Raw genomic sequence first — 57,349 nt, forward strand, 5'->3', positions numbered from 1 at the left:
GTCGCGGTATCCGGCGAGCGCCCCAGATAGCGGGCGAAGTTGCACACCGCGCGGATGTACGCGGACTGCGTCTTGGGATGGAGCTTGCGCATCCGCATGTCGTCGAGCATGCGCTGGCGTAGGGGGCTGATCGGGCGGGTAGTCGTTTCCATGACGTGCTCCTGTCGAAAACGAGGCGGGTCGCCTCATCTCCAACATGGCAGAGCACTGCCGATGCACACCCCCGACGTCCTGACCGTTCGAAGCGGTTCAGCGCGCCCTACCGCGAGAGCGGTTTAGTCCTTGGCCGAAAAGCTGGCGTAGATCGCGACCGTCGATCAGACAATCCTCAGACTCAGAAGTGAAAACGCCCGGACAAGCCGGGCGTTTTCATGAGGCAATCCAGTTTTCGACTTTAATGGCGATTTTTCGACTTTAATTGTCAGGACCAACTGCCGCGCCTCACTCCACCGTGACCGACTTCGCCAGGTTCCGCGGCTTATCCACGTCCGTGCCCTTCACCAGCGCAGCATGGTACGACAGCAACTGCAGCGGCACGACGTGCAGCACTGGCGACAGCATGCCGTAGTGCTCGGGCATGTGCAGGATGTGCACGCCTTCGGACTGCGGGATCTCGCTGCCGGCGTCGGCGAACACGTACAGCTCGCCGCCGCGTGCGCGCACTTCCTGCAGGTTGGACTTGAGCTTTTCCAGCAGCTCGTCGGCCGGGGCCACCGCGATTACCGGCATTTCCTTGTCGACCAGCGCGAGCGGGCCGTGCTTGAGTTCGCCGGCGGCATAGGCCTCGGCGTGGATGTAGGAGATTTCCTTGAGCTTCAGCGCCCCTTCCATCGCGATCGGCCAATGCTGGCCGCGGCCGAGGAAGAGCGCGTGCTGCTTGCCTGCGAAGCGCTGTGCCCAGCGTTCGATCTCGGGTTCGAGTTCGAGCACTTTCTGCACCGCGACCGGCAGGTGGCGCAGCGCGGTCAGGTGGCGCGCCTCGTCGGCTTCGGGCAGGCGACCGGCGAGCTTGGCGAGCGACAGCGTGAGCAGCGCCAGCGCCGCGAGTTGGGTCGTGAAGGCCTTGGTGGAGGCTACGCCGATCTCGGGGCCCGCGCGCGTGATGAAGCGCAGCGCGGCCTCGCGCACGATCGCCGACTCGGGCACGTTGCAGATCGCCAGCGTCCGCGCCATGCCCTGCGCCTTCGCGTGCTTGAGCGCGGCGAGCGTGTCGGCGGTCTCGCCCGATTGCGAGATCACGACCACCAGAGTGTCTGGATTGGCGACCGATTCGCGGTAGCGGTATTCGCTCGCGATCTCGACGCTGCACGGCACCTTCGCGATCGCCTCGATCCAGTAACGCGCGACGAGGCCGGCGTGGTAGCTCGTGCCGCACGCGAGCACCAGCACGCGCCCGACGCCGCCGAGAAGTTCCGGCGCGCGGGTGCCGAAGAGCTGCGGCGTCACCGAGCCGCCGCCGGCGATGATCTCGAGCGTGTTCGCCAGCGCCTGCGGCTGCTCGAAGATCTCCTTCTGCATGTAGTGGCGGTACTGACCCAGTTCGACAGCGTCGGCGGACAGGCTGGACACATGCATGGCGCGCTCGACGGGTGTGCCGTCGGGGCGCGCGATGCGGTAGCCGTCGAGGCGCAGCTCGGCGATGTCGCCATCCTCGAGGTAGATCACCTTGCGCGTGACCTGCAGCAGCGCCGCCGTGTCGGAGGCGGCGTACATGCCGTCCTCGCCCACGCCCAGCAGCAGCGGCGCGCCGTGGCGCGACACGATCGCGCGCGAACGGTCCGCTTCGCAGATGACGCCGATCGCGTAGGCGCCGACGAGCTCGTTGGTTGCCAGGCGCACGGCCTCGAAGAGGTCCGGCTGCACCGCGAGCTTGCTGTGGATCAGGTGGGCGATCGCCTCGGTGTCGGTCTCCGAGACGAACTCGTAGCCTTCGGCCGTGAGGCGCTGCCTGATCGCCTCGAAGTTCTCGATGATGCCGTTATGCACGACGGCCAGCCCCGCCGACACGTGCGGATGCGCGTTGCGCTCGGACGGCACGCCGTGCGTCGCCCAGCGCGTGTGTGCGATGCCGATGCCGGCGTCGAGTTTCTTCTCGTCGGCACGAGCCGCGAGTTCGGCGACGCGGCCGGCCGCACGCACGCGCTGCAGACCGCCGTTGAGCACGGCCAGGCCGGCCGAGTCGTAGCCGCGGTATTCGAGCTTGCGCAGCCCTTCGAGGAGGACGGGAACGACGTTCTTCGTCGCGATGGCTGTGACGATGCCGCACATGGTGCTTTTCTCCGACTTACTTCTTCTTCACCGGCCGCTTCCAGCCGGCGATGGTGATCTGCCTGGACCGCGACACGGTGAGCTGCTCCGCCGGGGCGTCCTTGGTGAGGGTCGTGCCCGCACCCAGCGTTGCCCCGCGCCCGACGCGCACCGGCGCGACGAGCTGGGTGTCCGAGCCGATGAACACGTCGTCTTCGATGATGGTGCGAAACTTGTTCGCGCCATCATAGTTGCAGGTAATCGTGCCGGCACCGATATTGACGCGCTGGCCGACGTCGGCATCGCCGACATAGGCGAGGTGGTTGGCCTTCGAATGGTCGGCGATCGCGCTGTTCTTGACCTCGACGAAGTTGCCCAGATGCACGTCGTCGCCCAGCATGGTGCCGGGGCGCGTGCGCGCATACGGGCCGATCACGCAGTCACGCCCCATGACCGTATCCTCGATGTGCGAGAACGGTGCGATCCGGGTGCCCGCGCCGATGCGCGCGTTGCGGATCACGCAATTCGCGCCGACGCGCACGTCGTCGCCGAGTTCGACGCGGCCTTCGAACACGCAGCCGACGTCGATCTCGACATCACGGCCGCATTCGAGTTCGCCGCGCACGTCGATGCGCGCCGGGTCGAGCACCGTCACGCCCGCGTCCATCAGCTGCTGCGCGATGTTGCGCTGGTGGATGCGCTCCAGTTCGGCGAGCTGCGGCTTGCTGTTCACGCCCAGCGTTTCCCACATCGCGTCGGGCTGCACGGTGACGATCTCGACGCCCTCGGCAACCGCCAGTCCGATGATGTCGGTCAGGTAATACTCGCCCTGCGCATTGTCGTTGCCGATGCGCCCGAGCCAATCGCGCAGGCGTGCGACCGGCGCCACGAGGATGCCGGTATTGACTTCGCGCACTTGGCGCTGCTCGGCGCTGGCGTCCTTCTCCTCGACGATGCGCGTGACCTTGCCGCCCGCGTCGCGCAGGATGCGGCCGTAGCCGGTGGGGTTATCGAGTTCCACGGTCAGCAGCGCGAGCTTGCCGCTGCCGGCCGCCGCCTGCAGACGGCGCAGCGTGGGCGCACCGATCAGGGGAACATCGCCGTACAGCACCAGCGCCATCTCGCCGTCGGAAAGCTCCGGCAGCGCCTGCTGCACCGCGTGCCCCGTGCCCAGCTGCGGCTCCTGCCGCGCCCAGCGCAGCGCCGCGTCCTGCATGCGCTCACGCACCACCTCGCCGCCATGGCCATACACGACGCAGATGCGCGACGCATCCAGCGCCCGGGCGGCACCGATCACATGCGCCAGCATCGGCCGCCCGGCAATCGGCTGCAGCACCTTGGGCAACACCGACCGCATGCGTTTGCCCTGTCCGGCTGCAAGAATCACGACTTCCATGAAAACCCCGTTTCGATCGGAACCGGCGGCGATTTTAGCATGTGCGCCGAAGCCCCCCGGCGCGCAGCCGCGGCGCCTGTCGCGCGGATCACACAGGAATGACGCAGTGCACACACGATTTTACAGCACAGCAGGCAAAGCCCTGATAAGACGACTAAAATGCGGTTTTTGCATTGCAACCGGAACACACTGACCATGGATCACGACGCCAATCAATTCATCCAGAACCGCGTATTCGACGAGATCCAGGTGGGCGATCGCGCCCAGCTGGTGCGCACGCTGCGGCCGGATGACATCCACCTCTTCGCGGTCATGTCCGGCGACGTCAATCCGACCCACGTGGACCCCGAATTCGCGCGTTCCAGCCAGTTTCGCGAAGTCGTCGGCCACAGCATGTGGGGCAGCACGCTGATCTCCACCATCCTCGGCACGGAGTTTCCCGGCCCCGGTACGGTGTACGTCTCGCAGGGTCTGAACTTCCACCGTCCGATCACGATCGGCGACACGCTGACCATCAGCGTCACCTGCCGCGAGAAGTTCGAGCACAACCATCACATCGTCTTCGACTGTGTCGCCCTGAACCAGGACGGCCTCAAGGTCATCGACGGCGTGGCCGAGGTGCAGGCCCCCACCGAGAAGATCAAGCGTACCCGCATTCACCTGCCCGAAGTGACGATCTCGGACCGCGAACTGCGCTACGGCCACCTCCTGTCGATCACCGCCGGCAAAGCACCGATCCCGATCGCCGTCGCCCACCCGTGCGACGCCGAATCGCTGCGCGGCCCGATCCAGGCGGCCCAGGCCGGCCTCGTCATCCCGGTGCTCGTCGGCCCCGAGATGAAGATCCGCGCCGTCGCCGAGCAGGAAGGCATCGACCTGCACGGCGTGCGCATCGTCGACGTCGCGCACAGCCACGAGGCGGCCGAAACCGCCGTCACGCTGGCGCGCGAGGGTCAGGTCGAGGCGCTGATGAAGGGCTCGCTGCACACCGACGAGCTGATGAGCGCGGTCATCTCCAAGACCGGCGGCCTGCGCACTTCGCGCCGCATCAGCCACGTGTTCATGGCCGACGTGCCGACCTACTCGCATCCGCTGCTGATCACCGACGCTGCGATCAACATCGAGCCGACGCTCGAAGACAAGGTCGACATCATCCAGAACGTGATCGACCTCGCCCACATGATGGGCCTGCCCGAGCCCAAGGTCGCGATCCTGTCGGCCGTGGAAACCGTCACGTCGAAGATCCGCTCGACCATCGACGCCGCCGCGCTGTGCAAGATGGCCGACCGCGGCCAGATCAAGGGTGGCCTCCTCGACGGCCCGCTCGCCTTCGACAACGCCGTGTCGCTCGTCGCCGCCAAGACCAAGGGCATCCGCTCGCTGGTCGCGGGCAACGCCGACATCCTCGTCGTGCCCGACCTCGAATCCGGCAACATGGTCGCCAAGCAGCTCGAATACCTTGCCAACGCGCTGATGGCCGGCGTCGTGCTCGGCGCGCGCGTGCCCATCGTGCTGACGAGCCGTGCCGACACCGCCGAAACGCGCGCCGCATCGTGCGCCATCGCGCAGCTGATGGCGCACAAGAAGCGCGAGGCGCGTCTCGCATGAAGGCCATACTCGTCATCAACGCCGGGTCGAGCAGCCTGAAGTTCGCTCTCTTTGCGATCGAGCCGGCGCTCGCGCTGACGCCGGCGCTGTCCGGCCAGATCGAGGGCATCGGCGCAACCCCGGTGCTGTCGGCAAAGGATGCCGACGGCGCGCGCTACCACGAGCCGGTGCTGACCTCGGGCAGCCAGACGGAACAGCATCGCGACGCGCTCAATCACCTCTTCCGCTGGCTGAGCGCGCACAACCCCGACCTCGACATCATCGCCGCGGGTCACCGCATCGTGCATGGCGGCGAACTGTACAGTGCGCCGGTGGCGCTCAACGAATCGGTCCTGCGCGACCTCGAAGGCTTCATCCCGCTCGCCCCGCTGCACCAGCCGCACAACCTGCGCGCCGTGCGCGCCGTGGCGGCACTCATCCCCGAGATTCCGCAGGTCGGCTGCTTCGACACGGCCTTCCACCGCACCCAGTCGCCGCTTGCCCAGGCCTTCGCCCTGCCGCGGGCGATCAGCGCCGAGGGCGTGAAGCGCTACGGTTTCCACGGACTGTCCTATGACTACGTGGCGCGCAAGCTTCCCGACGTCATCGGCGAACGCGCGAACGGTGCGGTGCTGATCGCCCACCTTGGCAACGGCGCGTCGATGTGCGCGCTGCGCGAGGGCAAGAGCGTCGCCACGACGATGGGCTTCACCGCCGTCGAAGGGCTGATGATGGGCACCCGCACCGGCAGCCTCGACCCCGGCGTGATGCTCTACCTGATGGAACAGAAGGGCATGGACGCCAAGGCCCTGACCAACCTGCTGTACAAGGAGTCGGGCCTCCTCGGCGTCTCCGGCATCAGTCAGGACATGCGCACCCTGCTCGCATCGGATGCCCGCGAGGCGCGCGAAGCGGTCGATCTCTTCTGCTATCGCATCGCCCGCGAGATCGGTTCGCTCGCGGCTGCGGCCGGCGGGCTGGATGCGCTCGTCTTCACCGGCGGCATCGGCGAGCATGCCGCGGCGGTCCGCGCCAAGGTCGCCGGACTGTCGGCCTGGCTGGGCGTCGCGATCGATGCGGAAGCGAACGACGCACACGCCCTGCGCATCGACGCCCCCGGCAGCCGCGTGGCGATCGCCGTCGTGCCGACCAACGAGGAAGGCATGATCGCCCGCTACACGCTGGAGCGCCTCGCACGCTGAGCGGCGGCGCGACGCAGCAAAAAGGGCGACCCGCGGGTCGCCCTTTTTCATTCGGTCCGGCAAGACCGCGTCAGCGCGGCAGGACCGTCTCGCCCATGAGGAACTGATCGACCTCGCGCGCGCACTGACGACCTTCCCTGATCGCCCACACGACCAGAGACTGGCCACGACGCACGTCGCCGGCAGCGAATACCTTCGCCGCGCTGGTCGCATAGCAGCCGGCGCCATCGGTCGTCGCCTTGGCGTTGCCGCGCGCATCCTTCTCGACGCCGAAGGCCTCGAGCAGCTTGCCCAGCGGGTTCGTGAAGCCCATCGCGAAGAAGACGAGATCGGCCTTCACGTCGAATTCCGAGCCTGCGATCTCCGACATGCGGCCGTCCTTCCACTCGAGGCGCACCGCCTTCAGGCCGGTGACCTTGCCGTCCTTGCCGAAGAACTCCTTCGTCGCAACGGCGAAATCGCGCGCGCAACCTTCCTCGTGCGACGAGGAGGTACGCAGCTTGATCGGCCAGTACGGCCAGGTCAGCGCCTTGTTCTCCTGCTCGGGCGGCATCGGCATCAGCTCGAACTGGGTCACGCTGGCCGCGCCGTGGCGATTCGAGGTACCGACACAGTCCGAACCGGTATCGCCGCCTCCGATCACGACGACGTGCTTGCCTTCGGCCGAGATCGGGTTCGGGCCATCGCCCGCGACCGTCTTGTTTTGCGGAATCAGGAACTCCAGCGCGAAATGCACGCCGGCGAGCTCGCGCCCCGGCACCGGCAGGTCGCGCGGAACTTCGGAACCCGCCGCGAGGATCACCGCATCGAACTCCTTCTGCAGCGCCTCGGCACTGACGAACTCCTTGGCGTCATTGGCGATGCCGGGCGCCGTCGCATCGGCGCCGACGATCATGCCGGTGCTAAAACGCACGCCCTCGGCTTCCATCTGCGCCATGCGGCGGTCGATCAGGCCCTTCTCCATCTTGAAGTCGGGGATGCCGTAACGCAGCAGGCCGCCGATACGGCTGTTCTTCTCGAACACCGTCACGTCGTGGCCGGCGCGCGCGAGCTGCTGCGCGGCGGCGAGGCCCGCCGGGCCGGACCCGACGACCGCGACCTTCTTGCCGGTCTTCGCCGCCGCGGGACGCGGCTGGATCCAGCCCTCCTCCCACGCCTTGTCGATGATCGCGTGCTCGATCGATTTGATGCCGACCGCATCGGCATTGATGTTCAGCGTGCACGCGGCCTCGCACGGCGCAGGGCAGATGCGGCCGGTGAACTCGGGGAAGTTGTTGGTCGAGTGCAGAACCTCGATCGCCTCCTTCCACTGGCCGCGGTACACCAGGTCATTCCAGTCCGGAATGATGTTGTTCACGGGGCAGCCGTTGTTGCAGAACGGGATGCCGCAATCCATGCAGCGTGCGCCCTGCACCGCCGCCTGCTCGTCGCTGAGGCGCAGCACGAACTCCTTGTACTTCTTCAGGCGCTCGGCAACCGGCTCGTAGGCCTCCGACAGACGCTGATACTCCAGAAATCCGGTGGGCTTGCCCATTTTTACGCGGCCTCCAGTTGCTTCTGCTTCTGCGCGGCCATCTCGGCCAACGCGCGACGATATTCATGCGGCATCACCTTGACGAACTTGCAACGCCAGGCGGTCCAGTTTTCGATGATTTCGCGGGCACGCGGGCTACCCGTGTAGCGGGCGTGGCGCTCGACCAGCCCCTTCAGGATGAGCTCGTCGCCCATCTCGAGGTGGTTGATGTCGACACGGCCGTGCGCCTCGAGGTCGTCGCCGGACTCGGAACCCTTGCGCGCCTCGATCTCTTCCGGCACCGGCTCCAGCGCGACCTGCGCCATGTTGCAGCGCTGCTCGAACGTGCCATCCTCATCGAGCACGTAGGCGACGCCGCCCGACATGCCCGCCGCGAAGTTGCGCCCGGTCTGCCCCAGAACGACGACCGTGCCGCCCGTCATGTACTCGCAGCCGTGGTCGCCCACACCCTCGACGACCGCCGTGGCACCCGAGTTGCGCACCGCGAAGCGCTCGCCGGCGACGCCCGAGAAGTAGGCCTCACCCTCGATCGCGCCGTACAGCACGGTGTTGCCGATGATGATGTTCTCGGTCGAGACGCCGCGGAACGACGCCTGCGGACGCACGATCACGCGGCCGCCCGACAGGCCCTTGCCGACGTAGTCGTTGCCCTCGCCGACCAGCTCCAGCACCACGCCACGCGCCGTGAAGGCACCGAAGCTCTGGCCTGCGGTACCGGTCAGGGTCACGTGGATCGTGTCGTCGGGCAGGCCGGCGTGGCCGTACTTCTCGGCGACGCGCCCGGACAGCATCGCGCCGACCGTGCGGTTGATGTTGCGCACCGGCACGTCGATACGCACCGCCTCGCCGCGCTCGAGCGCAGGCTTGGCAAGCTCGATGAGCTGGTTGTCGAGCGCCTTCTCGAGGCCGTGTTCCTGGGTCTCGACGTGGCGCTTCGCGACGCTCGCCGCGACCTTCGGACGATGGAAGATGCGGCTGTAGTCCAGGCCGCGCGCCTTCCAGTGCTCGATGCCCTTCTTCATGTCCAGCAGTTCCGGACGGCCGATCAGGTCGTCGAACTTGCGGATGCCGATCTGCGCCATCAGCTCGCGCACTTCCTCGGCGACGAAGAAGAAGTAGTTCACGACGTGCTCGGGCTGGCCGGTGAAGCGCTTCCTGAGTTCCGGGTCCTGCGTCGCGACGCCGACCGGGCAGGTGTTCAGGTGGCACTTGCGCATCATGATGCAGCCTTCGACAACCAGCGGCGCGGTCGCGAAACCGAACTCGTCCGCGCCGAGCAGCGCGCCGATCACGACGTCGCGGCCGGTCTTCATCTGGCCGTCGACCTGCACGCGGATGCGGCTGCGCAGGCTGTTGAGCACCAGGGTCTGCTGCGTCTCGGCGAGGCCCAGCTCCCACGGGCTGCCGGCGTGCTTGATCGACGACCAGGGCGAAGCGCCGGTGCCGCCGTCGTGGCCGGCGATCACGACGTGATCCGCCTTGGCCTTCGCGACGCCCGCGGCGACCGTCCCGACGCCGATTTCCGACACCAGCTTGACCGAGATCGAAGCCGCCGGCTGGGCGTTCTTCAGGTCGTGGATCAGCTGCGCCAAGTCCTCGATCGAGTAGATGTCATGGTGCGGCGGCGGCGAGATCAGGCCGACGCCCGGCACCGAGTGGCGCAGGAAGCCGATGTACTCGCTGACCTTGTGGCCGGGCAGCTGGCCGCCCTCGCCGGGCTTCGCGCCCTGCGCCATCTTGATCTGGATCTGGTCGGCATTGACCAGGTACTCCGCGGTGACGCCGAAGCGGCCCGACGCAACCTGCTTGATCGCCGAACGCAGGCTGTCGCCCGCCTTCAGCTCCAGATCGCGCGCGATGCGGTTCTCGCCGACGATCTGCGACAGGCGCATCGCCTGCGTGATCGGCTTGAAGCGCATCGGATCCTCGCCGCCCTCGCCGGTGTTCGACTTGCCGCCGATGCGGTTCATCGCCACGGCCAGAGTCGTGTGCGCCTCGGTCGAGATCGAGCCGAGCGACATCGCGCCGGTCGCGAAGCGCTTGACGATCTCCTTCGCCGACTCGACTTCCTCGAGCGCGACCGGGGGACCGGCGGGCTTGATCTCGAACAGGCCGCGCAGCGTCATGTGGCGCTTGCTCTGGTCGTTGATCAGCTTCGCGTATTCCTTGTAGGTGTCGGCCTTGCCCGTGCGCGTCGCGTGCTGCAGCTTGGCGATCGATTCCGGCGTCCACATGTGCTCGTCGCCGCGCACGCGATAGGCGTAGTCGCCGCCGGCGTCGAGCATGTCGACCAGCACCGGGTCATTGCTGAAGGCCTTGCGGTGCAGGCGGATGGCTTCCTCCATCACCTCGAACACGCCCATCCCTTCGACCTGGCTGGTGGTGCCGGTGAAATAGCGGTCGCACAGCGACTGCTTCAGGCCGACCGCCTCGAAGATCTGCGCGCCGGTGTAGGACATGTAGGTCGAGATGCCCATCTTGGACATGACCTTCATCAGGCCCTTACCCACCGCCTTGACGAAATGCTTGATCGCCTTCGCGCCGGCTTCCGCATCACCTGCGATCTGCTGCAGCGTCTCCATCGCGACGTAGGGATGGACCGCTTCGGCGCCGTAACCGGCCAGCACGGCAAAGTGATGCACTTCACGTGCGGTACCGGTCTCCACGACCAGACCGGCGCGCGTGCGCAGGCCCTTGGCCACGAGGTGCTGATGGATGGCGGAGGTCGCCAGCAGCGCGGGGATCGCAACCTTCTCGGCGTCGATCTTGCGATCCGACACGATCAGGATGTTGTAGCCCTGCAGCACGGCATCCTCGGCTTCGGCGCACAGCGTCGCCAGACGCGCCTCGACGCCTTCCTTGCCCCACGCAACCGGATAGCACGCATCCAGCTCGGCCGAGCGGAAGCGGCTGTCGGCGTAACGCGCGATGTTGCGGATCTTCGCCATGTCGTCGAAGTCCAGCACCGGCTGCGTCACTTCCAGGCGATACGGGGGGTTGATCTCGTTGATCTCGAGCAGGTTCGGACGCGGGCCGATGAAGGACACCAGCGACATCACGAGCTGCTCGCGGATCGGGTCGATCGGCGGGTTCGTCACCTGCGCGAAGAGCTGACGGAAGTAGTTGTAGAGCGGCTTTTCCTTCGCCGACAGCACGGCCAGCGGCGAATCGTTGCCCATCGAGCCGGTCGCTTCCTCGCCGGTCTTCCCCATCGGCTCGAGGATGAACTTGATGTCTTCCTGCGTGTAGCCGAAGGCCTGCTGGCGATCCAGCAGCGAAGCGCCGGGCTGCGCCAGCTCGACGCCTTCCGGCACCGGCAGGTCGTCGAACTTGATGTTGATGCGACGGATCCACTCACGATAGGGCTTCGCCTGGGCGAGCGACTCCTTGAGTTCGCGGTCGTCGATGATGCGGCCCTGCTCCAGGTCGATCATGAACATCTTGCCCGGCTGCAAGCGCCACTTCTTGACGATCTTGCTGTCTGGAATCGGCAGCACGCCGGATTCCGAAGCCATGACCACGAAGTCGTCATCGGTCACGAGGTAGCGCGCCGGACGCAGACCGTTGCGGTCGAGCGTCGCGCCGATCTGGCAACCGTCCGTGAAGGCGACCGCGGCGGGGCCGTCCCACGGCTCCATCATCGCCGCATGGTATTCGTAGAAGGCGCGGCGCTTCTCGTCCATCAGCGTGTGCGACTCCCACGCCTCGGGGATCATCATCATCACCGCGTGGGCGAGCGAGTAGCCGCTCATCACCAGCAGTTCGAGCGCATTGTCGAACGACGCCGAGTCCGACTGGCCGGGATAGATCAGCGGCCAGATCTTCTCGAGGTCGGCGCCGAGCAGCGGCGAATGCGTGCCCTTCTCGCGCGCGCGCATCCAATTGTAGTTGCCGCGCAGCGTGTTGATCTCGCCGTTGTGGGCGATGTAGCGGAACGGATGCGCCAGATCCCACTTCGGGAAGGTGTTGGTCGAGAAGCGTTGGTGCACGAGCGCGAGGGCCGACACCGTGCGCGGATCCGCGAGGTCGCTGTAGTACTCGCCGACCTGGGTGGCGAGCAGCAGGCCCTTGTAGTTCACGGTGCGCGCCGACATCGACACCATGTAGAATTCCTTGCCGTGCTTGAGCTGCAAGTCATTGATCGCGTTCGCCGCGCGGCGACGGATCACGTACAGCTTGCGCTCGAGCGCGTCGGTCACGGTCACGGTCGGGCCACGGCCGATAAAGACCTGGCGCATGACCGGCTCCTTGGCCTTCACCGCCGGCGACATCGGCATGTCGCGGTTCACCGGCACGTCGCGCCAGCCGAGGACGACCTGGCCTTCGGCGCGCACCGCGCGGCCGATCTCTTCCTCGCACGCGAATCGTGAAGCCTGCTCCTTCGGCAGGAACACCATGCCGACACCGTATTCACCGACGGGCGGCAGGTCGATGCCCTGCCGGCTCATCTCTTCGCGGTACAGCGCATCCGGAATCTGGATCAGGATCCCCGCCCCGTCGCCCTGCAGCTCATCGGCGCCAACGGCACCCCGGTGGTCGAGATTCTTCAGAATCTCAAGCCCCTGGCTGACGATTGCATGACTCTTGACGCCCTTGATATGGGCGACGAAACCCACACCACAGGCGTCATGTTCATTGGTCGGGTCGTACAGACCCTGCTTCTGGGGGAGATCCATCACGTTCTTCCTCGACACAACACGTTTGCCGGCAAAAAAACCGGCGTTGATCGGGCGACGGCAGCGCCGCATGCAAATAACGCACCAAAATTGTGCAGGCGTCAAAAAGAGCCGGGTGCACGCGCACACCGGCTCCGTTCGGCCAGTGCTCGGCGCACGGCCACTGCTTACCTTTCAGGCGGACTTGGGAATATACCCCCGCGAAACCCGTGTTTCAAGATTTTTTTGCGGCGCGGTAAGCCTATGATGCCTCAATGAATTTCGCCGACGGCGAAGAGCCGGCGATGCTCTTTCATGGCGTAGCGGTCCGTCATTCCCGCGATGTAGTCGGCGATCGCGCGCGGCGTGTCGGCGCGTGCACGCACTTGATATTGCGGCGGAAGAAGACGCGGATCGCTCATGAAGGCGCCGAACAGATCCTGGATGATACGTCGCGCCTTGTCCGTCATGCGCAGCACCTGGTAATGCGCGTAGAGGTTCTGGCGCAGGAACGCCTTCAGCTCGCGCAGGCGCGGCGCGAGCTCCTCGGAATACGCGACCAGACGCCCCGCATGGCGCACATCCGCTAGCGACTGCACGCCTGCCCCGACGGTATTCGTCCGCGTCGTGGCGATCAGATCGAGCGCCATCTCGTTGATCATGCGCCGGATCGTCTCATGGATCAGCCTGCGTCCGCCCAGACCGGGCCAGCGGACCTCCGCGTCGCGGCGGGCATCCGCGAACACGGCGACGTCGTCGAGCTGCTCGAGCGTGATCAGGCCCGAGCGCAGGCCGTCATCGACGTCATGGTTGTTGTACGCGATCTCGTCGGCCAGATTCGTCAACTGGGCCTCCAGCGAGGGCTGATGGCCGTCCAGGAAGCGCTGCCCCAGCTCACCGAGCTCCTTGGCACGCTCGCGCGAACAGTGCTTCAGGATCCCCTCGCGCGTCTCGTAACACAGGTTGAGGCCATCGAAGGCGGCGTAGTGTTCCTCGAGCAGATCGACGGTTCGCAGGGACTGCAGATTGTGCTCGAAGCCGCCATACGCCTTCATGCAGGCATTGAGGGCGTCCTGACCCGCGTGCCCGAACGGGGTATGGCCCAGATCATGGGCGAGCGCGATCGCCTCGACCAGATCCTCGTTGAGCTGCAGCGCCCGTGCCACCCCGCGCGAGATCTGGGCCACCTCGATGCTGTGCGTGAGGCGCGTGCGGAACAGGTCGCCCTCGTGATTCACGAAGACCTGCGTCTTGTATTCGAGCCGCCGGAACGAGTTCGAATGGACGATGCGATCGCGGTCGCGCTGGAACTCGCTGCGTATGCCCGGAGATGGCTCGGGATGCACCCGCCCGCGTGAATTTGCCTCCGTTACGGCCCAGGAGGCGAGCGCCATCATGCGCAGCGCGCTTCGATGGCTGCCGCGACCGCCTCTTGCGTCGCGTCGGCGTGGATGACCGCCCTGCCGATGCCGCGCAGCAGGATCAGCCGCAAGCGCCCGGCCTCCACCTTCTTGTCGTGTGCCATCAGTTCCAGATAGCGCGCGGCACCAAGCTGCGGCCCATGCACCGGCAGCCCGGCGCGCCGGTGCAAAGCATCGATGCGCGCAACGTCATCGGCGCCTATCCACCCGAGGCGATGCGACAGCTCGGCCGCCATCATCGTCCCCGCCGCAACGGCCTCGCCGTGCAGCCACGCACCATAGCCCATGCCGGTTTCGATCGCATGCCCGAAGGTGTGTCCGAGATTCAGGAGCGCGCGCTCGCCCTGCTCGGTTTCGTCGGCCGCAACGACTTCCGCCTTGTTCGCGCAGGAACGCTCTATCGCAAAGGCCAGCGCCTCAGGCTCGCGCGCGACGAGGCGCTCGATATTCGACTCCAGCCACTCGAAGAACTGCGGATCGCGGATCAGGCCGTACTTGATGACTTCCGCCAGACCGGCCGCAAGTTCCCGCGCGGGCAGGGTGTCCAGCGTTCCGGTATCGGCCAGCACCAGTTTCGGCTGGTAGAACGCGCCGATCATGTTCTTGCCGAGCGGGTGATTGATCGCCGTCTTTCCGCCCACCGACGAGTCGACCTGCGACAACAGCGTCGTGGGGATCTGGACGAACGGCACTCCGCGCTGATAGGTTGCAGCCGCAAAGCCGGTCATGTCGCCGATGACTCCGCCGCCCAGTGCCAGGAGGGTCGTCGAGCGTTCGCAGCGCTCCGCCAGCAGCATGTCGAAGATCAGGTTGAGGGTCGGCCAGTCCTTGTGCACCTCGCCATCGGGCAGGATCACGGCATGTACGCGCACGCCGTGCTCGCGCAGCGCAGCCTGCAGTGTTTCAAGGTACAGCGGAGCGACGACGTCGTTGGTGACGATCGCCACGCGCGGCGTCTTGAGAAAGGGAAGGATCAGCGCCGGATCGGCGAGCAGGCCGCGGCCGATATGGATCGGATAGCTGCGTTCGCCGAGGGCCACATTCAGGGTGCGCATATCACTTCTTGAAGTTTCCGATGGCCTTCTCGATCACGCGCACCATCCCCCCCGGATTGCCTCGCCCACCATCGACGATGATGTCCGCGACTGAACGGTACAGCGGATCGCGCTCGCGGTAGAGATTCTCGATCCGCTCTCGTGGATTCGGCACCTGCAGCAACGGACGGTTGCGGTCGTGCCGGGTCCGCTCCCACAGGACCGGCGTCGGCACGTTGAGGTACACGACAATACCCCGTTCCGACATCATTGCGCGATTGTCGGGATTGAGCACGACCCCGCCGCCGGTCGCCAGCACGAGGTCGGATTCACGCGTCAGCTCGTCGACGAGCTGAGTTTCGCGCCGCCTGAAACCTTCCTCGCCTTCGATCTCGAAGATCGTGGAGACCTTGACCCCCGTACGGGCCTCGATCTCGTGATCGCAATCGACGAAGCGCATGCGATGACGCCGGGCATACTCACGACCTACCGTGGTCTTCCCGGCGCCCATCATGCCAACCAGAATCACTAACACCAACCCTGCATCCGATACGTAATGCCAGCAACTATACAGCAGGCGAACGAGCCTGCGCGCGTGCCGATCACTTGAGCGTCAGGGTGTCCGAGACGATCCGCGGGGTCAGGAAGACCAGCAGCTCGCGACGTGCCGACTGCGTACTCGTCGAACGGAACAGCGCGCCAAGGTAGGGAATCTCGCCGAGGAGCGGCACGCGGCTCACGGTAGTGGTTTCCTCTTCCTCGAACACGCCGCCGATCACGACGGTGCCGCCGTTCTCGACCATCACTTCGGTGGTCACGCTCTTCTTGTCGATCGGCGGGTTGCCGAGAATGCTGCGCGAGAAGTCGGCCCGGTCCTTGCTCACCTCGACCTTCAGCTGAACACGCCCATCCGGCGTGATGCTAGGCCGCACCTTCAGCATCAGCACTGCGTCCTTGAAGCTGACAGTCGGCGGCTCCGTGCCGCTCGAAGGCGTGACGTAGGGAATTTCCTGGCCCTGCTTGATCGTCGCCTCGACCTGATTGGCCGTGAGGATGCGCGGGCTCGACACGACCCGACCACGGCCGTCCGACTCGAGTGCGGCCAATTCCAGGTTCAGGAAGCGCGTCAGCGAGCGGTTGAAGAGGGTCAGGTTCAGGGAACCGAACGGATTGTTCGGCAGGAAGCCGTTACCACTGACCGCATTCTCGCCTACGCGGTGAACGATCGTGTTGATCGGCGCGGTGGGATCGGTGCTGAGTTCGCCGGTCGAGGGATCGAAATTGCCGAATTCCGATGAACCGAAACCGATCTTTGCACCCTGGCCGAGGTTCTTCGCCTTTCGGTCACCATAACCGAGACGCACGCCGAGATCGCGGGCGAAATCCTTGTTCGCTTCGACGACCCGCGCTTCGATCATGACCTGGCGAGGCGGTACATCGATTTCCTTGATCAGGTTCGCAAGGGCCGCGAGGCGACTCCCGACGTCGGTGATGAACAGCCGATTGCTCCGTTCATCGACGACGACGCTGCCGCGTTTCGACAGCATCGTCTGGTCCTTGCTCTTCAGGAAGTCGAAGATTTCCTTCGACTTGTGGTAATTGATCTGGAAGCTCTCCGTCTGCAGCGGCTCAAGATCGCCGATCTGCGCCTTCGCTTCGAGCTGCAGCTTCTCGCGCGTCGCGAGTTCCTCGCCCGGAGCGATCCAGATGACATTACCCGACTTGCGCATATCCAGGCCCTTGGCCTGCAGGATAATGTCGAGCGCCTGGTCCCAGGGCACATCCTTGAGGCGCAGCGTCAGGTTGCCCTGCACCGAGTCGCTGGTGATGATATTGAAGTTGGTGAAATCGGCAATGACCTGCAGCACCGAACGGACGTCGATGTTCTGGAAGTTCAGCGAGAGCTTGTCGCCTTTGTACTGCCCGCGGGCAGCCCCCTGGACCAGCTTGTTCGGATCCTCTACGACGCGACGCACCTCGAGCACGAACTGGTTGTCGCTCTGGTAGGCGTTGTGCTCCCACTTGCCATTGGGGGTCACCTGCAAGCGGACATTGTCGCCCTGCTGCTGTGCGGTCATCGACGTCACCGGCGTGGCGAAGTCGGTGACATCCGAGCGGCGGCGCAGATGCTCGGGCAAGGAGGTCTTCAGGAATTCGACCACCAAGCCGCCACCCTGCTGACGAATGTCGATGCCTGCGTCGGGGCTGGAGAGCTGCACTACCACCCTCCCCTCGCCATCCTTGCCGCGGCGGAAATTGATGTCGCGGATGCTGCTGCCCTCAGCAACGGCATCACGTTTCGGCGCGGCGAAATTGGCCATCGCCTGCGAGACCTGGGTCGTCGTGGCACCGGCCGGAGCCGCGGCACCGAGAGAAATGATGACGGTGCGCCCCTCGATACGCGATTCGAAGGGTGTCACCTTGGCGACATTCAGGACGACACGCGTGCGGTCGCCGGCCTGGACGATGTTCGCGCTGCGCAGATCGCCCTGGTCGATGTCCTGCACGCTGCGGCCCAGACCGTTGGCCGTGCCGGGAAAATCGAACGCGATCCGCGCGGGGTTTGCAACGCTGAAGCTCGCCGGAGGCGCAGCGAGAGGATCCTTGAGCGTGATTTTGAGCAGGACGGAACCACCCTGCTGGGACACCTCGAGGTCTTCGATGCGGTTAGTCGCGGACTGGCTTTGCGACGTCGTTTGCGCGAAGACGGCGGGCGCGGGAACAACCAGGGTGAACGCCGCACACAGCAGCGCAATCATGCGTTTGTTATTCATTTCCGTGCCTCCTGCTGCTCCTGCAGCAGCAATTTGCTGATGCGCTCAACCCAATCGCCGTTCATGTCTTCAACCAGTTCTTTCAGCGTGACTTCCGATTCCGAGATCGCCGTCACCAGTCCGAAATTCTGGCCCAGGTAGTTGCCGACCTTGACCTGATGCAGGTTCTGGTCGGCGCGTACCAGCGCATGCACCTTCCGGTTCTGCGTGATCACACCGACAAGTTGCAGGGACTCGAGCGGATAGGACTCGAGAGGCTCGCGCCTGCGATCGAGGTCAGGGCCGCCGCCGCGGGAGGTCTTCGTTTCGGGCTCGATGCGGCTCACAACAAAGGGGTCGGCAGCGCCTTCCGCTTCATATTTCACGACCGGAGCGGGTTTCATCTCGGGCAAGGGTTTGATCGTCCCGGTCATCCCCTTTTCCTGCTCGGTCATCCACCCCTGGATGTCCTCCTGGTCGCCAGCACAGGCGGTGAGAACAAGGGCGCTTGCAAGTATCAGAAGGCGTTTCATGGCTTTCTCACTTGCCTCCCTTTGTCTTTGCGGCCTTCTCCTGCTGACGCTTCTGCGCGAGTTCCTCTTCGTCGAGGTAGCGATAGGTGATCGCCTTCGCTTCGAGCTTGAGCCCGCCGTCCTTCTGGGTTTCGAGTGCGACGTTGTCCAGGGTCACGATCCGGGACATGCGGGCAACGTCTTCGGCGAACGCGCCAAGATCGTTGTATGCCCCGACGACGCGCACGTCGATCGGCATCTCGGCATAGAAGTCCTTGACCACTTCAGGACCTGGCTTGAAAAGTTCGAACTGCAATCCGCGACCCACGCCGGCCTGGTTGATGTCAGAGAGAAGCGAGTCCATTTCCGCACGATTCGGCAGTTGCTTCAGCAGCGCGCCGAACTGGCGGTCGATCTCTTCGAGCTGGAGCGTGTACGCATCCAGATTCACGGCAAGCTTCTTCTTCGTCACCCAGTCGTTGCGCAGTTGCACTTCTTCAGCCTCACGCTGCTCGAGGAGCGCCACCTGGTCACGCCAGTCGAACCACCATGCGAGAGCGAGAACCGCTACCAGCAACGCGATGAACACCGCGATGCGCGGCGCCAGCGGCCACGCACCGGGGTCGTTGGGATCGAGCCCCTTGAAGTCCTGCGAGATGCGCTCGAAATCGACGCCTTGGAGTTTGCCGAGATTCATTTCCTGGCCCCTTGATCGCCTTCGGCCTTGGGCCCTTCGGTGCCGATGTTGAGCGCAAAGTCGCTGACCCGCCGCTTATTCACCGTTGCTGCCTTGATCTCGACCAACCCCGGATTTGCAAGGAAGGGCGATTCGTCGAGGCTTCGCATCAGAGTCGACACGCGCGAATTGGACTGCGAGTAGCCAAGCAGGGCAATCTTCGGCCCGGTCTGCTTGATGGACCGCAGATACACGCCGTCCGGCACGCGGCGCGCGAACTCGTTCATGACATTCACGGTCTTGGCCCGCGTGGTCTGCAGGGACTCGATGACCTGCTTGCGCGCCAGCAGGGCGTCGATCTGCTCGCGCAGCCGCTTGATTTCAGCGATTTGCGAGTCGAGCTTGATGATCTCGGACTTGAGGAAATCGTTGCGACGCTCCTGATGCTCGACGTAGCCGGCGATGACGGCATGCACGAGCAGCGCGACCAGCAGGCCGGCAACGACCATCGCGACGGACACGACATAGAATTGCTGGCGCCGCTCGCGGCGCTTGAGTTCGCGATGGGGCAGCAGGTTGATTCGAATCATGAATCGAATCTCCGGAGCGCCAGACCGCAGGCAACCATCAGGGACGGTGCATCGGCCAGCAGGTTCTTGGGTCGCACACGCGACGACATCGACATCCCGACAAAGGGATTCGCGACTATGGTCGGGACTTGCGTACGGCCGGCAACCACGTCGGAAAGGCCGGACATCACCGAGCAGCCGCCCGCAAGAACGATGTGGTCGACCTGGTTGTACTGGGTGGAGGTAAAGAAGAACTGGAGTGCCCGCGACACCTCGAGAGCCAGACTGTCCATAAAGGGACGCATCAGGTCGCGCTCGTAATCCTCGGGCAGTCCGCCGGTACGTTTCGCAGCCTCGGCATCCTCGACGCTCATGCCGTACTGCCGCGCGATTTCCTGCGTGAGCTGCATGCCTCCGAACGCCTGTTCGCGGGCGTAGAGCTGCTGACCGTTGCGCAGGACGCTGACATTCATCACGTTCGCGCCGATGTCGATCACCGCGACGATCTTGCCGCCGCCGCCGCCGGGGAGTTGCCTGGCGACAAGTTCGAACGCCGCTTCCGCGGCGAAGGACTCGACGTCCATCACGACGGCCTTGAGGCCGGCGGATTCGACAACGGCAACGCGATCCTCGACCTTTTCCTTGCGCGATGCGGCGATCAGGACCTCGACCTCTTCAAGGCTGCCCGGCGACGGGCCGACCACCTGGAAGTCGAGATTGACTTCGTCCAGCGCAAAGGGAATGTACTGACTGGCCTCGGATTCGACCTGGACTTCCATTTCCTGGTCGCGCAGGCCGCCCGGCAGGATCATCTTCTTGGTGATCACCGCCGAAGCAGGAAGCGCGACGGCGACCTGCTTGATGCCACCGCCCATGCGGCGCACGGCACGCAACACGGCGTCGCTCACACCTTCGAGGTTGGCGATGTTGCCGTCGACGACTGCGTCACGCGGCAGGGATTCGATGGCGTACCGCTCCATGCGGTACGCGCCCTTCTCGCCCTCTGATAGCTCGACCATTTTCACCGATGAAGATGAAATATCGAGGCCAACCAGCTGGCGCGCCTTGGGGCGAAATAGGGAGAAGTCCATCACAAAGAAAATCCTTAAATTTCTTTATGTTAGGCGCCGAAACTGAATAAGTTCCTGAGATGCTAGCAACAAAGTGTTGCGAGTGCAAACACAGTCGGCGGCAGATGCTTTGGAGGCGCCGGGCGCGCAACCGTATAATTGCGCTCCGCCCTCCCTTTCTGGATTCCCGATGCGCTGGGTCTTTTATCCCCTCGCGGCACTCATCGCTCTTGTCATCCTCGGCACGGCAACCATTGCAGCAGTCTCTGCATTCGCATGGCCAAACCTGCCTTCACTGGACGTCCTGACCGATTACCGCCCCAAGATTCCGCTGCGAGTATACACGTCAGATGGATATTTACTCGGGGAATTCGGTGAGGAGCGGCGGGTCGTCGTGACGATGGACGAAGTCCCGGCGATTCTCAAGCAGGCGATCCTCGCGGCCGAGGACGAGCGCTTCTACGAACACCCGGGCATCGACGTGATCGGCATCGCACGCGCCGCGCTCGCGAACGTCGTGTCGGGCGGGCGCGGCCAGGGCGCATCGACGATCACGATGCAGGTCGCGCGCAATTTCTTCCTGACACGCGAAAAAACTTTCAACCGCAAGCTCTACGAAATTCTCCTTGCATTGCGCATCGAGCGCAGCCTGAGCAAGGATCAGATCTTCGAGCTCTACATCAACCAGATTTACCTCGGCCAGCGGTCGTACGGTTTTTCGGCTGCGGCGCGGGCTTACTTCGACAAACCGTTGAAGGACATCACCATCGCCGAGGCGGCCATGCTCGCGGGGCTGCCGAAAGCGCCGTCCGCCTACAACCCGATCGCCAACCAGCGCCGGGCGATCCTGCGCCAGCATTACGTGTTGCGTCGGATGGTGGAAGCCGGTTTCATCGATGAAAAAACCTTCGAGACGGCCCGCGCGGAACCGCTCGTGCTTGCCAACGGACGATCGGCAACGAGTCCGCTGCGCGGCGACTTTGTTGCGGAAATGGCGCGCCAGCTGGCCGTCGAGCAATTTGGCGACCAGGCATACGATTCGGGCATCCGCGTGATCACGACCGTAACGCGCGATGAGCAACAGGCCGCCTACAAGGCGGTCCGTCAGGGCGTTATGGATTACGACCGGCGGCACGGCTACCGCGGCCCCGAGAGCTTCGTCGACCTCGGCGGCGTGAAAGCCAGCGACGAAGAACGGCTCGACGAACTGCTCTCCGACGTGACCGACTACGATGAGCTGCTCGCCGCGATTGTCCTCGAGGCCACACCGAAATCGGTGAGGGTGTATCGCCACGGCGAAGTGCTGACGATCACTGGCACCGGACTGACTTTCGCCGCCCCGATGCTCAACGAGCGCGCCCCGCAGGCGCGGCGCGTGCGACGCGGGGCGATCGTGCGCATCCGCGATCTCGGCGAGAAGGGCTGGGAGATCGCACAGCTGCCGGACGTGGAGGCGGCGCTGGTGGCGATCGACTCGAACACGGGCGCGGTTCGCGCCCTGATCGGCGGCTTCGACTTCAATCGCAGCAAGTTCAACCACGTGACCCAGGCGCTGCGCCAGCCAGGCTCGAGCTTCAAGCCTTTCATTTATTCGGCGGCACTGGAACGCGGGTTCTCGCCGAGCAGCGTGGAGGACGACGCCCCGCTGTTCTTCCCGGCGGGGATCACGGGCAGCAAGGACTGGGAGCCGAAGAACTACGACGGCAAATACGACGGGCCGATGACGCTGCGCGAGGGGCTGGCGCGCTCGAAGAACATGATTTCGATCCGGCTGCTGCGCTCGATCACGCCCGAGTACGCGCAGGACTACATCACGCGCTTCGGCTTCGACGCGGCCCAGCATCCGCCCTACCTGACGATGGCGCTCGGCGCGGGCATGGTGACGCCGTGGCAGATGGCGACCGGCTACGCGGTGTTCGCGAACGGCGGCTACCGCATCGAGCCATATGTCGTGAAGGAGATGATCGACGGACAGGGGCATGTCGTCGCCAAGGTCGATCCTCCGGTCGCGGGAGACAGCGCGCCGCGCGTGATCGATCCGCGCAACGCCTGGCTGATGACCTCGATGATGCAGGACGTGATTCGGCGCGGTACCGCGACGCGGGCACTGACCCTCAAGCGCGGCGAACTCGCTGGCAAGACGGGAACGACCAACGACTACGTGGACGCCTGGTTCGCAGGCTTCCATCCGGACCTTGTCGCGGTGAGCTGGATGGGGCACGACCAGCCGCGCAACCTGGGACGGGGCGAGACCGGCGGCTCGGCGGCCTTGCCGATGTGGGTCAATTTCATGCGTACGGCGCTGAAGGGCCTGCCCGAGAAATTCCAACCGCGTCCGGACGGCCTGCTGGCGGTGAATACCGGTTCGGGACGCGAGGAGTATATCTACGCGGAGAACCTGCCGGCCGAGCCGATCGTGATTCCTGCCGGCGTCGCGAATCTACCCCCGCCCTCCGAAGCGCCCGACGAGGCGCTGCCACAGACCCGACCTGCGGCGGGCCCCGCCGCACCGGTGGTCGAGCGCGTGCCGACGCCGATCCGGCGGCCGTAAGGGCCCAACGGAAGCGCGAGCTATCAGCCGGCGGTCACTTCGACAGAGCCGCCGGACTGCTGGCTGACCAGCTCGGACAGCATCGCGTACAGTTCGGCTCCGCCGCGCGTGGCGACCCAGCGTCCGGCGTCGTAGCGGAAATGGAAGCCGCCGGATTTTGCCGCGACCCAGATCTCGCGGGCAGCCGAGTGGCGGTTGATGACCATCTTGCTGCGGTTCTCGAACTCGATCTCGAGCACGCCGCCGGGCATGGTTTCGATGTCCAGTTCGGCACCGCAGGCTTCGAGCGCGGCCTCGATCCGGACGAGCTCCGCTTCGGCCAGCGCGTTGAACGCCGATTCTTCCATGTTCGCTCCTTCTGTTAGCATTTCCGTTTTTTCGACCGACGACACCATGCGAGCCATTCCGACCGCTGCCGCACTGTGCTGCGCCCTTGCCCTGAGCGGTTGCGGGATCAAGGGGGCGCTCTATCTGCCCCAGGTTCCGCCCGCACCGGCCAAGGCGGCTCCGGCCGCCGGCGTCGATCATAGCAAAGCCCCCAAAGCTACCGACGATTCCCGATGACCTCCCGATTTCCGATTCCGACCCTGACCGAGGGCCGCGACGGCCTTCAGCTCGAAGGCGTGGCGCTAGCCGCCATCGCCACGCAGCATGGCACGCCGGTGTACGTCTATTCGCGCCGCGCGCTGACCGAGGCCTTTTCGGCCTACCGCGAGGCGCTGGCCGGCCGCCACGGGCTGGTGTGCTACGCAGTGAAGGCGAATTCGAACCTCGGCGTGCTGTCGGTGTTCGCGCAACTGGGCGCGGGCTTCGATATCGTGTCGGGCGGCGAGCTGGCGCGGGTGCTGGCCGCCGGCGGCGATGCCGGCAAGGTGGTGTTCTCGGGTGTCGGCAAGAGCCGCGACGAGATGCGCCAGGCGCTGCAGGCGGGCATCCGCTGCTTCAACGTCGAATCGGAAGCGGAGATCGACCGCCTGAACGCGGTCGCGGGCGAACTCGGCAAGGTCGCGCCGATCGCGTTCCGCGTGAATCCGGACGTCGATCCCAAGACCCATCCCTACATCTCGACCGGACTGAAGAGCAACAAGTTCGGCGTCGCCATCGATGCGGCGGCGGACCTGTACCGCCGCGCGGCGAGCCTGCCTAACCTGCGCGTGAGCGGCGTGGCGTGCCACATCGGCTCGCAGCTGCTCGACCCGGCGCCCATCGGGGAAGCCGCAGGCAAACTGCTCGCGCTGGTGGACCGGCTCGCCGCCGAGGGCATCATGCTGGATCACATCGATCTCGGCGGGGGACTCGGCATCCGCTACCGTGACGAGCAGCCGCCGACGGTCGAGGAATACCTTGCGCCGCTGTTGCGGCTGTTCGAAGGGCGCAAGGAGGAGCTGTGCTTCGAGCCGGGCCGCTCGCTGGTCGGCAACGCGGGCCTGCTGCTGACGCGCATCGAGTACCTGAAGCCGGGCGAGGAGAAGAACTTCGCGATCGTCGATGCGGCAATGAACGACCTGGCGCGCCCGGCCCTGTACGACGCCTACCATGAGGTCGTGGCGGTGCAGCCGCGTGCCGGAGCGGCCAGGAATTACGAAATCGTCGGCCCGATCTGCGAGAGCGGCGATTTTCTCGCGCATGACCGCGAGCTGGCCGTCGAGACCGGCGACCTGGTGGCGCTGCTGTCGGCAGGGGCCTACGGCATGGCGATGAGTTCGAACTACAACACCCGTCCGCGCGTCGCCGAGGTCATGGTCGATGGCGACCGCGTACACCTGATCCGCAGGCGCGAGACTGTCGAGTCGCTATATGCGCTTGAGTCGCCGTTGACCTGAGAATGGGTGAATAAATCTGCTGCGCAGGCCGGCGGCGGCGTTGCGCGGTGCTCGCGCCCTCGCCTATCCGTGTGATATGTCTCGGGCTCTGCGCGCCGCGCGCCCTGCCCCCGGCCTGCTCGCGACGAATTCTTCACACATTCTGCGCCCTCGGGTCCACTGCCTTTCCCTCGGCCTGAGCCTCCTGGATGAGGGCGCGACCGAAGGCCTTCCAGGCCGATCCGCCGTGGGTATGCACGCCGGTGTCGGCGCTCTCCTCCATCACGCGCAGCATCAGCACGCCCAGCGCGAAGAGTTCGCCGCGCGCGCGCAGGCGGGCATCCGGGTCGGCGAGCAGCGCCTGTGTGTGGTCGGCACCACCTTCCAGTGCCTCGCGGGCGAGCTTGCGCATGCCGGCTGCGTCGTCCCAGTCGAGTTTGAGCAGCATGCCGCGCTTGAGGATTTCGCGCTCGAGTTCGAAGGCGTCGCGGGCGAAGTGTTCGAAGCCGCTCATGATTCAGTGCGCAATGTCTTCCAGGCAGCGGCGCAATGCGTTCTGCCAGTGCGGCATCACGATGCCGAAGCGCGCCGCGAGGCGTTCCGCCGACAGGCGTGAGCTGGCCGGACGTGCGGCCGGCGTCGGGTAGGCGGAGGCCGGGATCGGTTCGACGCTCGCGACCTTGAGGACCCGTTCCGGCAACGCGGTCCGGGCCGTGGCGAAGATCGCCTCGGCGAATCCGTGCCAGCTGGTTTCGCCGGCCGAGGCGAGGTTGAAGATGCCCGAGGCGAAGGCACCCTCGCACCGCTCGCGCTGCGCCTGGGCGACGATGTGCGCGGTGGCGTCGGCGATGTTGCGCGCCCAGGTCGGCGCGCCGTGCTGGTCGGCGACCACGCGCAGCTGCTCGCGCTCGGCGCCGAGGCGCAGCATCGTGCGCACGAAGTTTCCGCCGCGGGCGGCGAACACCCAGGTGGTGCGCAGGATCAGGTGGTCGCAGCCGGATTCGCGGATCGCCACTTCACCGGCGAGCTTGCTGCGGCCGTAGGCATTGACGGGGGCGACGGGGTCGTCTTCCGTATAGGGGCCCGACTTGGTGCCATCGAACACGTAGTCGGTGGAGTAGTGAACGAGCAGCGCGCCGGCCGCCTTCGCGGCGCGGGCGAGTTCGCCGGGGGCCGTAGCGTTGATCGTCGTCGCGAGGGATTCCTCGGACTCCGCCTTATCGACGGCCGTGTAGGCGGCGGCATTGACGATGACATCGGGGGCGAGCTCCGCGACCAGTGCCGCCAAAGTCTCGGGGCGCGACAGGTCGCAACGCCTGCGGTCGAGCGCGACCACTTCGCCCAGCGGCATCAGGCTGCGCGCGAGTTCCCAGCCGACCTGGCCGTTGGCGCCGGTGACAAGCAGTTTCATTCGAATACCTCACATTCGGCGAAGGGGTTGCCCTCGCGGTCTTTTGCAGACAATTGCGGCTCGCCGGCGAGCGGCCACTCGACACCGACGGTCGGGTCGTTCCAGGCGAGGCAGCGCTCGTGCTCCGGCGCGTAGTAGTCGGTGGTCTTGTAGAGGAAGTCCGCGGATTCGGACAGCACGACGAAACCATGTGCAAAGCCGGGCGGGATCCACAGCTGGCGGTGATTGTCCTCGGTGAGTTCGACCCCCGCCCAGCGGCCGAAGCTCGGCGAGCGCCGGCGCAGGTCCACCACGACGTCGAACACCGCGCCGCGCACGACGCGCACGAGTTTTCCCTGCGGCTGGCGGATCTGATAGTGCAGGCCGCGCAGCACGCCGCGCGCGGAGCGCGAATGGTTGTCCTGCACGAACTGTTCGTCGAGCCCGGTGGCCTCGCGGAAGGCGCGCGCGTTGTAGCTTTCGAAGAAGAAGCCGCGGGCGTCGCCGAACACTTTCGGCTCGATGACCAGCACGTCGGGAATTGCGGTGGAGATCGCCTGCATCAGAACACCCGCTCTTCGAGGAGGCGCAGCAGGTATTGGCCGTAGCCGTTCTTCGCGAGCGGCCCGGCGAGCTCGGTGAGCTGCGCGGCGTCGATCCAGCCCGAACGCCACGCGATCTCCTCCGGACAGGCGATCTTGAGGCCCTGGCGCTTTTCTATCGTCTGGATGAAGAGGCCGGCCTCGAGCAGGCTCTCGTGGGTGCCGGTGTCGAGCCAGGCATGGCCGCGGCCCATGACCTGCACGTCGAGGGCGCCGGCTGCGAGGTAGTGGCGGTTCACGTCGGTGATCTCGAGCTCGCCGCGCGCGCTGGGCTTGAGACCACGCGCGATGTCGACGACGCGGTGGTCGTAGAAGTACAGACCGGTGACGGCGTAGCGGCTCTTGGGCTTGGCCGGCTTCTCCTCGATGCTGATCGCGCGGCCCGCAGCGTCGAACTCGACGACGCCGTAACGCTCGGGGTCGGTCACCGGATAGGCGAACACCGTCGCGCCGTGTGCGCGCTGGCCGGCCTGGCGCAGGTCGTCCGCGAGTTCGTGGCCGTAGAAGAGGTTGTCGCCGAGCACGAGGGCGGACGGGGAGCCGGCGATGAACTCCTCGCCGATCAGGAAGGCCTGGGCGAGCCCGTCCGGGCTGGGCTGCACGGCGTACTGCAGATTGAGTCCCCAGCGGCTGCCGTCGCCGAGGAGCTGCTCGAAGCGCGGGGTGTCCTGTGGCGTGGAGATGATGAGGATGTCGCGGATCCCGGCCAGCATCAGCGTGCTGAGCGGGTAGTAGATCATCGGCTTGTCGTACACCGGCAGCAGCTGCTTGGAGACGGCCAGCGTGGCCGGGTGCAGACGGGTGCCGGATCCGCCGGCGAGGATGATGCCCTTGCGCGTGCTCATGCCCGGCGTTCTCCGTAGTTGCGTGCGAGCCATTCGCGATACGCGCCGCTCTGCACGTGCGCGACCCAGTCCTGATTGGCGAGATACCACGCGATGGTCTTGCGGATGCCGGTTTCGAAGGTCTCGGCGGGACGCCAGCCGAGCTCGCGCTCGATCTTGCGCGCGTCGATGGCGTAGCGGCGGTCGTGGCCGGGGCGGTCGGCGACGTAGGTGATGAGGCGCGCATGCGGGCCGGCCGCGTCGGGACGCAATTCGTCGAGCAGCGCGCAGACCGTATGCACGATGTCGATGTTGGGCATCTCGTTCCAGCCGCCGACGTTGTAGGTCTCGCCGACGCGGCCGCGTGCGAGCACTTCGCGGATCGCGGCACAGTGATCGCCGACGTAGAGCCAGTCGCGCACGTTGCGGCCGTCGCCATACACCGGCAGCGCCTTGCCGGCGAGGGCGTTGGCGATCATCAGCGGGATGAGCTTCTCGGGGAACTGGTAGGGGCCGTAGTTGTTCGAGCAGTTGGTCGTGAGCACCGGCAGGCCGTAGGTGTGGTACCACGCGCGCACGAGGTGGTCGGACGCGGCCTTGCTCGCCGAATAGGGGCTGTTCGGCTCGTAGGCCTTGGTCTCGGCGAAGGGCGGATCGTTCGGGCCGAGCGAGCCATAGACCTCGTCGGTCGAGACGTGCAGGAAGCGGAATGCGGCCCTGCCCTCCCCGTCGAGCGCGGACCAGTAGTCGCGCGCCGCTTCGAGCAGCGTGAAGGTGCCGTCGACATTGGTGCGAACGAAGGAGGCGGGGCTGTGGATGGAGCGGTCGACGTGGCTCTCGGCGGCGAAATGCACGATCGCGCGCGGGCGGTGCTCGGCGAACAGGCGGTCGATGAGCGCACGGTCGCAGATGTCGCCCTGCACGAAGACGTGGCGGGAGTCCCCCTGCAGCGCAGCGAGATTCTCGAGGTTGCCCGCGTAGGTCAGCGCGTCGAGGTTCAGCACCGGCTCGTCGCTCGTGCGCAGCCAGTCGAGTACGAAATTGGCGCCGATGAAGCCTGCGCCGCCAGTCACGAAAATCATTGATCTACCTCTTCAACCGGCTTGCCGCGGGTGCCAGGGCGTAAAATGCCGGTCCGCGCGAAAAGCGGAATCCGTAATTGTATCGCGGCCGCATACCCACCGTGCCCTCGCGCGCTTCGCGAGTATGTTGCAGGATATCGACGACTCCCTCATGACAACGCGACGCATGTTCCAAGGCTTGTGCCGCCTCCTGGCTGCGCTGTTTTTCGGCGGAATGCTGGCTTCTACGCATGCGGCTTCGCTGCCGCCAGCGGTACGCCAGGCGCTCGACGCCGCCCGCATTCCGGCGGGGAGTGTCGCGGTGTGGGTGCAGGCGGTCGATGCGCCGGGCCCACAACTGGAGGCCGGCGGCGATCGGCCGATGAATCCGGCCTCGGTGATGAAGGTGGTGACCGCCTTTGCGGCGCTCGACCGGCTCGGGCCGTCCTTCACGTGGACGACGCGGGTCGCGACCGGCGGACCGGTTGCCGCGGGAATTCTGGACGGCAACCTGTACCTGACGGGCGGCGCGGACCCGATGCTGAATTACGAGCGGCTGGGAAAGCTGTTGCGCCAGGTGCGCGCGCTGGGCATCACGACGGTGCGCGGCGACATCGTGCTCGACGGTTCGGCGCTGGCGCTGCCGCCGCACGACCCGGCGGCCTTCGACGGGCGCGCGCTGCGGCCTTACAACAGCGGCGCCTACGGGCTGCTGATGCACTTCAACACGCTGCAGCTGCGTCTGGTTCCCGCAGCCGAGCCGGGACGGCCGGTGGGGCTCGCGCCCTACCCGGCGCTGACCGGCGTCGACATCGACAACCGCATCACGACGGCCCCGGGCTCCTGCGGTGTGTGGTACGGCAATCTCGACGCGGCGCTCGAAGCGGGGCCGCAAGGGTCCCGGCTGATGCTGTCGGGCAGCATGCCGGCGAGTTGCGGGCAGCGCGACTGGGCGACTGCGCCCTTGGCGCCGGAGGCCTTCGGACGCGCGCTGGTCGCGGCGCTATGGGCGGAGCTGGGCGGCAAGGTGGAGGGCGCGGTGCGCAGTGGCGTGACGCCGGGTGATGCGGCGCCCCTGCTCACCGAGACCTCGGCGCCGCTGGCCGACGTGGTGCGCGAAATGAACAAGTGGTCGAGCAACGTGATCGCACGTCAGCTGCTCGCGACCCTGGGACGGGAAAGCGGCGCGAGCCTGGACATGGTTGCGGGCGGTGCGGAGGCGGCCAAAGCGCAGCTCGCCGCGGACGGGATCACGACCGCGGGCCTCGTGATCGAGAACGGCTCGGGCCTGTCGCGCATCGAGCGCGTGAGTGCGCGCACGCTCGCGGAGATCCTGCTCGCGACTTGGCGGCGGCCCTTCATGCCGGAGTTCATCGCGGCGCTGCCGATCGCCGGCGAGGACGGCACCGCGCGCGGGCGGCTGAACGACAGCCCGGCGCGCGGCTACGCGCATATCAAGACGGGCTCGATCAATGGCGTGAAATCACTGGCCGGCTATGTACTGGACCGGAACGGCCGACGCCACGTGGTCGTGATGATCGTGAACCACGCCGAGGCCGGTTCCAGCCAGGCGGCGCAGGACGCGCTGCTGGAATGGGTGTGGGCGGGTGGCGGCACAGCTGGGACGCAGTAGCCGGGCGACGCCTGTGGGGGGCCGGGAAGGGACGCCGTGCCTCAGGCGTCGGACGGCATCGGCATGGTACTGCGGTCGAGCAGGTTCAGCCATCCGCGGATCACGCGATACGCGATCCAGAGGCCGGCGCCGGCCAGCAGCACGAAGGCGAACGGGATTCCGATCAGGGTGACCACCATGGCTGCCGCGACCAGGATCCACAGCAGCGCGAACCAGAAGGTACGGATCTGCCAGCGGAAGTGGCTTTCCAGCCAGGTGCCGCGCACCGCGCCGCGCTTCATGTAGTTGAGCACCACCGCGAGGATGGACGGCAGGCTCGCGACGAAGCTGCCGATGATGGTCGCGGAGCCGAGGACGCCGGTGACGACCGCGAAAGCGTGCAGCGCATAGATGATGTGCGCGAGCGTCACGAGCCCGTCGAGGTCGGCGGTGACGATGTCGGTCCGGTGATCGGGCATGGCTGGCTCCGTGGTGACGAGGATTCCGCTGGAATCTTGGGGGTCCGACTTTACAGGTCGGATCTTACAGCCCCGGCTTTACAAGCCCAACTTGGCCCACATCGCATCGACCCGCTGCTTGACCGCGGCGTCCATCACGATCGGGCGGCCCCACTCGCGTGTCGTCTCGCCCGGCCACTTGTTGGTCGCGTCGATGCCCATCTTGCTGCCGAGGCTCGCGACCGGGCTGGCGAAGTCGAGGTAGTCGATCGGGGTGTTGTCGACCATAACGGTGTCGCGCGAGCCATCGACGCGGGTCGTCATCGCCCAGATCACTTCCTTCCAGTCACGGATGTTCACGTCGTCATCGACGACGATGATGAACTTTGTGTACATGAACTGGCGCAGGAAGCTCCAGATGCCGAACATCACGCGCTTGGCGTGCCCCGGGTACTGCTTGCGGATGCTGACGACCGCGAGCCGGTACGAGCAACCTTCGGGCGGCAGGTAGAAATCGATGATTTCAGGGAATTGCTTCTGCAGCAGCGGCACGAAGACTTCGTTGAGCGCGACGCCCAGCATCGCCGGCTCGTCGGGCGGCTTGCCGGTGTAGGTCGAGTGGTAGATCGGGTTTTTGCGCATCGTGATGCGCTCGATCGTGAACACCGGGAATTCGGAGACTTCGTTGTAGTAGCCGGTGTGGTCGCCATACGGCCCTTCGGGGGCAGTGTCGTCCTGGTGGATGACGCCTTCCAGCACGATCTCGCTTGATGCCGGAACCTGCAGGTCGGAGCCGAGGCATTGCACCAGCTCGGTCTTGGCGCCGCGCAGCAGGCCCGCGAACTGGTATTCGGACAGCGTGTCGGGCACGGGCGTGACGGCGCCGAGGATGGTCGCGGGGTCGCAGCCGAGCACGACGGCGACCTTGAAAGGCTCACCCGGGTGCGCGAGCTGATGTTCGCGGAAATCGAGGGCGCCGCCGCGGTGCGCGAGCCAGCGCATGATGACGCGGTTGGGCCCCAGCACTTGCTGGCGGTAGATGCCGAGGTTCTGGCGCTTCTTGTCCGGCCCGCGCGTGACGACGAGGCCCCAGGTGATCAGCGGCGCGACGTCGCCGGGCCAGCAGTGCTGGATAGGCAGACGGCCGACATCGACGTCGGCGCCCTCCCACACGACTTCCTGGCAGGGCGCGGAGCGGACTTCCTTCGGCGACATGTTGAGCACCTGGCGGAAGGCGGGGAACTTCTCCCATGCGTCCTTGAGCCCCTTGGGCGGCTCGGGCTCCTTGAGGAAGGCGAGCAGCTTGCCGACTTCGCGCAGCGGCGTCTGCCAGTCGCCGTCGGTGAGATCCTCGCCCATGCCGAGCGCGACGCGCTGCGGGGTGCCGAAGAGGTTCGCGAGCACCGGTATCGCCTGCGGCACGCCGCGCGTCACCGGTTTCTCGAACAGCAGCGCCGGACCGCCGGCGCGCAGCACGCGGTCGGCGATCTCGGTCATTTCGAGGTGGGTGTCGACGGGGATGCTGATGCGCTTCAGTTCGCCGCGCTGTTCGAGCTGGGCGATGAAGTCGCGAAGATCGTGGTAACGCATGGAATCCTTCCGGGTACGGCGGTTCAACGGTGGGCGTTGATCGCGTCACGCGTCTCGAGGGCGACGCGGCGGGCCGCCTCGGCATAGTCTTCGCCATTGCCGGCGAACAGGATCGCGCGCGAGGAGTTGATCATCAGGCCGGTGCCGTCGGCGGTGCCGCCCGCTTGCATGGTCTCGGCGATGTCGCCGCCCTGGGCGCCGATGCCGGGCACCAGCAGCGGCATGTCGCCGACGATATGGCGCACGCGCGCGATCTCGTTCGGGAAGGTGGCGCCGACGACGAGACCGAGGTTGCCGCTCGCGTTCCATTCGGTCGCGACGAGGCGTGCGACACGCTCGAAGAGCCGCTCGCCGCCTCCGACGTCGAGGAACTGCAGGTCGCTGCCGCCGGGGTTCGACGTGCGGCACAGCAGGATCACGCCCTTGTCGGCGTATTCGAGGTAGGGCTCGACGGAATCCCTGCCCATGTAGGGATTCACGGTAATCGCGTCGGCACCGAAGCGTTCGAAGGCTTCGACGGCATATTGCGCGGCGGTGCTGCCGATGTCGCCGCGCTTCGAGTCGAGGATCACCGGCGTATCGGGGTGGCGCTCGTGGATGTAGGCGATCAGGTCTTCGAGTTGATCCTCGGCGCGCTGCGCGGCGAAGTAGGCGATCTGCGGCTTGAAGCAGCACACGAGGTCGGCGGTCGCGTCGACGATGCCCTTGCAGAATTCGAGGATGGCGTCGGGGCGCCCCTGCAGGTGGGCGGGGAAGCGCGCGGGATACGGGTCGAGGCCGACGCAGAGGAGACTGTTGCGGTTCTGCCAGGCGGCCCGGAGGGCGGTCATGAAGTGCATGGAGGCGTCCTGATTGGTCCGGGGCGAATGATAAGCCGGATGACGCCAGCGCGTGCGCACAAAGCGGTCGCCCAAAAAACGGGGCCGCGCTATGGCGGCCCCCGGGCTCGGGATCGGCTCGGTCACATGTCGATCTTGAGCATCTTCATGGCTTTCGCGAGGGTATCGACCGACTCCTGATGCTTGCCGGCCTTATGCAGCGCCTCGCCATCGGCACGCAGTTTCTTCACTTCCGTCATCTGCTCGGCCGTAAGCATAGGATTCTTCGCCATCGCATCATCGATCTTCTTCATGTCCGCGGGGCAGTGAAACGCCAAGGCGCTGGAAGACAGCGCCATCGCGAACAGGCCCAATAGCAGGCTTTTTTTCATCTTCGTCTCCTTGGGGAACGCGCGGGCGACAATCCCGCGCATGAATTCGACCGCATGTGATCCGGTCGGTTCACCCTAGTTCAGCCGGCAGGAAACGCAATGTAATCAAGGGCGAGGCCGGCGAAGATGGCTGCACCGACCCAGTTGTTGTGCAGGAAGGCCTTGAAGCACGGTGCGCGTTCGCGGCCGCGGATCAGCGTGTAGTGGTAGCCGGCGATACCGCAGGCCGCCAGCAGGCCGCCGAAGAAGAGTACGCCGCGCCCCGCGGCGAGACCGACGGCGGCGAACAGCGCGAAGGCGATCGCGTAGCACAGCATCACCGCGGCGACGTCGAAGCGCCCGAAGGTGATCGCCGAGGTCTTGATGCCGATCCTGAGGTCGTCGGGGCGATCGACCATCGCGTATTCGGTGTCGTAGGCGATGGTCCAGAAGATGTTGCCGAGCAGCAGCCACCATGCGATCGCAGGCACTTCGCCCTGCACCGCGGCAAAGCCCATCGGGATGCCGAAGCCGAAGGCGATGCCGAGGTAGGCTTGCGGGATCGCGAAGAAGCGCTTCATGAAGGGATAGCTGGCGGCGAGGAACAGCGCGGGCAGCGACAGCCACAGGACGATGGGCGCGAGCGGCAGGATCAGGAGGAAGGAGACGATGGAGAGGGCAGTCGCGAGCAGCAGCGCCTCGCGGGTGCCGATGGCGCGCGTCGCGAGCGGACGGTTCTTCGTGCGCTCGACGTGGCCGTCGAAGTCGCGATCGGCATAGTCATTGACGACGCAGCCGGCCGAACGCATCAGCACCGTGCCCAACGTGAAGATCGCGATCAGGTGCAGCGGCGGGAAGCCGTCGGCGGCGAGCCACAGCGCCCACAGCGTCGGCCACAGCAGCAGCAGGATGCCGATCGGTTTGTCGAGGCGCATCAGCCGCAGGTAGATGGGCAGGCGTGCGGACAGGGGGAGCGGCGCAGACATCATTCGGGCAGGTCCAGGATCGTGGGCAGGAAGGCCTCGCTGACGAGCAGCGCGCGGCCGTGCAGGCGGAACAGCGAACGCCGCGCCCAGATGCGGGGCGGGATCGCCATCGGCGCGACCGCGGCGTAAGCGAGATGATAGCGCGCGTCGCGGCGGTCGAGGCAGGTGCAGGTGAGCGCGCGGCGGCTGATGGCGGGATCGGAGAACAAGGCAGCGCCCAGGGGGCGGGCGCCCATGCCGTGGAACAGGTTCCAGGCGCCGCGCACGTTGGCCCGCGGCAGCAGCGAACGGGCGAACACGACCGGCACGCCGTCGGCGACCAGCAGGACTTCGCGCAGCCACGCGAGTTGGCCCGGCCGCAGGCCCAGCAGCGTGGCTTCGTCGCGATGCGGCACGGCGAGGCATTGGCGCAGCACGCGCACCGAGAAGCTGCCGCAGCGCGCGCAGATGCGGGCGGTGAGCGAGGCGGGATCGGTGAGCCAGGGGCGAAGGGTGCGAAAAACGGTCGCGCGCGGCGGGCGCTTCAGCCAGGTTTCTTTGTGGGGACGGGTACGCATGAGGAGAGGAATCGGAACGACGGGCATGATACCCGGCGGGCGCCACCGGCCCAACCCGGCGGCATGGGTCCGTGCCTGCTCAGGCACGCAGCAGGCCTTCCCGTCCGCCCAGCCAACGGTCCATCAGCTGCGCCGCGACGTCCGGCGAGTCGCGCAGCAGCTGTTCGGCGAGCGCGCGGGCGGGTTCGACGAGTTCGGCGTCGCCCTCCAGATCAGCATAGCGCAGCAGCGGCACGCCGCTCTGGCGCGCGCCGACGAACTCGCCGGGGCCGCGGATGCGCAGGTCCTCGCGCGCGATCGCGAAGCCGTCGCTGTGCTCGTAGATCACCTTCAGGCGCGCGCGGCCGTTCTCCGACAGCGGGTGGGCGTAGATCAGGATGCAGGCGGACTCCTTCGTGCCGCGCCCGACGCGCCCACGCAGCTGGTGCAGCTGGGCGAGGCCGAAACGCTCGGCGTGCTCGATCACCATCAGGCTCGCGTTGGGCACGTCTACGCCGACTTCGATCACCGTGGTCGCGACCAGCAGGTGGATGTCGCCGGCGGCAAAGGCGGCCATCGTCGCGGACTTTTCGTCGGACTTCAGGCGTCCATGCACGAGGCCGATCTTCAATTCAGGCAACGCAGCGCTCAGGGACTCGAAACTCTCGACCGCGGTCTTCAGCTGCAGCGCCTCCGATTCCTCGATCAGCGGACACACCCAATAGGCCTGCGCGCCGCCCAGGCAGGCATCGCGCACGCGCGCGATGACCTGGTCGCGGCGCGACTCCGCGACGAGCTTGGTGAGGATCGGCGAGCGGCCCGGTGGCAGCTCGTCGAGCACGGTGACGTCGAGGTCGGCGTAGTAGCTCATCGCCAGCGTGCGCGGGATGGGCGTGGCCGACATCATCAGCATGTGCGGGTGCAGCGCGTCGGCGCCCTTCTCGCGCAGCGCGAGGCGCTGGCGCACGCCGAAGCGGTGCTGCTCGTCGACGATCGCGAGCCCCAGGCGCGGCAGCGTCACGGGGTCCTCGATCAGCGCGTGCGTACCGACCGCGAGCAGCACCTCGCCGCTCGCGAGCCGCGCCAGCTCGGCTTCGCGCTCCTTCTTCCTGCGGCTGCCCGACAGCCACGCGATGCCGACGCCGAGCGGCTCCAGCCACGCGGCGAGCTTCTTCCAGTGCTGCTCGGCGAGGATCTCGGTCGGCGCCATGAGCACCGCCTGGAAGCCGTTCCCGGCCGCCTGCAGCATCGCGAGCGCGGCGACGATGGTCTTTCCGCTGCCGACGTCGCCCTGCAGCAGGCGCTGCATCGGGTGCGGCGTCGCGAGGTCGCCGCCGATCTGCGCGACCGCGCGTGCCTGCGCGCCGGTGAGGCTGAACGGCAGTTGTGTAAGCAGCGCGCCGGTGAGCTGGCCGTCATCGCGCAGGATGGGCGCGCGGCGCGTGCGGCGGGCGTTGTAGGCGCGGCGCAGCGACAGCTGCTGGACCAGCAGTTCCTCGAACTTGATGCGCTGCCACGCCGGATGGGCGCGGTCTTCGAGGGAATACGGATCGATGTCGGGCGGCGGCTGGTGCAGCGTGCGCAGCGCATCGGCGAAGGGGGGCAGCGGCAGGCCGCCGGGCGCTACCGCGGGCAGCAGTTCGTGCATTGGCGGACGCAGCAGTTCGCGCCCGATGAGCTTGCGCAATGCCGACTGCGCAAGCCCCGCAGTGGTCGGATAGACGGGCGTGAGCGCCTGCGGCAGCGCCTCGCCGGCTTCGACGGGATGCACGCGCGGGTGCACCATCTCGTTGCCGAAGAAGCCGCCGCGCACTTCGCCGAACACGCGCACACGCCGCCCGGGCGCGAGCTGCTTCTGCTGCGAGGGGTAGAAGTTGAGCCAGCGCGCGGTGAGCGTGCCGCTCGCGTCGCGGATCTGCGCGACGAGCTGGCGGCGCGGGCGCAGCATGACCTCGCAGGACACCACCTCGCCTTCGACCTGTACCGGCGCGCCGGCGCGCGCTGCGGCGATCGGCGTCAGGCGCGTTTCGTCCTCGTAGCGCAGCGGCAGGTGCAGGACGAGATCCTGCGGCCGGCGGATGTCGAGCTTCGCCAGCCGGCCCGCGAGTTGCGGGCCGATGCCGGCCCAGGTTTGCTGATCCTTAGCCAATCACCAGGATGGCGTCGGCCTCGACCACGCCGCCCTTGGGCAGCTCCTTGACGCCGACCGCGGCGCGCGCCGGGAAGGGCTCGGCGAAATAACGCGCCATGATCTCGTTCACCTTGGCGAAATTCGCGAGGTCGGTGAGGTAGATGGTCACGCGCACGGCGTCGGCGAGCGAGCCGCCGGCCGCTTCGGCGACGGCCTTGAGGTTCTCGAACACGCGCACGGTCTGCGCTTCGAAGCCTTCCACCATCTGCATCGTCGCGGGGTCGAGGCCGATCTGGCCGGAGCAGTAGACGGTGTCGCCGACCTTGACGGCCTGCGAGTAGGTGCCGATGGCAGCGGGGGCGTTGGGGGTCGAGATGATGCTGCGACTCATGATCACATTCCTTTATTTATGCGGACGATCCCGATCCGGGATCGGATGAAAAACGCCCCGGCGCGTCTGGCACCAGGGCGCTGGGTGCTGCACGGCTCAGCCTTCGGCGCGCAGGGTCACGTCGCAGCCCAGGCGCGTGATGACTTTCTGGATTCCACGACGCGCGGAGACATTGATCACCAGCGGCGCCATGAAGTTAGCACGCATCCCGGCAGTTGCCGGGTTGCCCGCTTCGCCTTCGTCCTTGCGCACAATCACGGCGACGAAGGCATCGGCAGGGTTCGTGAGCTTGAGCTGTGCCACTTCGTCGTCCGAGAGACCGAACTCGTAGTTGACGCCAAGGCGTTCGGCCCCGGTGATAGAAAAGACCGCCGCAGGATTGTCGAGACTCTGCAGCTGGAACAGGGACGCGGTGGAGCCATCCTCATGAACCAGCGCAAAGTTCCTGCACTCTTCGAAACCGGGGAGTCCGGCCGGGAACTCGATCACCTTGTCATCGGGAATATCGACGCTGCCGAACACCTGACTTTCGATTTTCATTGAGCTCTCCTCTGGTTGATCTGCTTTCGGCATCCTGGCATGAGCGCGCGCAAGGCGAGCCGGGCCGCTACTTGCGCGGAGCCAAGATCATGCCATCCAGCTTGCGTTCGCGGCGAATTTTTTCCTGTGCCGCGATCGCGGACTCGCGGTCCGGATAGGGGCCGAGCACGACGCGGGCCTGCAGATGTGCCGGGTAGCCCTTTCGCTCGAGATCCCGACGCATGCCTTCGGCATTGGCCGTATCGAGGAACACGCCGAGCTGGATGAGGTAGCCGGGCCCGGGCGGCGGTCCGGCCGGCAGACGCGGCGCAGCGGCGCGGGACGAAACCTCGGCCGGTTCCGCCGGCGCAACCTCAGAGGTGGCGACCGGGGCCGCCGGAGCCTCGGCCGCCTGCGCTGGCACGGGGGGAATCGAGGGCAACGCAGGGACGGTTGCAGCGGTCCATCCCGGCGGCGACGCCTCGCGGGCGACCATCGCACCGGCGGGTTCGGCCGCCAGCGGTACGGCTCGAGCCTCACCTGCCGGGTCCTGCCCGGTTTCGGCGGGCGCCCCCTGCTCCGCCACGACTGGCGCCGCCTCCACCACGGCCGGGGCTGCAGGCGCTGCGCTGACCGCTTCGGAGGCCTGCGGTTCGGCAGGCGCGGGAGCGGTGGGCAAGGCCTGAAGCACCGCCGTTTCGCTGCCCTCGACCAGCCACAGCGACGCCGTCAGGGCCATGAGGGCGACGATTGCGACCAAGGCCCGCTTCAGGCTGGCCTTGCGCAAGGTTTCCGCATCGGCGCCCGCGCGGTCTCCCGCGGTGAGCGATCGGCTCACGACGCGTTCCCGGGCTCGCCGCTCTGGCTGCGCGCCAGCGATTGCACGAGTTCGGCCTCCGCAACGGTGATGCCGCAGCGCTCGGCGATCGTTTCGGCGTCCAACCCGCGTCGGGCGAACACCAGCGCCTCGTTGTATTCGGGCGACGCGCCGCGTGTCGCGGGATCCGCATCGGCCTGTTCCCTGTGCGCACGCAACTGCTCGCGGATCTCGTCGAGTTGGCGGCGCAGTTCGGCCAGCGCGTTACCCTGCTGCTCGAGCTCACGCCGCAACTGACGGACTTCCAGCTCGTGCTGGAATGCGTCCGGGGCAGCGTCCGGGGCAACGTCTGCGCCGGCAGGTGCAGGCACGGGGCGGCCGACGCCGTAGAGAGGGCCTGGCTCGTCATCGTCATCGCTTCCGGCGACAACGATATCGGCAGGTTCGGGCTCCTCGGTTGGCACATCGGTTGGCACATCGGCCGGCGGTCCGTCCGGCGCGGGCGCGGAAGCATGCTGCGCACGCGATGCGCGGTAGAGCTGGTAGCCGACATAGACCGCGAGGAGCGCGATTGCGGCGAGGATGAGTTCACGCAGTCCCATTCGACCTCACGCGGGGGGCAGGACAAGAAGGATCGTGCATCGGGAAGGCAAGCCGGGACGGGTGCGACGATGGACAAGTCGGGGATAATACTGGCGCCCCACCCTCCCGACAATGCAGATGACCTTCGATCCCGCGCTCGCCCTGTTCTGGCTCAAGAAGACCGTCTCGATCATGGTGCAGCCGCCGCTCGCCCCCCTGCTCGTCATCGCGGCCGGCCTGCTGCTGACAGGGCGCCGGCGGCGCGCCGGTCTGGTGCTGGCCTGGCTTGGCGTTGCGGCCACGCTGCTGCTTTCGGCGCCGGCAAGCGTCGGCTGGCTGCTGAATGGACTCGAGACGGCGCCGGTCGTCGATGCGGCGGCGATGCGCCAGGCACAGGCCATCGTCGTGCTCGGGGCCGGCAAGCGGCGCCATGCGCCGGAATACGGCGGCGAGACGGTCAACCGCTGGGCGCTGGAACGGCTGCGCTATGCCGCGCGGCTGGCACGCACAACCGGGCTGCCGGTGCTGGTCAGCGGTGGCACACCGACCGGCGACGTGCCGGAAGCGGTGCTCATGCAGGCGGCACTGGAAGAGGATTTCCGCGTTCCCGTGCGCTGGGTCGAGAAGGTATCGCTCGATACGCAACAGAACGCCCGGTTCTCGGCCGTGCAACTGAGTGCCGCGGGCGTGCGCCGCATCCTGCTGGTAACCCACGCCGTGCATATGCCGCGGGCGCAGGCGGCGTTCTAGGACGCGGGGCTGCAGGTCATCCCGGCCCCGACGGCGTGGCTGGGCGGAACGGGCGCGGACGACCAGGTGCTGGGCGAGCTTCCCGGGCCGACCTCCGCCTACGCCGGCTGGTACGCTGTGCACGAATGGCTGGGGCTGCTGGCCTACCGCCTGACGCGGTGAGCGGGAACTGCCCGCCGGGAGCAGGATCACACCCTTCACGTTTGCGTTTCAATACCTGCTTGCCTATAGAAGCTCATTGAACCGGCAACCCAATACCATTCAGCCCGAGCCCGTCGCAACCCTGCCCTTCGACAAGCTCAGGGCGAACGGATGGTGATCTGTTAAATTGCCGTGTTAATAAACTGCCGTGTCAATAACGGGCGCCACGAAAGCTGCGGCGGGCCTCACCGGAGGATGCAATGACGACCGTCGCCACATCCGCAGCACCACCCACCGTCGAAACAACCGTCATTCCGCGCGCGAGCGACCTCGGCGGCGGCTTCAAGGTTCTGCGCGTGCTGCCCTCGGCGCAGCGGCGCATGGTCGGACCTTTCGTGTTCCTCGACCAGATGGGCCCGGTGCAGCTCGAAGCCGGCAGCGGTCTCGACGTGCGCCCGCATCCGCACATCGGGCTCGCGACCGTGACCTACCTGTTCGACGGCGAGATCCTGCACCGCGACAGCCTCGGCAGCGTCCAGCCGATCCGCCCCGACGAGCTCAACTGGATGACTGCGGGCAGCGGCATCGTGCATTCCGAGCGCACGCCGCCCGAACTGCGCGCGGCCGGCCCCCGGGTGTCGGGCCTGCAGGCCTGGGTCGGACTGCCGGAGCGCGACGCGGAGATGGCGCCCGCGTTCGCGCACCACGGCGCCGCCGAACTGCCTGTCATCACCGAACCCGGCATGCGTATCCGCGTGATCGCCGGCGAAGCGTTCGGCGTGCGCTCGCCTGCCGAGACGCGCTCGCCGATGTTCTACGCAGACGTCACACTGGTCGCGCAGCAACGCCTGCACGTCCCGTCCGAGCATGAGGAGCGGGCGGCCTACGTCGTCGAGGGCGCGGTGCGCATCGACGGGCAGGCCTATCCGCCCGGCCAGCTGCTGGTGTTCGCACGCGGCGCCGACGTGACACTTTCGGCGCTGGGGCCGACCCGCCTGATGCTGCTCGGCGGCGAACCGCTCGACGGCCCCCGCTTCGTGTGGTGGAACTTCGTCGCCAGCACGCGCGAACGCATCGAGCAGGCCAAGGAAGACTGGCGAGCGGAGCGCTTCGCCCCGGTGCCGGACGAAACCGAACGCATCCCGCTGCCCTGACGGCGACCCCACCACTGGAGAAAACGATGAGCTCGACCCTCAACGAGGAAGGACGCAACCTGCTGTTCCGTGACGCGCGCACGCACAACGAGTGGCTGGACAAGCCGGTCAGCGACGACACGCTGCGCGAGCTGTACGAGCTGATGAAGTGGGGCCCGACCAGCGTCAATTGCTGCCCCGCGCGCATCCTGTTCCTGCGCACCCCCGAAGCGAAGGCCAGGCTCCTGCCGGCGCTCGCACCGGGTAACGTCGAGAAGACGCGCAGCGCCCCGGTGACCGCGATCATCGGCTACGACGGGCGCTTCTACGACATGCTGCCGAAGCTGTTCCCGCACACCGACGCCCGCGCCTGGTTCGTCGATACGCCGGAACTCGCCGAAGTCACGGCGCGGCGCAACAGTTCGCTGCAGGGCGCCTACCTGATCGTGGCCGCACGCGCGGTCGGCCTGGACTGCGGCCCGATGTCCGGCTTCGACCAGGCCAAGGTCGACCACGAGTTCTTCCCCGCCGCGCCGAAGGACGGCAACGCGTTCAACCAGGAGTACTTCCCGGACAGCCACGTGAAGACCAACTTCATCTGCAACCTCGGCTACGGCGACGCGACGAAGCTTTTCCCGCGCAGCCCGCGGCTCGACTTCGACGAGGCTTGCAAGCTGCTTTGAACGGTTCGGCAGTCCGGAGCGGGCGCCAGGGAACACCCGGCGCCTGCCGAAGGACCGGTACGCCTCACGCGCCGCGGAACCCCGGCTTGCGCTTTTCGAGGAAGGCAGTGATACCCTCGACGAAGTCGCCGGTTGCGCTGCAGCGCGCGAAGGCCTCGGCCTCGCTCTGCAGCTGGGTCTCGATCTTCGCATCCGCCGACGCAGTCAGCAGGCGCTTGATCTCGCCGTAGGCGTGGCGCGCTCCGTTCTGCAGGCGACCGACCAGCGCAGCGGTTTCGGCGTCGAGTTCGGCAGCCGCGACGACACGATTGACGAGGCTCAGGCGCATGGCCTCGGCGGCATCGAAGCGGTCGCCCAGCAGCAGCAGTTCCGCCGCCTTGCGCCGCCCCACGATGCGCGGCAGGAACCACGACATGCCGCCGTCGGCGGACAGGCCGATCGACGAATAGGCGGTCGTGAACTTCGCGCTGTCCGCGCACAGCGCGAGGTCGCAGCCCAGCATCAGCGACAGGCCGAAGCCCGCGCAGGCGCCGCGCACCTTGGCGATCACCGGCTGCGGCAGGGACTGCAGGATCTCGACCGCCGGATTGATGTGCTTCTCGATGATCGCGCGGAAGGCCACCATGCGCGCCTGCGGGCCCAGATGGAACTGGGTCGCGAAGTCCTTGAGGTCGCCGCCGGCCATGAAATGATCGCCAGCCCCGGTGACCACCACGACGTCGATATCCTTCAGGTCGCGCAGCGCGCGCGTGGCATGCAGGAAGTCTTCCATCATTTCGATGGACAAGGCATTGAGCTGCGCCGGACGGTTCAGCGTGAGGGTCGCGACGCGGTTTTCGACGGTCAGCAGTACGGTGTTGGCCATGAATATCTATCCTTCCCTGTCATGTCTGCCGCGTCGTCAGGATGTGGCGTTCGCGGCCTTGGATTCTGGCCTTGTAGTATGCCGCGATCCTGCATGGGTTGTAATCCGGCCGGAGCGGGGGCGGAGTGCAGGCCTGAAGGTCGTGGCCTGCGGCTGCCCTCGGTCGGAGCGCCCGACGGGGCGGCGATGCAAACTCGCCCTGCGGGCTCAGACATGCATCGCCTTGTTTCCCCGTCGCGCACTCCGCCCTCGGCACGACCCGACAGGCCCGCACCCCGCCCCCACTCCGGCCTCGCGTCGGGGTTTTCCCGAGGCCGTAAAACCTCTTGGGGATTGCTTCAAAGGCGCTCGAACACCCCTGCAGCCCCCATGCCGGTGCCAATGCACATCGAAATCATGCCGTAGCGCAGGTTCGCATCGCGCTGCATCGCGTTCATCAGCGTCGCGGTGCGGATCGCGCCGGTCGCGCCGAGTGGATGCCCCAGCGCGATCGCGCCGCCGAGCGGATTGACCCGCGCAGGGTCGAGCGACAACTGCCGCATCACCGCCAGCGACTGCGCGGCGAAGGCCTCGTTGAGCTCGATCCAGCCGACCTCCCCGAGCGCGACGCCGCCCGCCTTCAGCGCGCGCGGGATCGCCTCTACCGGCCCGATCCCCATGACCTGCGGAGGCACGCCCGCGACGGCGTAACTGACGAAGCGTGCGATCGGCGTCGCGCCGTAGCGCTTCACGGCCGCCTCGCTCATCAGCAGCACCGCGCCGGCGCCGTCGGACATCTGCGAGCTGTTGCCCGCCGTCACCGAACCGCGCGCCGCGAACACCGGCTTCAGCTTGCCCAGCGCCTCCAGCGACGCATCCGCGCGCGGCCCCTCGTCGGTATCGACGACACGCTCGATCACGCGCACCGCGCCGCCCTCGCCGGGCACATGCGCGCGCACCGTATAGGGGCTGATCTCGTTGCGGAAGAGGCCCGCCGCGATCGCCGCGCACGCACGCTGGTTCGAGTGCAGCGCGAAGCTGTCCTGATCCTCGCGGCTCACCTTCCACTGCTGCGCGACTTTCTCGGCCGTGAGCCCCATGCCGAAGGCGATGCCGACGTTCTCCTGCTTCGCGAAGATCGCCGGGTTGAGACTCACCTTGTTACCCATGATCTGCGGCATCGCGCTCATCGATTCGGTGCCGGCGGCGATCATCACGTCGGCCTCGCCCAGCCGGATGCGCGCCGCCGCGTCCGCGACCGCCTGCAGCCCGGACGAGCAGAAGCGGTTGATCGTGATGCCCGGCACGCTGTCGGGCAGGCCCGCCAGCAGCAGGCCGATGCGCGCGACGTTCATGCCCTGCTCGGCTTCCGGCATCGCGCAGCCGACGATCACGTCGCCGATCTCCTGCGCGTCCAGCCCCGGCACCTTCGCGACCACCGCCGACAGCACGTGCGCGAGCATGTCGTCGGGTCGCACGCTGCGGAACAGGCCGTTCCTCTTGGCGACCGGCGTACGCGTCGCGGCGACGATGTAGGCTTCCTGAATCTGTCTGCTCATATCGTTTTCCCCATCGATTGCGAAGGTTAATTCCTGAGGGGCTTGCCGGTTTCGAGCGTGTGCGCGATGCGCTGCTGCGTCTTCTCCTGCTTCAGCAGGTCGACGAACAGGGCACGCTCGACGTCGAGGATCCATTGCTCCGGCACGCGCGAATTCGTCTCGACCTCACCACCGCACAGCGCGGTGGCCGCCGCCTTCGCGACCTTGTAGTCGTAGGGCGAGATGAAGCCGCCCTCCGCCATGTTCACGAGCAACAGCTCGCAGGTCGCGATGCCGTTGCGGCCCGCGACCGTCACCGCGCGCTGCACGAATGGCGGCCGGTAGCCGGACTCGGCGAGCGCGCGCGCGCGGCGGATGCCGACGTAGAGCAGCTCCTGCGGGTGGAAGACGACATCGTCGGACGGCTTGGCGAAGCCGAGCTGCACGGCCTCCAGCGCGCTCTTTGCGACGGTCGCCATCGCGATCGTCTGGAAACTGTTCTGGATGTACGGGAACACGTCGCCGCCCGCGGCCTTCTGCGCCGCGTAGTGGGCCTGCAGCGCGAACTCCTTGCTGCCGCCGCCGGCCGGGATCAGGCCGACGCCCGCCTCGACGAGGCCGACGTAGCTCTCCAGCGCCAGCACGCGGTGCGCCGAATGCATCGCAAACTCGCAGCCGCCGCCCAGCGCCATGCCCTGGATCGCCGTGACCACCGGCACCTGCGCGTGCTTGAGCGTCATCGATGCGCGCTGGAACTTCGCGACCGTGCGCTCCAGCATGTCGAACTGCCCGGCCTGGCACGCCGCCGCGACCTGATGCAGGTTCGCGCCGACCGCGAAGGGCGCCGGATGCCACAGCACGACGCCATCCAGATCGCGCTCGGCACGCGCGACCGCCTCCAGCAGGCCGTCGAGCACCTCGTCGCCGATCGCGTGCTGCTTCGACTTGAAGGACAGGATGCCGATGCGCGCGTCCTGGTCGGGGCGCGTCCACAAGCGCACACCGCCGTCGCTGACGTTTCCATTTTCCCACAGCGTCTCGCCGCGGTCCGCCGACGCCTCGCCCAGCACCTGCTCGGGATAGAGCTGACGCTTGTAGACGGGCAGTGCCGGACGCGGCTTGAGCGCCTTCGTCGTCGCCGAGTACGAACCGCCGGCCTCATGCACGCCCTTGCGCTCGAACACCCAGGCCGGCAGCGGCACCTTCGCCATCGCGCGGCCGTGATCGATGTCGAGCTGGATCGCCTTCGCGATCTCGCTCCAGTCCGCCGCCTGCCAGGTCTCGAACGGCCCCTGCGCCCAGCCGAAGCCCCAGCGCATCGCCAGATCGATGTCGCGCGCGTTGTCGGCGATGTCCCCGAGATGCACCGCGCAGTAATGGAACACGTCGCGGAAGATGGACCACAGGAACTGCGCTTCCAGCAGCTCGCTCGCCGCCAGCAGCGAGAAGCGCTCGACCGGATCCTTGGTCTTGAGCATCGTCTCGACCGCCGGGATCACGTCGCCCGCGCTCGGGCGGTAGTCGCCGGTCTTGAGGTCCAGCACCTGGATCTGCCTGCCGTCCTTGCGATAGATGCCGGCGCGCGTCTTCTGCCCCAGCGCGCCCTTGGCGATCAGCTCCTGCAGCCAGTCGGGCACCTTGAAATGCGCGTGCCAGGGGTCGTCCGGCAGCGTCGCCTGCATCGTGCCGACCACATGCGCGAGCGTGTCGAGGCCGACGACGTCCGCGGTGCGGTAGGTCGCGCTCTTGGGGCGGCCGATCAGCGGGCCGGTGAGGCCGTCGACCTCGTCGAAGCCCAGCCCGAGGCGCGCCGTGTGGTGCATCACCGCGAGGATGGAGAACACACCGACGCGGTTGGCGACGAAGTTGGGCGTGTCCTTCGCACGCACGATGGATTTCCCGAGCCGCGTCGTCAGCCAGCTTTCGAGCTGGTCGAGCATCGTCGCCTCGGTGTCGCGCGTCGGGATCAGTTCGACCAGCGACATGTAGCGCGGCGGGTTGAAGAAGTGGATGCCGCAGAAGCGCCCGCGCAACGCGGCGGGCATGCCCTCGGCGAGCGCGTTGATCGACAGCCCCGAAGTGTTCGACGCGAAGATCGCGTCCAGGCGGATGAAGGGCGCGACCTTCGCGTACAGGTCCAGCTTCCACTCCATCTTCTCTGCGATCGCCTCGATGATCAGGTCGCACTCGCGCAGCTTCTCGAGGTCGCTGCCGTAGTTTGCCGCGTCGATGAAGCCGGCCCGGTCCTTTGCCGCAAACGGCGCGGGATCGAGCTTCTTCAGGCCGGCGAGCGCCTTGTCGACGATCGCGTTCGGCTTGCCGTCCTTCGCCGGCAAGTCGAACAACAGCACGGGCACGTCGGCGTTCGCGCAGTGGGCGGCGATCTGCGCCCCCATCACGCCCGCACCGAGCACCGCGACCTTGCGGATGATGAAATTGCTCATGCCAACTCTCCGGTCAATGCACGTGACATACCGTCGGCGCGGCCGCGGCCCACGGCAAATGCTGCTTTCTTCTTTTTAGCGGATGAATGCGGCGGATGCCGCGAAAAGGGACGGCGACCGGATGCGGCCGCCGTCCGTCATCCCGGGGGATCAGAACGCCATCGAATACTGGGCGCCGAGGATCCACACGCTGGAGTCGTACTCGCCCGTCACGCGGCCGCGATTGGTGAGCGGATTCGCGGTGATCTGGTTGTTGTCGATCTTGGTCTTCGGCACGTAGAGGTAGGCGGCGCCGAGGTCCAGCGTGTTCGTCTTGCTCACCTTCCACTGCGCGCCGGCGCTGAACCATGTGCGATCGTTGTCCGGCAGCGACACGAGGCGGCGCTGCTTGTCCCTCACCGGCGTCTGGTCGAACGCGATGCCGAATTTCAGCTTCCACGCATCATCGAGCTTGTAGTTCGCCCCCAGCGCGACGCGCCAGGTGTCCTTGAACTCGGTGTGCAGCGTCTGCGCGATCTGGCCGTTCAGCGGACCCGAAGTGCGCTCGATGTCGACCTTCTTGATGCTGCTCCAACCCGTCCAGGACAAGTCGCCGAGCATCTCCCAGCGGTCGCTGAGCTTCTGCGTCGTGCTGACGATGAAGGTGTCGGGCAGGTCGACATCGACGTCCGAATCGCTGCTACCTGCCGCATTGAGCAGGGCGCTGGGACCCGACACCTTGACGTCGCCCTTCAATTTGTGCTCGACCTTCGAACGGTAGGAAACACCGACCTTCGTCGACGGCGACAGCGTGAACAACGCACCGACGTTCCAGCCCCAGGCGTCGTTATCGACATCCAGCTTGGCCGTCGATGCAGACAAGGCTCCCGGGGCAATGCCGACGACGCGCTCGTACTGGGCATCCATGCGCTGCCAGTTCAAGCCGATGCCCAGAGACACCTTGTCATTGACCCGGTAAGCGAGCGACGGGTTGATGTTGATCGTCTCGATCTCGAACTTGGTCGCCTGCGCGGCACCGACCCACTTTCCGCCATAGTCCGTCACGAGGCCGAACGGCGCACCGATGCCGACGCCGAGATAGAGGTCCTTGTTCAGCGCCCACGACAGGTAGGCGTTCGGAATTGCCGCCCAGTCACCCGCGTCGTCGCCGTTACCCGACAGCGCACCGCCCACCGAGCCCCTGTTCTTGAATTCGAAGCTCGGCCGCACCGCGGCAACACCCAGCGAGATCTCGCGCGCCTGCAGTTGCGTCATGCCGGCCGGGTTGAAGAAGATCGTGCTGGCGTTCTCGGCGACCGCAGCCGACCCAGCGTAGGCGTTGCCAATGCCGCTGGCGTTCTGCTCGAGCAGTTGGAAGCCGGCGGCCGACGCAGTGCCGGAACCCAGCGCGAGTAGTGCGGCGGGAAGCAGGCGGGCAATCGTCGTTTTCTTCATGTGTCACATCTCCTCGTGAATTGTCTGTGCAATTTCGGCGCTGCAACTCCGGACCCGCAGCGCGGATCTCCCCGGATATCCGCACGAACCCCGGCGCCGCGGGGCCGCACGAAATGCTTCGAATACGATCACGCAGGCGGAACGGGCCGCTTGCGCCCCTTGTCGTCGAGCGCGACATAGGTCAGCGTCGCCTCGGTGACCTTCACGACCACCGGATTCTCGGGGTCGCGTTCGGCATAGACCTCGACGTCTACAGTGATGGAAGTGCGCCCCACGGACACCACTTCGGCATAAAAACTTACAAGGTCGCCGACCGACACCGGCTGCTTGAAAACGAAGGAGTTCACCGCCACCGTCGCCGTACGGCAGCGCGCACGGCGATGCGCGGGAATCGCGCCGGCGATGTCGACCATCGCCATGATCCAGCCGCCGAACACGTCGCCCGCCGGATTCACGTCGGCCGGCATCGGCATCACGCGCAAGGCCGGCTGCTTGTTCTCGGGAAGTTTCACCGGCTCGACTGCGTCGTCGCTCATAGGACTCTCCTCATGCTCGTCCAGCATGCACGATAGCACCAACCCGACCGTCGGAAGCCTTGCCGGACAAAGTTTTCCCCGATTCCGGGGAATAATGCAGCGGCCCGCCCGTGAAGGGGGCGAAACCCGTCCCGAATATCACCCCGGCATCGGCGAGATCCGCATCCGCGACCACCCCCGCTTCCACGCAACGCCGCGCCGCCGCGACGAGCGGGGCGACGATGCGCTCCGCGAGCCCGGCAGGGATCGTCCCCGCCGCGCCCTTGTGCGCCTTGCCGTCGGCCCAGCGGTAGTAGCCCTGCCCGCTCTTGCGGCCGAGATTTCCTGCCGCAACGAGCTCCATCAGCCGGCGCGGCGGCTCCGCCCCCGCACCCGCAAGCGCCTTGCCGGCCGCGACCGCGATGTCGAGGCCCACGGTATCGACCAGCTCGACCGGCCCCATCGGCATGCCGAAGGCGAGGAGCGCGGCGTCGACCGTCTCGGGCGCGACGCCTTCCTCGACACAGCGCAGCGCCTCCAGCATGTAGGGGCCCAGCACGGCGTTCACGAGGAAGCCGGGCGCGCTCGCGACCGGCAGCGGCAGCTTGTCGATGCGCCGCACGAAGGCCGCCGCGCGGCGCAGCGCCTCCTCGTCCGCCCCCTCTCCGTGCACGACCTCCACCAGCGGCATCAGCGCGACGGGGTTGAAGAAGTGGATGCCGACGAGGCGGCGCGGGTCCGCCAGCGCGGTCGCGATGTCCTCGATGCGCAGGCTGGAGGTGTTGGTCGCGAGCACCGCGTCGGGCTTCGCGCGCCGCTCGATGTCCGCAAACAGCGTGCGCTTGGCTTCCAGGTTCTCGAAGATCGCCTCGATCACGAGGTCCGCGCGCGCGGCGCCGTTGCCGGCCGGGTCCGGGATCAGGCGGTCGAGCGCGAAGCGCACCTGCCGCTTGTCGCCGCGCGCCTTGCGCTCGAAGAACTTCGCCGCGCGCGCGACGGCAGGCGCGATGCGTTCGACGGACTGGTCCTGTAGCGTCACCGTCATGCCGGCCCACGCGCACAGCGCGGCGATGTCGCCGCCCATCACGCCCGCGCCGACGACATGCACGTGGCGCGGCGCGAAGTCGCTGTCTTTTCCAAATCCCTTCAGGCGCTCCTGCAGGAAGAACACGCGCACGAGGTTCTTCGCGGTCGGCGAGCGGAAGATGGCGTCGAGCGACGCGGGGTCCTCCGCCGGCACGGCGAGCGCGTTGCCGCCGTATTTTTGCCAGATGTCGAGGATCGCGTAGGGCGCGGGGTAGTGTTCGCGCCGCGCCTTCGTTGCGACTTGCTGGCGGGCCTTGTTCGCGACGAGCGCCTTCAGCGGGCCGTTCAGCAGTTTCTGCATGACGGGCAGCGCGCGCGGCGTCTGGCCGGAGAGTACGAGCATGCGCGCGGCGTTCTCCATCACGCGCGGCGGCACGCATTCGTCGGCGAGGCCCAGCTTCTTCGCGCGGCGCGCGTCGACGCTCTTGCCGGTAAGCATCAGGTCGAGCGCCGCCGCCGGGCCGATCAGTGCCGGCAGGCGCTTCATGCCGCCCCAGCCCGGCACGATGCCCAGCATCACCTCGGGTAGCGCGAGCTTGGTGGCGGGTTCGTCGACGACGATGCGGTAACGGCATGCGAGCACGAGCTCCAGTCCGCCGCCGAGGCAGTGGCCGCGGACCAGCGCGAGCGTCGGGAATTTCAGCCGCGCGAGCCAGTTGAAGAGCTCCCAGCCGCGCTGCACCAGATCGCGCGCGCCCTGCGCCGAGTCGATGCGCGTGAATTCCTCGATGTCGGCGCCGGCAACGAAGCCGGCCGGCTTCGCCGAAGCGATGACGAGCCCCTTCGGCGGATCGGCTTCGAGCTGCGCGAAGACCGTGGCGAGTTCGTCGAGCAGTTCGCGCGACAAGGTGTTGGTGCTCGCGCCGGCGCGATCGAGGTACAGCCACGCGAGGCCGTCTTGATCGCCCTTGCGCGCGAGCACCAGATGCTTGAAATCGCTCATCACAGCGCCTCCACCAGCATCGCACCACCCTGCCCGCCGCCGATGCAGATGCTGGCGATGCCGCGCTTCAGGCCCTCCCGGCGCAGCACGTTCAGCAGATGCAGCACGATGCGCGCGCCGCTCGCGCCGACCGGGTGCCCCTGCGCGATCGCGCCGCCATCGATGTTGAGCTTCACCTCGCCGAGACGCCCGAGGGCATCCGCAAGCCCCAGCTCGTCGCGGCAGTAGTCCGCATCGTCCCACGCGCGCAGGCAGGCTATCACCTGCGCGGCGAAGGCCTCGTTGATCTCCCATGCATCGATGTCGCCGAGCGCGAGGCCGTGGCGCTGCAGCATCGGTGTCGCCGCATGCACCGGCCCGAGGCCCATCTGCGCGGGGTCGAGGCCCGCCCACTGGCTGTCGGTGATGCGCCCAAGCGGCACGAGGCCGTGGCGCTCGACCGCTTCCGCGGACGCAAGGATCAGCCACGCTGCGCCGTCGGTGATCTGCGAGCTGTTGCCGGCGGTCACGCGGCCGTACCTGCGGTCGAAGAAGGGTTTCAGCTTCGCGAGGTTCTCGGGTGTCGAGTCGGCGCGCACGCCGTCGTCATCCGCATACACCGTGCCGTCGGCAGCGATCAGCGGCACAATCTCTCCGAAATGCCCGGCCTCGCGCGCGGCGAGCACGCGGGTGTGGCTGCGCGCAGCGAAGGCGTCCATCTCGGCGCGCGAAATACCGAAGCGGTGCGCGAGGTTCTCGGCGGTCTGGCCCATCAGCTGGCCGACGACGGGGTCGGTGAGGCCCTTCATGATGCCGATCACCGGCGCGAGGTAGCCGGGCTTGAAGCGGCGCAGCGCGGCGACCTTCTCGCCGAGGGTCTTCGTCGCGTACCAGCCCGAGAGCCAGCGCACCATTGCATCAGAGAGCAGCAGCGGCGCGCGCGACAGCGCATCCGCCCCGCCCGCGAGCACCAGCGCCGAGCGCCCGGCCCGGATGTTTGCGATCGCCGAATCGAGCGCCTGCATGCCCGAGGCGCAATTGCGCATCACGGTCCAGCCCGGCACCTTCTGCCCGCAACCCATGCGCAGCGCGACGACGCGGCCGATGTTGACCTCGTCCGGAGAAGGGCTCGCACAGCCCAGGATCACCTCGTCGAGCTGGTCCGGCGCGAAGCGCTGGCGTGCGAGCAGGGCTGCCCCCGCCGCGGTCGCGAGGTCGGAGGCCGCGAACGGCCCCGGCGTGTTGCGCGACTTCAGGAAGGGCGTGCGTGCGCCGTCGATGATGTAGACGTCTTCCGTCATGCCGCGGCCTTGACCGATGCGGACGCCTGCGGCTCGATGTGCGCGAGCGCGGCACGCAGGCCGAAGTCGTAGGGGAAATCGTCGACGCGGATCACCTTGTCGCGCAGCTCGCCGCGACGCTTCAGCAGCGCGAATTCGTCGGCGCTGATCACCCCCGCTTCGAGGGCGCGCTGCCACACCGCATCGACGCCACCGCCGACCGTCAGGCCCGGTTCGAAGCGGCCTTCCTTCTGCGCGCGGCGCACCTTGGCCTCGATGGGCTCGGCGGCGATGGTCGCAGCGAGCGCCGCTTCCAGCGCGCCGACCGGCTCCTCGACGTCGTCCGTCAGATACACGTCCGAGGTCAGGCGGTCGCGCGTCGCCGAAGGCTCGATCAGCAGCTTCGCGACCTCGTGGCCGAGCTGGTCGGACGGCACGACGTAGGGGCGCCCGAGCGGGAACACGACGATGCGGCGCAGGAGCGTCGCGAAGAGCTTGTTCGGGAAGTTCGCGATCACGCCTTCGAAGGCGTTCTGCGCCTTGAACATGCAGTCCCAGATCGCCCAGTGCATCAGCGGCGCATCGGCCGCCTGCCGCCCTTCGGCCTCGTAGCGGCGCAGCACCGCGGAGGCGAGGTACATCAGCGACAGGATGTCGCCGAGGCGCGCGGAGAGCTTCTCCTTGCGCTTCAGCGCGCCGCCCATCGTGCCCATCGACAGGTCGGAAATGAACGCGAACGCCGCCGAGAAGCGCGTGAGCTGCTGGTAGTAGCGCCGCGTTTCGGGGGCGATGTCGCCAGGTGCGGCAACGAAGTGCGAGCCGGTGATGCCCATCACCAGCGCACGCGCGGCGTTCGACACAGTGTAGCCGACGTGGCCCCACAAGGCCTCGTCGAAGGCGGCGAGGTCATTCGCCTGCGCCGCGTGCATCTCGTCCAGCACATAGGGATGGCAGCGGATCGCGCCCTGGCCGAAGAGGATCAGGCTGCGCGTGAGGATGTTGGCGCCCTCGACGGTGATGCCCACCGGGATCTGCTGGTAGGCGCGCCCGAGCATGTTCTGCGGTCCGAGGCAGATGCCCTTGCCGCCGATCACGTCCATGCCGTCATTGACGGTCTGGCGCGCGCGCTCGGTGACGTGGTACTTGACGATGGCGGACACCACCGAGGGCTTCTCGCCGAGGTCGACCGCGCCTGCGGTCATCACGCGCGCGGCGTCGCTGAGATAGGTGTTCGCGCCGATGCGCGTCAGCGCCTCCTCGACGCCCTCGAAGCGGCCGATCGCGGTCTTGAACTGGTAGCGCACGCGCGCATAGGCGCCGACCGCGCGCGCCGTCATCTTCTGCATGCCGGTGTTGGAGCCCGGCAGCGAGATCGAGCGGCCCGCCGCGAGGCTCTCCATCAACATGCGCCAACCCTGCCCGGCCATCCTGGGCCCGCCGATGATGAACTCGAGCGGCATGAAGACGTCCGTCCCGCGCACCGGGCCGTTCATCCAGATGCCGTTGAGCGGGAAGTGACGGCGACCGGTGTCGACGCCCGGATGCTCCGAAGGCACCAGCGCGCAGGTGATGCCCAGGTCCGGCTCGGCGCCGAGCAGGCCGTCCGGGTCGTACAGGCGGAAGGCGAGGCCGAACACCGTGCACACCGGCGCGAGCGTGATGTAGCGCTTGTCGAAGGACACGCGCATGCCCAATACCTCGCGCCCCTGCCATTGCCCCTTGCACACGACGCCCGCGTCGGGAATGGACGCGGCGTCGGAGCCCGCCCACGGGCTGGTCAGCGCGAAGGCCGGGATCTCGAGGCCCTTCGCGAGGCGCGGCAGGTAGTGCGACTTCTGTTCGGGCGTGCCGTAGTGCAACAGGAGCTCGGCCGGGCCGAGCGAATTCGGCACCATCACCGTGATCGCCGGGGCCGAGGCGCGCGTCGACAGCTTGGTCACGACCTGGGAGTGCGCGTAGGCCGAGAAACCCTTCCCGCCGTACTCCTTCGGGATGATCATGCCGAGGAAGCCCTGGTCCTTGATGTACTGCCACACCTCGGGCGAGAGGTCCTGGCGCAGGTTGTCCTGCCAGTCGTTGGTGAGCCGGCACAGCTCGCTCGTCTCGTTGTCGAGGAAGGCACGCTCCTCGGGCGTGAGTTTGGGCCACGGATAGGCCAGCAGCGTCGACCACGCCGGAGCGCCGCGGAAGAGCTCGCCCTCCCACCACACGGTGCCGGCCTCTAGCGCGTCACGCTCGGTCTGCGACATCGACGGCAACGCCGCGCGGAAGGCGCGGAAGATGGGCGCCGTCACGAGCGCACGGCGCACGGGGCGCAGCAGGAAGACCGCCATCACGCCGGCAAAGACCACCAGCGCCGCGACGATTGCCGCCGGCGCCCACCCCCCGGCCCAACCCGCCGCCGCCAGCCAGACCAACCCGACCCCTGCCCAGGCAAAAAGGGGCGCTCGCCCGTAGGCGAGCGCGATTGCCAAGGGAGGGAGCAAAGCGATGAACCACCAGATCATTGTCGTCTCCTCGATCGTATTCGTTCCGCCTGCGTCCGGCCGGCCACGGTCTGCGCCGCCCCGGACGGGCCTGCATTCAATTCACGGGCGCGTCGGCGCGCCCTTGCCGTTTTCCCCCGGCACACCCTGCCCCGGCAACGGTGCGCGCAGCCCGCCGAGCAGGAAGGACATCAGGCGCGGCAACAGCCGCTCGGGGGCCGCGTCGTCGAACTTGCCGGCAAAGAGCTGAAGCGCATCGGTGCCGGCGATCGCGTAGGACATCGCCCCCATCATGAAATGGAAGCGCCACAGGATTTCCTCCCGCGGCACGTCGGGCAGCGCGCGGTACAGCGCCGTGAGGAAGCGCTCGACTGCCTCGGCATATTCCTCGGCGAGGAACTGGCGCACGAAGCCGTTCGGTTCCGTATAGGTTCGACCGAGCAGGCGCATGAAAGTGTGGCCGCCATGCTCGGTGTCGGCCGCCATCTCCAGCGCGGTGCCGAAGAAAGCCTCGACGATGCGGCTGGGCTTGAGCGGCGCACCCTTCGCTTCCGCCTCCAGCCGGTCGAGCTTCGCCAGGCGCTGGCGGTTCAGCTCGGTGAGGCGGCGCTTGAACACCTCCTGAATCAGTGCGTCCTTGCTGCCGAAGTGGTAGTTCACCGCGGCGATGTTCGCGTCCGCGCGGCTCGTGATCATGCGCATCGTCGTCGCCTCGAAGCCGTGCTCGACAAACAGCGCCTCGGCCGCATCGAGGATGCGGTCGCTGGTTTCCGGGGCGGGCTGGCGTTCCGTAGGTGCGCGCATGACAGACCATGAATCAAACGATTGATTGAATCATACGTTTTATTGATAGCATGTCAAGAAATACTGATCGACGGATGCAAAGACTTGAAAACTCCGCCTCCCATCGTGAATGACGCACTGGACCACAACATGTCATAACGATAGAATTTCCAGCGGGTGCCCACCCTACTTGCACACGAGTAAAAGCAGGCGTCGTTTCTGTCATTACCAACCTCTCTATAAGCCTCGCCGTCGGGGACTTAAACGTGTGCGCCTGACCCGAATTTGGCGCGGCGTTGAGGAAAGGTTGAAAATGACAATCAAGAAGCTCGCGTTCGAGATCCAGAAACACCTCCAAACCAGCACTGGGACGGATTTCAAACGGACCCACATCTACGAGCTGCTGGCTGCGTCCTTCGGATTCAGATCCTACGCAGCGCTTTGCGCGACTGCAGTGTTCACCGAACAGTCCTTGTATGACCGACGAACCGCCGGCCATTCGGATCGCGTCAGGAATCGTTGCCTCGAATTGGGCTACTCGACCGTCGCTGCAACGACGGTCGCGTCTGAACTGCCGGCCGGCCTTGAAGACCGGCAGATCGGCGTCATCGGCATCAACAGCTTGATCGGCTACCTGAAAGATGAATTAGGGCGTGGATCCTGGATCGATGACGAGGACGATACGAGCGCAACTGAAGTACGTTGGAGATCTTCTTCTGACATGCTCGCGTCCCCCCTCATGCTTGACGGACTGAACGCCGCAGCCAGCGGTGGCAACGCCGGCGCGCACTATGCCTTGGCGTTGATTCATGACCCGTCAGAAGATGACCTGGACAGTCTGGGAGTGGGAAGCGATTACTGGTACAACCAGAGCAAGAGCGGACGCGTACTGACCGGCGTTGAAAAGGAGTGGGCCGACGCATACGCACGTCGACTGGATAGTGAAAGGCAGTATGTTTCTCACCTCCGTGAGGCAGCCAAACGAGGTCATCAGGATGCTCTTCTGGAGCTTGCCGAACGCTTCGGTGATCCGACCTTTTTTGAGCAACAAGGCGGCCCCGTCAAAGCAGCCCCGGACCGTATTGCGCGCATCGCCGAACGACTCGATCGCACCTTGGATGCAAAACGGTGGCTAACTGAGGCGGCCACTTCAGGTGACATCGAAGCCATGCGCCGCTTGATCGATGAATACGATCGCGAAGACTTGGTACGCTGCTGGACTTGGGTGTTCCTTGCTGAACTGCTTGGAGAGGATCTGACCGAGGACCAGAACGAGGCTATCCACGAGGACGGGTCAAGCTATGATGACGACCGTGGCGGCCCTATGTTCGTAGGTGTGAGGCGCGCTGGCGTAGAACTCGAACCCATAAATGCTGCCGAGGAAGCCATCGCGAGGCTGGCTGCGGACGAGTTATACAGCACTATCGAAGACTCAGACTCGTGACATGAGCTCGGCAGCGGGGTTGGTCTGTGACCGACACGATGCCCGAATTACGCCCGTTCCGTGATTACACGTTGGAACGGGCGTTTTCATTCGCCGCGCCTAGAGGCCATTTCAGCGCCTCATCATGCCTGAGGGCCAGAGCAGAACTTATTTTCAGTCGTACTCCCAT

General features: G+C 66.7%; 49 protein-coding genes. 10 read left to right on the forward strand and 39 right to left on the reverse strand.

The features are described 5' to 3' along the window. From F464_RS31495 to glmU, 3 genes are all read right to left on the reverse strand, one after another. On the reverse strand, nt 1-152 hold a 152-nt coding region (locus F464_RS31495), incomplete at its 3' end, for a phage integrase N-terminal SAM-like domain-containing protein (RefSeq protein ID WP_040394422.1). Nucleotides 153-441: 289 nt separating this feature from the next. Then, nucleotides 442-2,268 carry a glutamine--fructose-6-phosphate transaminase (isomerizing) gene (gene glmS / locus F464_RS0103070; protein WP_018988305.1) on the reverse strand — a complete coding sequence of 609 codons (1,827 nt, stop codon included), beginning with the start codon at nt 2,266-2,268 and terminating at the stop codon, nt 442-444. Between the two features lie 16 nt (nt 2,269-2,284). Next, on the reverse strand, nt 2,285-3,643 hold the full coding sequence (gene glmU, locus F464_RS0103075; RefSeq protein WP_018988306.1) for a bifunctional UDP-N-acetylglucosamine diphosphorylase/glucosamine-1-phosphate N-acetyltransferase GlmU: 1,359 nt from the start codon (nt 3,641-3,643) through the stop codon (nt 2,285-2,287). Nucleotides 3,644-3,838: 195 nt separating this feature from the next. On the opposite strand from glmU, the gene F464_RS0103080 reads away from it, so the two are divergent. Both F464_RS0103080 and F464_RS0103085 read left to right on the forward strand, forming a co-directional pair. Then, entirely contained in the window at nt 3,839-5,251 is a 1,413-nt protein-coding gene (locus F464_RS0103080; RefSeq protein ID WP_018988307.1) for a bifunctional enoyl-CoA hydratase/phosphate acetyltransferase, read from the forward strand. After that, nucleotides 5,248-6,432 (forward strand): acetate/propionate family kinase, encoded by a 1,185-nt coding sequence (locus tag F464_RS0103085; protein WP_018988308.1) that lies wholly within the window; start codon nt 5,248-5,250, stop codon nt 6,430-6,432. Before F464_RS0103080 ends, F464_RS0103085 begins: the two co-directional genes overlap by 4 nt. Nucleotides 6,433-6,502: 70 nt before the next feature. Here the strand turns inward: F464_RS0103085 and F464_RS0103090 are convergent, their stop codons facing one another. From F464_RS0103090 to F464_RS0103135, 10 genes are all read right to left on the reverse strand, one after another. After that, nucleotides 6,503-7,966, reverse strand: a complete 1,464-nt coding sequence (locus F464_RS0103090) for a glutamate synthase subunit beta (RefSeq protein ID WP_018988309.1) — start codon at nt 7,964-7,966, stop codon at nt 6,503-6,505. A 2-nt stretch (nt 7,967-7,968) separates the two neighbouring features. Further along, nucleotides 7,969-12,642, reverse strand: coding sequence for a glutamate synthase-related protein (locus tag F464_RS0103095; RefSeq protein ID WP_018988310.1), 4,674 nt, complete (start codon nt 12,640-12,642; stop codon nt 7,969-7,971). A 251-nt stretch (nt 12,643-12,893) separates the two neighbouring features. After that, on the reverse strand, nt 12,894-14,018 hold the full coding sequence (locus F464_RS0103100) for a deoxyguanosinetriphosphate triphosphohydrolase (RefSeq protein ID WP_018988311.1): 1,125 nt from the start codon (nt 14,016-14,018) through the stop codon (nt 12,894-12,896). Beyond that, nucleotides 14,015-15,097 carry a 3-dehydroquinate synthase gene (gene aroB, locus F464_RS0103105; protein WP_018988312.1) on the reverse strand — a complete coding sequence of 361 codons (1,083 nt, stop codon included), beginning with the start codon at nt 15,095-15,097 and terminating at the stop codon, nt 14,015-14,017. Before aroB ends, F464_RS0103100 begins: the two co-directional genes overlap by 4 nt. 1 nt (nt 15,098) lies before the next feature. Further along, complete coding sequence (locus tag F464_RS0103110) at nt 15,099-15,611, reverse strand: shikimate kinase (RefSeq protein WP_026295699.1); 513 nt, start codon at nt 15,609-15,611, stop codon at nt 15,099-15,101. A gap of 67 nt (nt 15,612-15,678) precedes the next feature. After that, nucleotides 15,679-17,850: a type IV pilus secretin family protein gene (gene pilQ, locus F464_RS0103115; protein ID WP_018988314.1), complete on the reverse strand. Its 2,172-nt coding sequence runs from the start codon at nt 17,848-17,850 to the stop codon at nt 15,679-15,681. Then, nucleotides 17,847-18,362, reverse strand: coding sequence for a pilus assembly protein PilP (locus F464_RS0103120; protein WP_018988315.1), 516 nt, complete (start codon nt 18,360-18,362; stop codon nt 17,847-17,849). Before F464_RS0103120 ends, pilQ begins: the two co-directional genes overlap by 4 nt. A 7-nt stretch (nt 18,363-18,369) precedes the next feature. Continuing rightward, complete coding sequence (locus tag F464_RS0103125; RefSeq protein ID WP_018988316.1) at nt 18,370-19,038, reverse strand: type IV pilus inner membrane component PilO; 669 nt, start codon at nt 19,036-19,038, stop codon at nt 18,370-18,372. After that, entirely contained in the window at nt 19,035-19,607 is a 573-nt protein-coding gene (locus F464_RS0103130) for a PilN domain-containing protein (RefSeq protein WP_018988317.1), read from the reverse strand. The genes F464_RS0103125 and F464_RS0103130 overlap by 4 nt, the downstream gene beginning before the upstream one ends. Then, nucleotides 19,604-20,677: a pilus assembly protein PilM gene (locus F464_RS0103135; RefSeq protein WP_040394388.1), complete on the reverse strand. Its 1,074-nt coding sequence runs from the start codon at nt 20,675-20,677 to the stop codon at nt 19,604-19,606. Before F464_RS0103135 ends, F464_RS0103130 begins: the two co-directional genes overlap by 4 nt. A 169-nt stretch (nt 20,678-20,846) precedes the next feature. Here F464_RS0103135 and F464_RS0103140 point away from each other — a divergent pair, with 169 nt between their 5' ends. Next, entirely contained in the window at nt 20,847-23,207 is a 2,361-nt protein-coding gene (locus F464_RS0103140) for a penicillin-binding protein 1A (protein WP_026295701.1), read from the forward strand. 23 nt (nt 23,208-23,230) lie between these two features. Here F464_RS0103140 and cyaY read toward each other — a convergent pair whose 3' ends face one another. Beyond that, nucleotides 23,231-23,554, reverse strand: coding sequence for an iron donor protein CyaY (cyaY, locus tag F464_RS0103145; protein ID WP_018988320.1), 324 nt, complete (start codon nt 23,552-23,554; stop codon nt 23,231-23,233). Nucleotides 23,555-23,600: 46 nt separating this feature from the next. Between cyaY and lptM the strand changes: the two genes are divergently transcribed. Next, complete coding sequence (gene lptM, locus F464_RS30800; RefSeq protein WP_157353558.1) at nt 23,601-23,771, forward strand: LPS translocon maturation chaperone LptM; 171 nt, start codon at nt 23,601-23,603, stop codon at nt 23,769-23,771. Next, on the forward strand, nt 23,768-25,030 hold the full coding sequence (lysA, locus tag F464_RS0103150) for a diaminopimelate decarboxylase (protein WP_018988321.1): 1,263 nt from the start codon (nt 23,768-23,770) through the stop codon (nt 25,028-25,030). The genes lptM and lysA overlap by 4 nt, the downstream gene beginning before the upstream one ends. A gap of 133 nt (nt 25,031-25,163) precedes the next feature. Here lysA and F464_RS0103155 read toward each other — a convergent pair whose 3' ends face one another. From F464_RS0103155 to rfbB, 5 genes are read right to left on the reverse strand one after another with little or no spacing between them, the layout of a single operon-like run. Further along, nucleotides 25,164-25,523, reverse strand: coding sequence for a hypothetical protein (locus F464_RS0103155; RefSeq protein WP_018988322.1), 360 nt, complete (start codon nt 25,521-25,523; stop codon nt 25,164-25,166). Nucleotides 25,524-25,526: 3 nt separating this feature from the next. Next, nucleotides 25,527-26,420 (reverse strand): dTDP-4-dehydrorhamnose reductase, encoded by an 894-nt coding sequence (gene rfbD, locus F464_RS0103160; protein WP_018988323.1) that lies wholly within the window; start codon nt 26,418-26,420, stop codon nt 25,527-25,529. Then, the gene (gene rfbC, locus F464_RS0103165) at nt 26,417-26,962 is read right to left on the reverse strand and encodes a dTDP-4-dehydrorhamnose 3,5-epimerase (RefSeq protein WP_018988324.1); all 546 of its coding nucleotides are present in this window, start codon (nt 26,960-26,962) and stop codon (nt 26,417-26,419) included. The genes rfbD and rfbC overlap by 4 nt, the downstream gene beginning before the upstream one ends. Further along, complete coding sequence (gene rfbA, locus F464_RS0103170) at nt 26,962-27,846, reverse strand: glucose-1-phosphate thymidylyltransferase RfbA (RefSeq protein ID WP_018988325.1); 885 nt, start codon at nt 27,844-27,846, stop codon at nt 26,962-26,964. The genes rfbC and rfbA overlap by 1 nt, the downstream gene beginning before the upstream one ends. Further along, a complete protein-coding gene (gene rfbB, locus F464_RS0103175; RefSeq protein ID WP_018988326.1) occupies nt 27,843-28,907 on the reverse strand; it encodes a dTDP-glucose 4,6-dehydratase in 1,065 nt (354 codons plus the stop codon). The genes rfbA and rfbB overlap by 4 nt, the downstream gene beginning before the upstream one ends. A 151-nt stretch (nt 28,908-29,058) precedes the next feature. Here rfbB and dacB point away from each other — a divergent pair, with 151 nt between their 5' ends. Further along, a complete protein-coding gene (gene dacB / locus F464_RS0103180) occupies nt 29,059-30,519 on the forward strand; it encodes a D-alanyl-D-alanine carboxypeptidase/D-alanyl-D-alanine endopeptidase (protein WP_026295702.1) in 1,461 nt (486 codons plus the stop codon). Between the two features lie 41 nt (nt 30,520-30,560). On the opposite strand, the gene F464_RS0103185 is transcribed toward dacB, so the two are convergent. From F464_RS0103185 to F464_RS0103235, 11 genes are all read right to left on the reverse strand, one after another. Then, nucleotides 30,561-30,977 carry a DUF4870 family protein gene (locus F464_RS0103185; RefSeq protein WP_018988328.1) on the reverse strand — a complete coding sequence of 139 codons (417 nt, stop codon included), beginning with the start codon at nt 30,975-30,977 and terminating at the stop codon, nt 30,561-30,563. Between the two features lie 78 nt (nt 30,978-31,055). Then, on the reverse strand, nt 31,056-32,546 hold the full coding sequence (ubiD, locus tag F464_RS0103190) for a 4-hydroxy-3-polyprenylbenzoate decarboxylase (RefSeq protein WP_018988329.1): 1,491 nt from the start codon (nt 32,544-32,546) through the stop codon (nt 31,056-31,058). A 23-nt stretch (nt 32,547-32,569) separates the two neighbouring features. Then, on the reverse strand, nt 32,570-33,385 hold the full coding sequence (gene pyrF, locus F464_RS0103195; protein ID WP_018988330.1) for an orotidine-5'-phosphate decarboxylase: 816 nt from the start codon (nt 33,383-33,385) through the stop codon (nt 32,570-32,572). 122 nt (nt 33,386-33,507) lie between these two features. Continuing rightward, a complete protein-coding gene (locus tag F464_RS0103200; protein ID WP_040394391.1) occupies nt 33,508-33,756 on the reverse strand; it encodes a hypothetical protein in 249 nt (82 codons plus the stop codon). Between the two features lie 80 nt (nt 33,757-33,836). After that, entirely contained in the window at nt 33,837-34,724 is an 888-nt protein-coding gene (gene ubiA / locus F464_RS0103205; protein WP_018988332.1) for a 4-hydroxybenzoate octaprenyltransferase, read from the reverse strand. Next, a complete protein-coding gene (locus F464_RS0103210; protein WP_018988333.1) occupies nt 34,721-35,278 on the reverse strand; it encodes a chorismate--pyruvate lyase family protein in 558 nt (185 codons plus the stop codon). Before F464_RS0103210 ends, ubiA begins: the two co-directional genes overlap by 4 nt. Nucleotides 35,279-35,357: 79 nt before the next feature. Further along, a complete protein-coding gene (gene recG, locus F464_RS0103215; protein WP_018988334.1) occupies nt 35,358-37,406 on the reverse strand; it encodes an ATP-dependent DNA helicase RecG in 2,049 nt (682 codons plus the stop codon). Beyond that, complete coding sequence (locus F464_RS0103220) at nt 37,399-37,779, reverse strand: RidA family protein (protein WP_018988335.1); 381 nt, start codon at nt 37,777-37,779, stop codon at nt 37,399-37,401. The genes recG and F464_RS0103220 overlap by 8 nt, the downstream gene beginning before the upstream one ends. Nucleotides 37,780-37,875: 96 nt before the next feature. Then, complete coding sequence (gene fliW / locus F464_RS0103225; RefSeq protein WP_018988336.1) at nt 37,876-38,319, reverse strand: flagellar assembly protein FliW; 444 nt, start codon at nt 38,317-38,319, stop codon at nt 37,876-37,878. 67 nt (nt 38,320-38,386) lie between these two features. Beyond that, complete coding sequence (locus F464_RS27780) at nt 38,387-39,136, reverse strand: SPOR domain-containing protein (RefSeq protein WP_018988337.1); 750 nt, start codon at nt 39,134-39,136, stop codon at nt 38,387-38,389. Beyond that, complete coding sequence (locus F464_RS0103235) at nt 39,133-39,717, reverse strand: DUF2802 domain-containing protein (RefSeq protein WP_018988338.1); 585 nt, start codon at nt 39,715-39,717, stop codon at nt 39,133-39,135. The genes F464_RS27780 and F464_RS0103235 overlap by 4 nt, the downstream gene beginning before the upstream one ends. Before the next feature lie 118 nt (nt 39,718-39,835). Between F464_RS0103235 and F464_RS27785 the strand changes: the two genes are divergently transcribed. The 3 genes from F464_RS27785 (at nt 39,836) to F464_RS0103250 (ending at nt 42,404) form a co-directional block, all read left to right on the forward strand. Further along, nucleotides 39,836-40,447 (forward strand): YdcF family protein, encoded by a 612-nt coding sequence (locus F464_RS27785; protein ID WP_332309960.1) that lies wholly within the window; start codon nt 39,836-39,838, stop codon nt 40,445-40,447. Nucleotides 40,448-40,848: 401 nt separating this feature from the next. Further along, nucleotides 40,849-41,742 (forward strand): pirin family protein, encoded by an 894-nt coding sequence (locus F464_RS0103245; protein WP_018988341.1) that lies wholly within the window; start codon nt 40,849-40,851, stop codon nt 41,740-41,742. A 26-nt stretch (nt 41,743-41,768) separates the two neighbouring features. Further along, nucleotides 41,769-42,404, forward strand: coding sequence for a malonic semialdehyde reductase (locus F464_RS0103250; protein ID WP_018988342.1), 636 nt, complete (start codon nt 41,769-41,771; stop codon nt 42,402-42,404). Between the two features lie 64 nt (nt 42,405-42,468). Here the strand turns inward: F464_RS0103250 and F464_RS0103255 are convergent, their stop codons facing one another. From F464_RS0103255 to F464_RS0103295, 9 genes are all read right to left on the reverse strand, one after another. Continuing rightward, the gene (locus F464_RS0103255) at nt 42,469-43,269 is read right to left on the reverse strand and encodes an enoyl-CoA hydratase/isomerase family protein (RefSeq protein ID WP_018988343.1); all 801 of its coding nucleotides are present in this window, start codon (nt 43,267-43,269) and stop codon (nt 42,469-42,471) included. A 338-nt stretch (nt 43,270-43,607) separates the two neighbouring features. Beyond that, the gene (locus F464_RS0103260; RefSeq protein WP_018988344.1) at nt 43,608-44,807 is read right to left on the reverse strand and encodes an acetyl-CoA C-acyltransferase; all 1,200 of its coding nucleotides are present in this window, start codon (nt 44,805-44,807) and stop codon (nt 43,608-43,610) included. Nucleotides 44,808-44,833: 26 nt separating this feature from the next. Beyond that, entirely contained in the window at nt 44,834-47,230 is a 2,397-nt protein-coding gene (locus tag F464_RS0103265; RefSeq protein WP_018988345.1) for a 3-hydroxyacyl-CoA dehydrogenase/enoyl-CoA hydratase family protein, read from the reverse strand. A 150-nt stretch (nt 47,231-47,380) separates the two neighbouring features. Continuing rightward, the gene (locus F464_RS0103270; RefSeq protein WP_018988346.1) at nt 47,381-48,664 is read right to left on the reverse strand and encodes an OmpP1/FadL family transporter; all 1,284 of its coding nucleotides are present in this window, start codon (nt 48,662-48,664) and stop codon (nt 47,381-47,383) included. 128 nt (nt 48,665-48,792) lie between these two features. Next, complete coding sequence (locus F464_RS0103275) at nt 48,793-49,200, reverse strand: acyl-CoA thioesterase (RefSeq protein ID WP_018988347.1); 408 nt, start codon at nt 49,198-49,200, stop codon at nt 48,793-48,795. A gap of 10 nt (nt 49,201-49,210) precedes the next feature. Then, nucleotides 49,211-51,208 carry a 3-hydroxyacyl-CoA dehydrogenase NAD-binding domain-containing protein gene (locus F464_RS0103280; RefSeq protein ID WP_018988348.1) on the reverse strand — a complete coding sequence of 666 codons (1,998 nt, stop codon included), beginning with the start codon at nt 51,206-51,208 and terminating at the stop codon, nt 49,211-49,213. Continuing rightward, nucleotides 51,208-52,488 (reverse strand): acetyl-CoA C-acetyltransferase, encoded by a 1,281-nt coding sequence (locus tag F464_RS0103285; protein ID WP_018988349.1) that lies wholly within the window; start codon nt 52,486-52,488, stop codon nt 51,208-51,210. Before F464_RS0103285 ends, F464_RS0103280 begins: the two co-directional genes overlap by 1 nt. Continuing rightward, nucleotides 52,485-54,974, reverse strand: a complete 2,490-nt coding sequence (locus tag F464_RS0103290) for an acyl-CoA dehydrogenase (RefSeq protein WP_018988350.1) — start codon at nt 54,972-54,974, stop codon at nt 52,485-52,487. Before F464_RS0103290 ends, F464_RS0103285 begins: the two co-directional genes overlap by 4 nt. Nucleotides 54,975-55,055: 81 nt before the next feature. Continuing rightward, entirely contained in the window at nt 55,056-55,757 is a 702-nt protein-coding gene (locus tag F464_RS0103295) for a TetR/AcrR family transcriptional regulator (protein ID WP_018988351.1), read from the reverse strand. A gap of 292 nt (nt 55,758-56,049) precedes the next feature. Between F464_RS0103295 and F464_RS0103300 the strand changes: the two genes are divergently transcribed. Then, complete coding sequence (locus F464_RS0103300; protein WP_018988352.1) at nt 56,050-57,180, forward strand: hypothetical protein; 1,131 nt, start codon at nt 56,050-56,052, stop codon at nt 57,178-57,180. Nucleotides 57,181-57,349 lie beyond the last annotated feature (169 nt).

It is taken from the genome of Aromatoleum toluclasticum ATCC 700605 (assembly GCF_000378245.1).
Classification (GTDB): Bacteria; Pseudomonadota; Gammaproteobacteria; order Burkholderiales; family Rhodocyclaceae; genus Aromatoleum; species Aromatoleum toluclasticum.

Coding starts and splice junctions, on each gene's coding strand:
- F464_RS0103245 (WP_018988341.1), top strand. CDS start 40,849: ATGACGACCGTCGCCACATCCGCAGCACCACCCACCGTCGAAACAACC.
- F464_RS0103080 (WP_018988307.1), top strand. CDS start 3,839: ATGGATCACGACGCCAATCAATTCATCCAGAACCGCGTATTCGACGAG.
- F464_RS0103140 (WP_026295701.1), top strand. CDS start 20,847: ATGCGCTGGGTCTTTTATCCCCTCGCGGCACTCATCGCTCTTGTCATC.
- pyrF (WP_018988330.1), bottom strand. CDS start 33,385: ATGCACTTCATGACCGCCCTCCGGGCCGCCTGGCAGAACCGCAACAGT.
- F464_RS0103210 (WP_018988333.1), bottom strand. CDS start 35,278: ATGCGTACCCGTCCCCACAAAGAAACCTGGCTGAAGCGCCCGCCGCGC.
- F464_RS0103100 (WP_018988311.1), bottom strand. CDS start 14,018: ATGATGGCGCTCGCCTCCTGGGCCGTAACGGAGGCAAATTCACGCGGG.
- F464_RS0103090 (WP_018988309.1), bottom strand. CDS start 7,966: ATGGGCAAGCCCACCGGATTTCTGGAGTATCAGCGTCTGTCGGAGGCC.
- rfbA (WP_018988325.1), bottom strand. CDS start 27,846: ATGAGCACGCGCAAGGGCATCATCCTCGCCGGCGGATCCGGCACCCGT.
- glmU (WP_018988306.1), bottom strand. CDS start 3,643: ATGGAAGTCGTGATTCTTGCAGCCGGACAGGGCAAACGCATGCGGTCG.
- F464_RS0103085 (WP_018988308.1), top strand. CDS start 5,248: ATGAAGGCCATACTCGTCATCAACGCCGGGTCGAGCAGCCTGAAGTTC.
- F464_RS0103280 (WP_018988348.1), bottom strand. CDS start 51,208: ATGAGCGATTTCAAGCATCTGGTGCTCGCGCGCAAGGGCGATCAAGAC.
- rfbD (WP_018988323.1), bottom strand. CDS start 26,420: ATGAAACTGCTTGTCACCGGCGCCAACGGCCAGGTCGGCTGGGAACTC.
- glmS (WP_018988305.1), bottom strand. CDS start 2,268: ATGTGCGGCATCGTCACAGCCATCGCGACGAAGAACGTCGTTCCCGTC.
- F464_RS0103095 (WP_018988310.1), bottom strand. CDS start 12,642: ATGGATCTCCCCCAGAAGCAGGGTCTGTACGACCCGACCAATGAACAT.
- F464_RS0103235 (WP_018988338.1), bottom strand. CDS start 39,717: ATGGGACTGCGTGAACTCATCCTCGCCGCAATCGCGCTCCTCGCGGTC.
- aroB (WP_018988312.1), bottom strand. CDS start 15,097: ATGCGCACCCTGAATGTGGCCCTCGGCGAACGCAGCTATCCGATCCAT.
- pilQ (WP_018988314.1), bottom strand. CDS start 17,850: ATGAATAACAAACGCATGATTGCGCTGCTGTGTGCGGCGTTCACCCTG.
- F464_RS0103285 (WP_018988349.1), bottom strand. CDS start 52,488: ATGACGGAAGACGTCTACATCATCGACGGCGCACGCACGCCCTTCCTG.
- F464_RS0103270 (WP_018988346.1), bottom strand. CDS start 48,664: ATGAAGAAAACGACGATTGCCCGCCTGCTTCCCGCCGCACTACTCGCG.
- F464_RS27785 (WP_332309960.1), top strand. CDS start 39,836: ATGACCTTCGATCCCGCGCTCGCCCTGTTCTGGCTCAAGAAGACCGTC.
- ubiA (WP_018988332.1), bottom strand. CDS start 34,724: ATGATGTCTGCGCCGCTCCCCCTGTCCGCACGCCTGCCCATCTACCTG.
- F464_RS0103130 (WP_018988317.1), bottom strand. CDS start 19,607: ATGATTCGAATCAACCTGCTGCCCCATCGCGAACTCAAGCGCCGCGAG.
- F464_RS0103125 (WP_018988316.1), bottom strand. CDS start 19,038: ATGAATCTCGGCAAACTCCAAGGCGTCGATTTCGAGCGCATCTCGCAG.
- fliW (WP_018988336.1), bottom strand. CDS start 38,319: ATGAAAATCGAAAGTCAGGTGTTCGGCAGCGTCGATATTCCCGATGAC.
- rfbC (WP_018988324.1), bottom strand. CDS start 26,962: ATGCAGGCGATCTCCACCGCAATTCCCGACGTGCTGGTCATCGAGCCG.
- F464_RS0103265 (WP_018988345.1), bottom strand. CDS start 47,230: ATGAGCAATTTCATCATCCGCAAGGTCGCGGTGCTCGGTGCGGGCGTG.
- rfbB (WP_018988326.1), bottom strand. CDS start 28,907: ATGATTTTCGTGACTGGCGGCGCAGGCTTCATCGGCGCCAATTTCGTA.
- F464_RS0103120 (WP_018988315.1), bottom strand. CDS start 18,362: ATGAAACGCCTTCTGATACTTGCAAGCGCCCTTGTTCTCACCGCCTGT.
- F464_RS0103255 (WP_018988343.1), bottom strand. CDS start 43,269: ATGGCCAACACCGTACTGCTGACCGTCGAAAACCGCGTCGCGACCCTC.
- F464_RS0103220 (WP_018988335.1), bottom strand. CDS start 37,779: ATGAGTCGCAGCATCATCTCGACCCCCAACGCCCCCGCTGCCATCGGC.
- F464_RS0103290 (WP_018988350.1), bottom strand. CDS start 54,974: ATGATCTGGTGGTTCATCGCTTTGCTCCCTCCCTTGGCAATCGCGCTC.
- F464_RS0103250 (WP_018988342.1), top strand. CDS start 41,769: ATGAGCTCGACCCTCAACGAGGAAGGACGCAACCTGCTGTTCCGTGAC.
- F464_RS0103275 (WP_018988347.1), bottom strand. CDS start 49,200: ATGAGCGACGACGCAGTCGAGCCGGTGAAACTTCCCGAGAACAAGCAG.
- lptM (WP_157353558.1), top strand. CDS start 23,601: ATGCGAGCCATTCCGACCGCTGCCGCACTGTGCTGCGCCCTTGCCCTG.
- ubiD (WP_018988329.1), bottom strand. CDS start 32,546: ATGCGTTACCACGATCTTCGCGACTTCATCGCCCAGCTCGAACAGCGC.
- F464_RS0103260 (WP_018988344.1), bottom strand. CDS start 44,807: ATGAGCAGACAGATTCAGGAAGCCTACATCGTCGCCGCGACGCGTACG.
- F464_RS0103135 (WP_040394388.1), bottom strand. CDS start 20,677: ATGGACTTCTCCCTATTTCGCCCCAAGGCGCGCCAGCTGGTTGGCCTC.
- lysA (WP_018988321.1), top strand. CDS start 23,768: ATGACCTCCCGATTTCCGATTCCGACCCTGACCGAGGGCCGCGACGGC.
- F464_RS0103185 (WP_018988328.1), bottom strand. CDS start 30,977: ATGCCCGATCACCGGACCGACATCGTCACCGCCGACCTCGACGGGCTC.
- F464_RS0103155 (WP_018988322.1), bottom strand. CDS start 25,523: ATGAGCGGCTTCGAACACTTCGCCCGCGACGCCTTCGAACTCGAGCGC.
- cyaY (WP_018988320.1), bottom strand. CDS start 23,554: ATGGAAGAATCGGCGTTCAACGCGCTGGCCGAAGCGGAGCTCGTCCGG.
- F464_RS0103200 (WP_040394391.1), bottom strand. CDS start 33,756: ATGAAAAAAAGCCTGCTATTGGGCCTGTTCGCGATGGCGCTGTCTTCC.
- F464_RS0103295 (WP_018988351.1), bottom strand. CDS start 55,757: ATGCGCGCACCTACGGAACGCCAGCCCGCCCCGGAAACCAGCGACCGC.
- F464_RS0103300 (WP_018988352.1), top strand. CDS start 56,050: ATGACAATCAAGAAGCTCGCGTTCGAGATCCAGAAACACCTCCAAACC.
- dacB (WP_026295702.1), top strand. CDS start 29,059: ATGACAACGCGACGCATGTTCCAAGGCTTGTGCCGCCTCCTGGCTGCG.